Here is a 54,672-nt window from a genome sequence, read left to right as displayed (position 1 = left end):
AGCAGCGAAGGCTGCACCCGAACCAATGACTCACGACACTAGAACGCGACGAGGCCCGCGAGATCGGTGGCTCGGCCGAATAGGTGACCCTGCCCCAGGCGGCACCCGGCCAGAAAGACTGTCTCGGCCTGCTCATGGGTCTCGATTCCTTCGGCAATGACGTTCAAGCCCACGGGTTCGCAGAGCCCGATCACTGAGCGGTACAGCCTGAGGTTTCGTCCCGGTTCGACGCCCGCCGCCAGCCCTCGGTCCAGTTTCACAATCTGCACCGGCAACTCGTGCCAGTAGGTCAGCGAGTTGTATCCGGCACCAAAGTCGTCCAAGGCCACTCGGATGCCCAGGTCGTTCAGCCGGTTGTGGGACCGCTTTGAGGACCTGACGAGCCTCGACGAGGTCGATAGGCAGGTGGCGGCCTGGCGAGATGAGGTGAAGGACGTCAGCGCCCGAGCCGGGATCTGGCCCGCGTTCATCAACATCCCGTCCAAGATCGGACACGTCGCCGCGGTTCGTGCGCTTGCCGGACAGCGGTGCGCGGCCGACGCCGAGAACGGCGTCCTGCTGGTCGCCGTCTGCCCCGGGATGATGAACACCCCCACTTCGTCCGTGTGGTGGGACGTCAGCACGGCCTCGACGCCGGCGAGGCAACCGTCGACGTGCTCGACTGGTTTTCGCACCCATCCGCCAGGATCAGTACGGGGAATTGGTGCGTCGTGGACAGGTGCTGCCGTGGAAGCGGGTTGCGGCACGGCACGCCAAGGGTTCGGCGACCCAATATCGGCCGAGTGGCGGGAGTTCACGCTTAAATCAACGTATGACCGAACGCGGCCGCCACGCCCGCACCATCGACGAAGGTTTGGCAGCGGCGCAGGCGGATACCGCGGGGCGGGAGGCCGCGCTGCCGTTCGACCCCGAGTTGGTGCGCCTGGTGCAGTTCATTAACGCCGTGGACACTGCGGAGGTGGGCTTGACGTTGCACGTCAAGGGTTGCGTCGTGTCGGGGATGCTCATCTCTGCGGCCCGGTATTACCGCCTGCTGGTGGATGAGTTCAGCGGTCCGAACCACAACGGGGAGGGCGCCGCGGCCTTCGCGGATTTCTATCGTCCGGCGCTGGAAAAGGTGGAGGAGGCCATTGCGAGTCAGACACTGGAGAAGCGGCCAGACCTCCCTCGCCACATACACTTTCGCCGCGCGCAGACCGTCATCAACGGCCAGGGCTCGTTCACCCGGTCACTGTGGCGAGGGCGCCTGACCGAGGTCGATGGCTGGTCATTCGGAAACTTCGGTCCGATAAGCCGACTGGACCACGCGATGGATCTCTAGGGTTCGCGCCGTCACCGCGGCTCGCCGGTGTTCGAACCGCCGGCGGACCGTGCCGGCCTCGTGCGGCCGTCAATGCGAGCGGCCCAAGCCACTGGATGATTCGGTCGATGGCTCGCCGACATCACCGTCGCCCGCCTGCCGGGCGTGAAAGCGCGAACGATCACTCGCCCGACCGATGCGCGCTGACCCGCGCTCAGATCGGGGCGATGATCTCCGAGGTGTAGTACTCGGCCGGTGTCTGCGAGTGATCCGCCGGGCGATCGACGAACACCCAGGCGCCCGTGGCGTTCGGGGAAATCCCCTCCTGAAGGGTGAGCGTCGCCGAGCCCGTGGCGTCGGTGTCCATCCCGCCGGCGGCAACGCCGGCGTCACCGGCTGCGCACGATGCCGACGGCCGTGGTGCCTCGATCAGCCTCACGTTGTAGTGAGTGCCGGGCTCGGCGGCGACCAACTGCACCTGAGCCGTGACCGTGTTCGACGAGGCGGAGATGTCGGTTCGGGCGGTGCCCTGCCCCTTCGACTGCAGGTTGATGAATGGGGTGAAGTCGCACGCCCGAAGGAGTCGCTTCAGGGGAACCGCGGTGCCGGCGAAAGCGGTGGGCGCCGCCGTTATCTCGGTCGGCGCTAAAACGGTTGCAGTGCCTACGGCGCCAGCAATGATCAGCGCGGCGGTTCGTCGCATGGGAAAGCCAATCGTGTTGTCACTGCGCGGTTTTCGCTCGACGCGTTCCGCAGATGCAGATAGCGAAGCGTCGGAGACGCGGGCCTTATTTTCCTTTGCGACAATTCCACATCTTGGGCGGCACGAACACCCGCGTGGCCCCGATGTGAGCAAGCTCGCTACCTGGCCGAAAAGTGACCTGTGCAGCTACCCGACGGTCGGTACCCGCGCCGTTCGTGCGCTCAGTTCAGGACTTTGAGTAGTTCCTGGGCAACCGGGCCAGCCGAAGCGGGATTCTGCCCGGTGTAGAGGTTGCGATCCACCACCGTGAACGGCTTCCAGATTTCGCCGCGGACGAATTCGACTCCGAGCGCGACTAACTCGTCCTCGGCGGTAAACGGCGCTTTATCGCGCAGGCCGACGCCGTCTTCCTCGTCGTTGGTGAACGCGGTCACCCGGTAACCGGCGAACGGTGTCGTGCCATGGCGCCGGGTGGCTAGCATGGCGACCGGTGCGTGACAGACGATGGCCAAGGGCTTGCCCGACGCCAGTGCCGCGGCGAGGAGCCGGCCCGAGTCGGCGTCGCGCCACAGGTCCTCCATGGGACCGTGCCCGCCCGGGTAGTAGACCGCGTCGTAGTCGTCCAACCGGGCGTCGGCCAATTCGATCGGCGTGCGCAATTCGTCGGCAGAGCGGAGGACCTCCTCGAGCCGCCGGGCGGTGTCTTCCCCGCCGGCCATCGAGGGACGCAGGCTCATCACGTCGACGTATGGCACCACGCCGCGGGGTGTCGCCACCACGACCTGGTGGCCGGCGTCGCTGAGCGCGCTGTAGGGCGCGGCGAATTCCTCGGCCCAGTAGCCCGTCGGGTGCCTGGTGCCGTCCTTCAGCGTCCAGAAGCTGGCTCCGGTCACGACGAAGAGGACTCTGGCCATCGTGATCGCTTCCTTGCCGGGGGAGGCCGTGCGCTAACCCGCTCCGCAAAGCCCGTACGGCGAAAGCCTATGCGGAGGCGTGGCCCGGGGCAATCGTCGCCGTAGCGCCGCTGTGTGACGGAACTGCGTGCCTCGGACGAGCATTCGCGACACCCGCGTTCCGGCTAGGCGGAAACGCGGCGCTGCGGTCCCTTACCGGCGAGCCGTGCTAAACCTCAGCCGAGATGCGCCGACAGCAACCACGCGCCCACGGACTTGCGGCCGTTGGACTCGTCGCGGATGTCCGCGCCGGCGAACGCATCGAGGCGCTCGAGGAAATGCTCCGGCACCTTGGCGTGGATGCGCGCCGGGCGGATCTCGTCGATCACCCAGTATCGGGAGACCACGTCGCGCAACTCGTCCTCGGTGACCGCGTTGACCGGGCCATCGGCGGGCAGGCTGGCGCGGTCGAAGACCAGCACGAAGTACGACGCTCCCGGCGCCGCGGCGCGAACGATCGACCGCTGGTAGCCGTGGCGCAACTCGACCGGCATCGAGTGGAACAACGTGCTGTCGACGATGGTCCCGAAGCGCCCGTCGTAACCCGTGAAGGAGCTGATATCGGCGACGTCGAAGGTCGCGTTGGTCAACCCCCGGTTGGCGGCTTCCGTACGTGCCATCGCGATCGCGGTCGGCGACTGGTCGAGGCCCACCGTGGTGAAGCCGCGCTCGGCCAGGTACAGCGAGACCGCGGCCTCCCCGCAACCGGCGTCGAGGACGTCGCCGTGGAACTTGCCCGCCGCGATCAGCGCGGCGATCTCGGGCTGTGGTTCACCGATGCTCCACGGCGGTCGGTGCCCCTCGCCCAACTCCGGGGCCTCGCCCCGGTAGGCGGATTCGAACATCTCTTGCGTTGGCTGGGTCATGCCCTCCGGTATATCAACCACGCTGATATGCGTCAAGCATCTTGATAAGCGGTGCGGGGTGGCGAGTCCACGGGGGAGGCCGCGGCTGGCGTGCGATTCTTCGGCGTCCCGCCGCTCGACGCCTTGCTGTTCAGCCAGCAGGCGAGTCCGCCGGCAACCAGGCCGACGCCGACACCCACGTCGGGACGTTGACCGAGCATCAGCCACGAGAGCAGGGCCGCGGCCGCCGGAATGACGGCGAACAGCATCGCCACCGCCGCCGCGCCATGGTGGTTGATGGCCCGCACGTAAAGGCTCACCGCCAGCGTGGCGTTGAACAGCACCATGGCGCTGATCGCGACGACGGCCTTGGTCCGGTCGTGCACGGCGAACGGTGTCAGTGCGGCAAGCGCGGCAGCCGGTATCAGCGCGGCGGCGTTCTGCAGCGCGCTCATCGCACGGAAGTCGACGCCCGCGCAATAGCGCTGCTGGTAGACCCCCCCGAGTGAAAGCCCCAGCAGCCCAACCACAAGCAATGCGATCACCGGATCGAAACCGTGAGTGCCCATCAGCCGTCTGGCGCATGCGGCGAGCACGGCGACGACACCGAGAAGCAGCGCCACCACCCGGGGTGCGCCGAGCCGTTCCCGAAGAAACACCGCCGCGAGGATCGCCGTGGCCACCGGGTTCATCGCGACCACCACCGCGCAGAGCACCGCGGGCGCGCCGAGCCGGATCGCCTCGTACAGGGCGCAGAATTGCACGGCCTGGATCAGCAAGCCGGCGACGATGACATGACCGAACTGCGCGCCGCGCGGCCACGGCGCTCTGGCGGCGGTCGTCCACGCGATCAATATCGTGCCGGCCAGGCCGAACCGCAGCACCAGCGCGGCCATCGGCGTCATCGCCGCCACCGCGAGCGCCCCGATGGGGTAGCCGACCGCATAGAAGAACGTCACCGCCGAAGCGGTGCTCAACGGCATGGGACGCAGGCTCATGCCCCCATGCTCGCCGCCGGTCACCGATGCTGTCCAACGATTATTGGCGATCGCGACCGATTCATATCACTAATCAATGACCTGGGAATAAAGCTACTACCGATGGCAAACTGCAGGTGATTGATCAATGATCCTAATCGGATTACGGTATCGACATGGGCCAGGCTCTTGATATCGCGCCGCTCCGCAGCCTCGTCGCCGTCGCCGATTGTGGCGGATTTCACCGCGCCGCCGCCGCGCTGCATCTGACGCAGTCGGCGGTCAGCCAGCACCTGCGCAGGATCGAAGCGGTGGTCGGCCAGCCGGTAGTCGAGCGTTCGGGCCGGGGAGTGGTGTTCACCGAATTCGGGCATCGGGTGGTCCGACACGCCCGCACGATCTTGGCCGCGCACGACACGGCGCTCGAAGACCTGGGCGCCACCGAGCCGAGGCTGTTGACCATCGGTGCCACCGAGCACGGGGCCGACGTGATGCTCGCTGGCCTGACGGGTGTGCTGCGCGAGCGATTGCCGGACCGGAGGGTGCGCTTCCGGCTCGACCGCAATGTGTCACTCGCGGACTCGATCGACCGCGGCCTGGTCGACCTGGCGATCATGCTCGACGGCGCGGGCCTGGACCGAGCCAACGCGTCCGGCGTCGTACAGCTGAAATGGGTTGCGGCGCGGGCCTTCATCCGCCGGATCGCCGATCCGCTGCCTCTGGTGGTCTTCTCCGAGCCCTGCACCCTGCGTGAGCCGGCCTTCTCGATCCTGGAAAGACAGGACGTCCCCTACGACATCGCCGTCGAATGCGGTGATTTGTCAGGGCTTTACGCCGCGGTGCGATCGGGCCTCGGGGTGGCACTGCTGCCGATGATCGGAAAGCTTCCCGACGGCCTTTGCGTGGCCGAAGGCCTCCCGGCGGCCAACTGTGCCTCGATCCTGGTTCGTGGCCGCGCAGGCGTGGACGCGGACCTGTTGAGCACCGTCGACGCCGCGGTGCGCGACGTGCTGGGCGCGGAGAACTGACGTCAGCCGCCGAGGGCGGGTCCGGCGATCGGCGGCAGCCCCATGGTCAGCGTCAGCACCATGAGGAGAAGCAGAAACCAACCCGCTCCCTGCCAGGCCCACCACGGTTTGCTCGCGCGCCAGAGTCGGTAGGTCCGCACGAAGGCCCATACGCCCGATAGCAGCAGCATTGCCGGCGCGCCCAGCCCCAGGCAGATGCGCACCGGTGCGGCGCACGCGGCGGAGTCGCCTCGCCCGGGGTCCTCGCAGCCCTTGACCGAGAGCGCCGCCACGATGACAAACGCCAACCCCAGCCCGGCCATCGTGAGGGCGAATCGAACCGCCGAGCGGCCATCTGCGAGCACTGCCCCCACCTCCCTTCCGGCGACGGACGTGTCCCGGGTCGGCTACCCGTCGGAAGGACACCTAACCGCCGTCCCCGACTCGGTGCAACCGCGCGCATATAGTCGAGCGGTGACGATCCCGTACGACGACGGGTTGCGCGAGCGGATCCGTGGTCATCTAGCGGGACACATCCGACGCGCGGTGACGGACCCCAGCAGGCGGCATGCGGCCGTCGCAGTGGTGCTGGTCGACTCGGAGGCCGGCGAGGACCGGGTGGGTCCTGCGCCGGTGGACGAGTGGAACGCCGGGCGGCCGATTGCGGCCGCCGGCCTCGACGGCCGGATGGTCGATGTGTCGGGCGGTGCGGCGTTCCTACTGTGCCGCAGGGCATCTCGCCTCACTTCCCATGCCGCGCAGTGGGCGCTGCCCGGCGGGCGTCTCGACCCTGGCGAAAACGCCGTCGACGCCGCGCTGCGGGAGTTGGACGAGGAGGTCGGCATCGCACTGGCCGGCTCGGCGGTGCTCGGATTGCTCGACGACTACGCGACGCGTTCGGGGTATGTCATCACGCCGGTGGTGATGTGGGGCGGCGGCCGACTCAAGCCCCGTCCCGCACCCGACGAGGTGGTGGCCGTCTATCGGGTGGGGCTGCACCAACTGCAACGCGAGGACTCACCGCGCTTCATCGCCATCCCGGAGAGCCCACGGCCGGTCGTGCAAATCCCGTTGGGCAACGACCTTATTCACGCCCCGACGGGGGCGGTGCTGCTGCAACTGCGCTGGCTAGGTCTGGAGGGCTGTCACGATGCGGTGAACGAATACGAGCAGCCCGTGTTTGCCTGGAAGTAGGCGGGCGTCTGAAATGCTGACGGCCCAGGCAGTTTAGGCGGCTAGGCGGCTGCGGTGAGAGTCGGTGACAGCACGTTGACCTCGGAGTGCACGTGCCCGCACGTCCCGCATTGCACCTCGTACTCGAGCACGTTGTCGCCGCGGTCCAGGAACCGGTAGTCGGCCCACGCCATGCACCGCGGGCATCGCGTGCGGCCTCGCTCCACTGCCATGCTTCGCGTCCCCTCGCTCGCCCGTGACCTCGCTATACCCGTTTTGTCACGAGTCGAATCACGGCGCGTCCGGGCGCCGCGGCGGGGCCTATTTGTCCGGGGCGATCTTCACCACCTGGCCCGGCCTGACCGGGGCCCGGTGAGCCGGGCGTCACCCGCGGCATTGGCCAGCTTGAAATCCACGAGGCTGGCGAAGTCGTCACCAACCAGCGGGATATTGGCCGGCTTGACGTCGCGGTGGATGACCGTCTCGGCGTGGGTCGCGTCCAGCGCGTCTGGGACCTGGCGGACGATGGACACCGCCCGAGCCGGGCCCAGAGGGGCTCGGACGCAAGCGGGGCATCGCCAGTGAGCCGCCGCTCAGCGTCGGCTCTCGTCGGCGAGGTCGTGTCGGGACTGGTGCAGGCCCGGGCCGTCCGGATCTCCGTCCTGGTGTTCCAGCTGCTCCTGCAACTGCCGCTGCTTTTCGGTTGCCTTGCTCGCGTCTTCGGGCGTGGGCGCGGGATCGATGTTGTTCTGTTGGTCCACCAATGAGCTCCCCTCGGTAATTCCTCAACGGGGAGGGTCACCCGATTCGGGCCCGGCGAAACCGGCGAGATCGTCGCCGGCAAGTGCGAGGTGGGGGACGGTGCCGCGTTCGCGCCTCTCGGCAAGTGGTCGCTCGCAGCGACTGTTCTGGTTTGGTACCCGGGGGAATGCACGGCACCGTCCGGATGGCCCAACGACCGGCGGTGACGGTTTGTTCCGCCCGCATTCCGTAGCGGTGCAGCTGGGTCACGGCGCGGGGTGCACGCTGACCACATCGGTCAGGCCACTCACGGTGAGCACCGGCATCAGGATTTCGTTCGCGACGATGTCGATGTGGCCGACATGCGCGAAGAAGGTGTTGATCGCCGCGCTGTCGAGGTATTCCACCCCGGTGAGGTCGACCGTGATGCCGCCGCCGTCGGTGGCGTCGCGCAGCGCCTGAATCAGCGCGTCGATGTTGCTCATGTCGAGCTCCCCCAGGCGGCCACAACCCGCGTCCCGTCGGCGCGACGGCTCGTGGTGAGGCTCAAAGGTGTGCTCATCAGCAGGTTCAGAATCACCTTCTCCCACATGTCCCGGTCGAGGTACACCGGCTCGTCCAGAGGTGGGCAGTCCACCCGTAGCTCAAGTCCCGCTCGGCCGACGGCCGACCGGAAGATGCTGGCCAGGTCGGCGGTGACGCCCGAGAGGTCGACCTGCTCGTGGTGGGCCCGCACGCGACCCGCCGGGATGCGAGAGAAGTCGAGCAGCGTGTTGACCAGCTTGATGAGGCGCAGGCCGTTGCGGTGGATGACCTCCAATTCCCGACGCGTCTGCGCGTCGAATTGTTCTGCGCGCGCGAGCATTTCGGCCTTCGGACCGAGGATCAGCGTCAGCGGGGTGCGGAGTTCGTGACTGATGTTGGAGAAGAAGGTGGTCTTGGCCTGGTCCAGCTCCGCCAGCTCCTCGGCCCGCCGCTGCTCGGCACGGTAGCTGCGGGCGTTGCCGATGGCGGCCGCGAGTTGAGTCCCGACGAGTTCCAGGAAGCCGCGGTAGTCGTCGTCCAGTTTCCGGTAGCGGTTCAGCGCCGCCACCAGAACCCCGTAGGGGGCGGCGCCCTGCTGCGACAGCGGTACCACCAGCGCTTCGGTGGGCGGGTCGGGCAAGTCTCCCGTCGGGAGCGCCGCACCCGCCCCGCCGTCGAGCGCGATCACGATCGGGTCGCCGCGTTGTTCATCCGCCGCGGCCCAGACCGAGGAGCCGGCCGCCTTCACGAGGCCCGCCACCGCGGGATGGTCGGTGTCGATCCCGCTGGCGCTCGCGAGCCGGACGTCCCCGCTCTTGTCGAAAAGACCAACGAGAGCGAACGGCAGATCGTGCTGATTGAGGCCGAGCTGGCGCGCGGCGACGGAGAGCACCTGCTCCTCAGTGCGCACGACGCTCTGGTTGGAACTGAGGTCGCGCAGCGTTCCCATCCGCCGCTCGGCGATGACCTGCTCGGTGACCTCGCTGACGACGCAGAGCATTCCCGCGACCTGGCCGGACTCGTCGCGCAGGGGGCTGTAAGAGAACGTGTGATGCGACTCCTCGAGGTAGCCCGATCGCTCGAGAAATAGCTGGAGCATCGCGTCCCAGGTCGCCCGCCCCGTGGACAGAACCTGCTCGATCCGCGGGCCGATGTCGGTCCAGATCTCCGCCCAGACCTCGCGGGCCGGCCGGCCCAGTGCCCACGGGTATTTGCGGCCGAGGGTGGCGCGTCGGTACGCGGCGTTGCAGAAGAACGTGAGGTCCGGGCCCCACGCCAGCCACATCGAAAAGCGCGACGACAGCAAGGTGGTCACCGCGGTCCGCAAGCTTTGCGGCCAGTCGAGCGGCGACCCCAGGGGGGTCGCGGCCCAATCGACGCGGGCCAGATCCGGTCGCAGTTGTTCGTCCGCGCCGAAGATCGCGTCCTGCGCCTCGGCGAGCGATCGGGGGCCGCCGCCGTCAGCACTCACCGAAGGTCTCTTCCACGCAGGTCAATTTGCGGAGCCTACCGGAGGCCGGCGGGCGCCCGGCGCGGAACGCTGGTGCTGACCATGAGAACCGACATCGCAAGCCCCCTATCCGATTTCACCCCGGCAGGGTATTGCGATGGCCGTACTGGCGCGCCGGGATGTGGGTGCTCGATAGGATCTCCACATCACACGCTCTTCAAACCGCTCCGGCGGGTGGCCACGCGATTCTGGCCGCTCCACGAGGCAGTTTTCAGATGGGAGGCCCGATGACTGGGAATGGTTCGGGGAGAGGTTCGGCGCGGTCCGACGGGGACAGCTGGGACTTGACGTCCAGCGTGGGAGCGACCGCGACGATGGTCGCCTCGGCGCGGGCGCTGGCCTCCCGCGGCCCCGATCCGCTGCTCGACGATCGGTTCGCCGAGCCGTTGGTCCGAGCGGTTGGGCATCCCTTCTTCATCCGGATGCTCGACGGGGAAATCCCGATCGACGACGAGATGCCCCTGACGTTGCGGCAGCGGTGCGAGCAGATGGCCGTGCGGACAAGATTTTTCGACGACTTTCTCCTCGCCGCGACCGCCGGCGGCATCCGTCAGGCGGTTATCTTGGCGGCCGGCCTGGACGCGCGGGCTTACCGGTTGCCTTGGCCGGCAGGCACTGTGGTGTTCGAGGTGGACCAACCAGAGGTGATCGCGTTCAAGACCTCGACGCTAGCCCAACTCGGCGCCGAGCCCGCCGCGGAGCGCCGCGCCGTGGCCGTCGACCTGCGCGATGACTGGCCCAACGCGTTGCGCGACAACTTCTTTGACGCCTCCACGCCGACGGTCTGGATCGCCGAGGGCCTGCTGCCTTACCTGCCGCCGGACGCCCAGGACCGGCTGCTGGACAACATCACCTCGCTCAGCGCGCCCGGCAGCCGCCTGGCCACCGAAACTTTGCGAGCATGGAGGTCTTCACCGACGAGCGGGCGCGCTCCTTTCGCAGCGCCTGGCGCAAGCACGGCCTCGATTTCGACGTCGCCGACCTGGTGTGGACCGGTCCTCGCCGCCAAGCCGCGGACCACCTTCGTTCGGCCGGCTGGCGAGTCACCGTCCATTCCACCGAAGAGCTCTACGCCCAGCATGGGTTCGCGCTGCCGGACAACGAGGTCCTCGCGGTATTCCGCGGGGCCATCAGTTACCTGAGCGCCGAACTCGGCTGACCGGAGTTTGCGGGAAGTTCAACGGACGGCAAGATTAGCAATCCATCACCAGTGGAAACAGTTGCACATACGCAACGTCAATCTCCGGAAAGTGATGGATGGCAATGGTCAGGAAGGTGTGTGCAATCGGCGTCGGCGCCCTGCTGGCGGCCGTATTGGTGCCCGTGTCCGTCGCGAGCGCCGACACCACGGACGCCGACTTCAACAATTACCTGGACGCGCATGGGGTCCACGTGGGCAACGATTCCCAGGCCGTCAAGATGGCGCGGGTCATGTGTCAGGACCTCGACGCGGGCTACAGCCAGCGTGACGAGGTGGATCAGCTCACGGGGGCGCATCGGCTGAACCAGTCGCAGGCGCAGCTGTTCGTGGGCGCCGCCACCGCCGAGTACTGCCCGACCCATCACAGCGCCAGCCCGCCGCCGAAGAAGTGACCGCTCCCGGCGTGGGGCCCGCTAAGGCGGGCCGTCGGGCTTTGTCGCCTGGCTGACGGCGGGAACGTTGTGCACGATCAGCATCCCGCCGTCCACCGGCAGCTCCACGCCCGTGATGTATCCAGCGTCGTCGGAGGCCAGGAACTGCGCCGCCGCGGCGACGTCGTCGGGGTAGCCGGGTCGGGTGACGGTCATGGCGTCGAAGGCGGCCGACATTTCCGGGTGCTCCTTCAGTAGCGCTTCGGCGTCGTCGGTCAGCACGTGTCCGATGACGATGGTGTTGGACCGCAGGCCCCGGTCGCCGTAGTCGACGGCGATTTGCCGGCTCAGGGCGTTGATCGCCCCCTTGCTCAGGCTGTAGCCGGTGGCCTTGGGAACGCCGATCTTCGACGCCGCCGCCGAGATGTTCACGATGGCACTCGATCGGTTGGCGATGAGATGCGGTAAAGCGTAGGCACAACACCAGAATTGACCGACCAGGCCCGGCCGCAGGATGGACATCAACCGCTCGGTGCTCAACTCCGCGACGGACCCGTCCCCGCCCAACACGACGTCGGTGGGGGCGGCGTTGTTCACCAGGATGTCGAGGCCGCCGTAGCACTCGACGGCCGCCTGGACACCCGCGGCAACTTGCTCCTCCTTGTTCAAATCGATTGCCACGAAGTGGGCTTCGCCGCCGCTCGCGCGGATGCCGCGTTCCAGGGCGACGCCGCGGTCACGGTTGCGCCCACTGATGACCACCCGGGCGCCGGCGCCGGCGAACCGACGAGCGATGGCGGCGCCGACACCCTTGGTGGAGCCGGTGACCAAGGCAGTCCTGCCGTGCAGTTTCCCGATCAGGGCCACGATCGTCCCTCCCGGCGGCTATGCCGCGACGAGAGGCAGCACTTCGTCGCCGAAGCGCCTGACCCAGCCCTCGGGATCCGGTGTGCCGGGAAACGGTCCGGTGTTGAGCAGGTCGATGCCGAGCTCCGCGAACCGGTCCACCTGACGCCGGTATTCATCGACATTCTCGAAAGGGTCGGCGAAATGGCCCGCGGTGAGCATGATCTCGTCGAAGTCGCGGTCGGCCTCGTCGCAGTGACGGCGCAGGACATCGAGCTTGTGGGGCAGCTCGTCGATGGGCGTGGTGCTGTTCCACACGTCGGCATACTGCGCCACCATGCGGAGCGTCTTCTTCTCGCCGGCACCCCCGAGGAGTATCGGTGGCCGGCGCAACGGCTGCGGCTGGCAGATGGTCTCGGCGAGGCGGTAGTGCTTGCCCTCGTAGGGTCCGTCGTCCTCGCTCCACATCTGCAGGCAGATCTGCAACGTCTCCTCGAGCATCTCGAAGCGCTCGCGCAGCGGGGGGAACGGGATGCCCAGGGCGTGGTGTTCGCGGTCGTACCAGGCGGCACCCAGGCCGAGCATCGTCCGGCCTCCCGCCAGGACGTCCAGCGTGGTCATGGTCTTGGCCAGTATCCCGGGGTGCCGGTAGGTGACGCCGGTGACCAGCATCGTGAGCGTGATGCGTTGGGTCAGTCCGGCCAGGTACCCCATGCAGGTGTAGCCCTCGAGGAACGGGTCCTCGGCCTGGCCCACTCCCTCCATTTGGAAGAAGTGGTCCGCCAAGGTGAACATCTCCGCGCCCGCGTCCTCGGCGGCCTTCGCGGTGGCGGCCAGCGTCGGGGCCAGCCGTTCCGGGGCGCCGGGCAGGAAGTCGATGTAGTGAATGCCGAATTTCATTTGTGTCGATCACCTTTCGTCAATCGTCGAGTCGGCCGAGCAGTGCCAGGGCCTCGTTGATCACCTGACGCTCGCGCTCGGTGTAGCGGTCCTGCATCGCCCGCACCAGCCACTCCTCACGAACCCTGCGGTCGTTCTCGGCACGGCGCCGCCCCACGGCGGTCAGCGTGATGAGTTGACGGCGGCCGTCGTGGGGATCGGGCGTGCGTTCGATCAGGCCGTGTCGGTCGAGCCCGGCCACCGTGGCGGCCATGGATTGCGGACGGATGCGCTCGGCCCCGGCCAGTTCGCTGGTCGAGGCCGGCCCGTCCTTGACCAGGCGCATCAGGACCGCCGTCTGCGGAGGCGTCAGATCGTCCGCCGCGGCGACCGCCCGCAGGCGGCGACGCAGCCTGCTGAACACCACGCGCAAGTCGCGCGCCGCCCGGACCGACGACTCACTGACCCTGGTCATATAGACAGCCTAAACTGTACAGTTTGTGCTGTCTAGTAGACGGCCTCGGGAATGGGTCGCACGGGCCGGGGCGTTCAATTCCAGTATGGCTGATCAAACCGAACTGAGCCCCACGGAGTGGGTGCGCGAGCAGACCCAGCGGATCCTCGAGCAAGGCACCACCGACGGAGTCGAGATCATGGATCGACCCGTCGTGCTGTTCACGGTCACCGGGGCGAAGACCGGCAAACAGCGATACGTGCCATTGATGCGCGTCGAGCAGGACGGGCGGTACGTCATGGTCGCCTCGAAGGGCGGCGCGCCCGAGCACCCCGCCTGGTACTTCAACGTCAAAGCCAACCCGTCGGTGACGGTGCAGGACGGGGACAAGGTGTTCACCCGCACCGCGCGCGAGTTGGAGGGAGCCGAGCGCGAACAGTGGTGGCGACTGGCCGTCGAGGCCTTCCCTCCCTACGGGGAATACGAGGCTAAGGCCGACCGGCAGATTCCGGTTTTCCTCCTGGAGTGATGCCGTCGTCGCGAATTGAGTAGTACTACCTAGCGGGGACGGGTAGAAGCGCTCGCGCGTCACCGCGATGCCGTCGGCGATGCTTTCGAGGTGTCACTTGCGTCTGGCGCTGCAATTACTCGATCGCGCAGAAAGGCAATCCGGCGGCATGACAATTCTTTTGGGCTTCCCCGGCCCCGCCGAACTGGCGGCCCGCACCTCGGCGGATCGTGATCGCGCCCTTGACGTCATCCGCATCGCGGCGCTGACCGGCGTGGTTGCCGGTCACACGGTCATGGCGATCAGCATTATCCGCAATCACGTGCTCATCTGGGACAACCTGACCCGCACCGTCGCGGCCTCCTGCTGGTCGCGGATCACCTTCGCCAGGGTGAAAGCGCTCGAGACCAGGAACAACACCGTGATGCCCAGGAACATGCGCTGCCAGGCGTCAAGCGGTAGGTAGATGATGCCGCCGAGCGCGGTGACCAGGCTGGTGCCGAAAGCGGTGGCGGCCTGTATGAAGAAGGCGGTGGTGTTCTTCGACGTGTTGTTCGGGACTGTCATGCGAACCAGCATGCGGCCGCACGCCCGGTCGTCATCAGCGTAGGACTACTCAAATTACGAAGAGCTCGGGTTAGGTGTCGACGGGGGGAGTCAGAAGTGACGGTGATGCAGCCCGGCGGTGTGTTCCGGGTCGGCGACTTCGAGCCGACATTCGAAGCTGAACTGGCCGGGCGTTACGACATTCCGGAGATTCGCGACGGGGCCGACGTCCGCGTCGTGGTGACGTCGGGCCGCGCCGGCATCGATGCCGCCGCGATGGCCAAAATGCCGAACCTGGAGGTGATCGTCAACTACGGCGCGGGGGTGGATACGATCGATCTGGCGGAGGCGAAGCGCCGCGGCGTCGGCGTGAGCAACACCCCGGACGTGCTGTCGGACACCGTCGCCGACACGGCGCTGGGATTGATCCTGATGACGCTGCGCCGCTTCGGCGCCGCCGACCGGTACGTGCGGGCGGGCCGGTGGGTGTGGGAGGGGCGCTTCCCGTACGGCCGGGACGTCAGCGGCCTGCAGGTGGGCATCCTGGGGCTGGGCCGGATCGGTTCGGCCGTCGCGACCCGACTGCTCGGATTCGATTGCGCCATCGCCTATCACAACCGCCACCGGGTTGACGGGTCGCCGTATCGCTATGCCGAGTCGCCGATCGAATTGGCCGAATCTGTCGACGCCCTGGTCGTCGCCACTACGGGCGATGGCACCACCCGCAATCTCGTCGACCGTCCCGTTCTCGAGGCGCTGGGCCCCGACGGCTACCTGATCAACATCGCCCGCGGCAGTGTGGTCGACCAAGACGCGCTGGTGGAGCTCCTGGCGGGCGGCGGACTCGGTGGGGCCGGACTGGACGTCTTCGCCGACGAGCCGCACGTGCCTCCCGAGCTGGTTCGCCTGGACAATGTGGTGCTGTTCCCGCACATCGGCAGCGCGACCGCGCGGACCAGGCGGGCGATGGCGCTGTTGGCCATTCGCAACCTCGACAGCTACCTCGGGACCGGCGAATTGGTGACGCCCGTGCTGCGCCCGGAGGAGCGGCGTCGCTGACTGCGAAAAGCCGGGCGGCTCAGGTGATTCAAGCGCGCACCAGTCGGCCGTGCGCGATCACCGATGCGGCCTGCTTGAGTCGCTTGGTGCGTACGCGGATGTCGTAGCTGGAGATCGCGGCGATGGTGGCCAGCCGCTCGGCGACGTAGCGGTAGAGGTGATCGACGTCGCGGCAGATGACGATCGCGACCAGGTTGTTGGGACCGCTGACGGCGATGACCGACGCCGCCTCGTCGTGCTCGGCGACCCGTTCGGCGACCTCCGCCAGATGGCGCGGTGCGGTCCGCATCCACACCATGGCGGTGACGTGAAAGCCGAGGCGCTCGGGCAGCAATTCGAGGTCGTAGGTCAGCGCCGCGGAGGCTTCCAGCGCTGCGATGCGTCGCGTCACGCGCGCGGGCGACCACCCGGTCAGTTCGGCCAGCCGCGCGTGCGGCGTGCGGCCATCCTCGGTGAGCGCGTCGAGCAGCGGCCGATCCGCTTCCGTCGGCAGCGCGGGTCGCACCGCCGGAGCATCGGCCCAGTCTTCGTGCAATTGGGCCGCCTGACCCTCATCGAGGGTGTGACCGTGGCCGGTCCACGACGTGCCCGTCGGTCCGCCGTACACGTGCAGGATCAGGTCGACCTCCATCGCCAGCACCGAGAAGGTGCGCGGCAGGCGCTGCAATAGCCCGCCGCTGCTCTCTCCCAGTGGGGCGCGCACCACGCAAACCAGTTCGGTCCACCCCGACAAGACGTTCGCGTGGGTGACTTCCGGGCGCCGGATTAACGCGTCGGCAAGATGCGGCAAGTCGTCGGACTTGGCGCGCACCCGGACCATCCACTGGCATTCGTCCGGTCGCCGGGGGTCGGTCACCCCGACCGCCCGCACCACGCCGTCGCGGCGCAGCTTGCGATAGCGCCGCGCGACGGTCTGCTCGGGCACCCCGAGCACCTCGGCGATCCGCCGAAACGGTGCGCGCGGACACAGCTGTAGCGCATGCAGAATCTGACCGTCCAGCGGCTCAACCACCACTAAAAGATACGTTTTCGCGCAGCTATATGCCTATTACTGCCAATTCGGCGGCAAAATGTGGTGAAAACAATCCCCGCGGTCGACCCTGGATCCGGCGAGGAGGGAGCCACTCATGCAGATGCACGGCAACACCGTTCTGATCACGGGCGGCGGCAGCGGCATTGGCCGCGGCCTCGCGGTGGCGCTGCACCGCGCCGGGAATCGCGTCGTCGTCGCCGGCCGCCGCGCCTCGGCCCTGCGCGCCGTCACCGACGCCCATCCCGGCATGCGACCCCTGGGCCTGGACCTTGCCGACGCCGCGTCGGTCCACCAGTTCGCAGCCCGCGTGACGCGCGACCTGCCCGAACTCAACGTCGTCGTCAACAACGCCGGGACTATGGCCCTCGAGGATCCAGCGGTCCCGAATCCCGCGGTGATCGCGTCGATCGTCGCGACCAATCTGGTCGGGCCCATGATGCTGACGTCGCTGCTGTTGCCGGCGCTGGTGCGCCAATCGCGCGGGGCGGTCATCAATGTCACGTCGGCGCTCGCCTTCGTCCCACTGGCGCAGGCACCAAGCTACTGCGCTAGCAAGGCGGGTTTGCATTCCTACACCGAATCGCTGCGGTTTCTGTTGCGCGACAGCCCGATCGAGGTCATCGAGATAGCGCCACCCCGGGTGGAAACCGACATGACCGTGTCGGCGGACGACGGTCACACGATGAACCTCGACGACTTCGTCGCGGAGACGATGGCCCAACTGGCGGCGCGGCCCGATGCCGGGGAGGTTGTCGTCGACGCCGCCCGCGCCGTGCGTTATGCGGAGCGCGACGGCGCCTACGCCGAACTGTTCGCGGCAGTCAACCGGGCGCGATGAACAGGCAACCCAAGGAGCTCTCATGAGAATCGGAATCGGTCTGCCCAACCATGTGGCGGGTGTCCACGGACCCCTGATCACCCGATGGGCACGCCGCGCCGAAGAGCGCGGCTTCGAGTCAGTGACCGTGATCGACCGCCTGATCTACCCGAGCATCGACTCCCTCGTGGCGCTGGCGCTGGCCGCCGGTGCGACCAGCGAGCCGGCGCTTGTCACGAATGTCCTTCTGGCGCCGCTGTATCCGGCCGTCGTCCTGGCCAAGCAGCTGGCGAGCCTGGCCGATGCGGCGGGAGAGAGACTGGTGGTCGGGATCGGCGTCGGGTCTCGGGAAGACGACTACTCGGCCGTCGGCGTCGAATTCCGCAAGCGCGGCGCGGTCCTCGACGAGCAGGTCGCGCTCCTGCGCCGCGCATGGGACGGCGACGCAATCGCGAGCGGCACCGCGCTGTGCCCCGCACCGGTCCACGTGCCGTTGCTCTTCGGCGGCAGGTCACAGGCGACCGTCCGCCGCGCCACCACCGTCGGCGACGGGTGGTCGGCCGGTGCGCTGCGCGACTACCCCGGCCAGTCCGCGTTCGCCGATCGCGTCCGTGCGGGCTGGCGGGAGGCCGGTCGCGCGGGCGACCCGTGGATTCACGCCTCGGTCAACTTCGCGATGGGGGACGGCGGAGTCGTGCAGTCCGGCCGCGATCATCTGGGCCGCTATTACGGATTCAAACCCGACTTCGCCGCGCTGAACGCCGCCGACATGATCAGCTCCGCCGACGATGCCCGGAGCACCGTTCGCGCCTACTGCGACCTTGGATTCGACCGGCTGCTGTTTCACCCCTCGGCCACGGGGATCGACCAGATCGACCGGTTGGCCGACGCCGTCCTCTAACGCGGCGCTAGTCCCGGCCTTAGCCGAGGAGGCCGGCGAAGTGCTCCAATGCGGCGAGGTGGTCATCGACGTTCGAAAGGCCGGCGTTCATGGTGTTCACCGATAGGTGGGTGGACCCGGCGGCCGCCGACCGCACGACCTCGCGCGCGTGGTCGAGGCCCGGGCCGGGGGCCATCATGGGAAACCATCCGTCGGCGAGCCGTCCGGCGCGCTCGTAGGCGCGGTCGGACCCCGCGCCGATCCAGACGGGGATCGGCCGCTGGATGGGCAGCGGCGCGAGGCCCGCACCGGTCACCGACTGGTAGCGCCCGTTGAAGGTGACCGACCGCTCGGTCCACAGCTTGCGCATGAGGTCGACCTGCTCCTCGGAGCGCCTGCCGCGGTTGGAGAAGTCCTCCCCGAGGGCCTCGTACTCGACGGCGTTCCAGCCCAGACCGATCCCGAGCCGGAACCGCCCGCCGGTGAGCAGATCGACCTCGGCGGCCTGCTTGGCCACCAGGGCGGACTGGCGCTGCGACAGGATGATGACGCCGGTGACCAGCTCCACCGTGGTGACGGCGGCCAGGAAGCCGAACATGACGAACGGCTCGTGGAACGTCGTGTCGATGTCGTAAGGGCCGCGCCACCCCTGGTGCACGCGCGGGTCGGCGCCGACGACGTGGTCAAAGGCGAGGATGTGCGTGAACCCCAGCTCCTCGACCCGCTGGCCGTACGCGCGGACGACCCCCGGGTCGCCACCGAGCTCGGTCTGCGGGAACACGACTCCGATACGCATTGCCGATGCAACCACCCGGCGGCGCGAACGCTTCCGCCGGAATGTGGGATCGACCACAAGTGCGGGAGCGTTGTCGGCCGCGCTGGGTATCCAAGCGGCTACGCCCGGGCCGGTTGACCCGCGCCCAGCGTGGCCGACCGGTCAATGGGTATCAAATGCCGCGTGAGGAAACCCACCATGAGCCAACTGATCCAACGCCAGCTCGGGCAGTATGACAGCCCGATCGAGGACGAGCTGGAGGACGCCTTCACCAGGATGTTGAGTGAGGGCACCCAGCGCATGCACCGGACCTGGCGGGGGGTGTTGGTCACCGGATTCTTCGGTGGGACGGAGGTCGCCCTCGGCGTCCTCGCCTATCTGTCGGTGTTGGCCGCCTCCCATGAGCCGCTGTTGGCGGGTCTGGCTTTCTCGATCGGCTTCCTGGCCCTGTTGCTCGGCCGCAGCGAGTTGTTCACCGAGGGATTCCTGATCCCCGTGGTCACCGTCGCCGCCAAGCGGGCGAGCCTGATACAGCTGATCAGGCTGTGGGGCGGCACGATGTTCGCGAACCTCGTCGGCGGCTGGGTCATCATGTGGCTGATCATGACGGGATTCCCCGAGCTGCATGAGGAGACCGTGCGGTCGGCGGCCCATTTCGCCACCGCGCCGTTCTCGGCGCGGACACTGGCGCTCGCCGTGCTGGGCGGCATGGTGATCACCTTGATGACCCGGATGCAACACGGCACGGATTCCGTGCCCGCGAAGATGGCCGCGGCCGTCGCCGGGGCCTTCCTGCTGGCGGGGCTGCGGCTGTTCCATTCGATCCTGGATTCGCTGCTGATCTTCGGCGCACTGACCGGCGGTAGGGCACCGTTTGGCTACCTCGACTGGCTGGGCTGGTTCGGCTACACGGTGCTGGGCAACGTGGTGGGCGGGCTCGGCTTCGTCACCTTGCTGCGGCTCCTGCGCAGCAAGGACCGGCTGCAGGAGGAACGCGCCGACGCGGAGTCTTCGTGAGACCGCCAATCCCTCACGAAACCAGCGGGTTCCGGACCGGCTGTCGGTCTGTGTCCGAAGCGAGACGGGGATGACGTTATCTTCCCGACGCGGACTGGGTATGCCGTCGGTATGAGTTCACTACCGTCAGCGGACGCCACGCCGACGCGGCTGGCGCTCGCCGGCCCGGCCGACGCGGCCACCGCGGCGCAGCTGCGGCGAGCCCTGCAACGGTGGCTGGAGCAGGTGGCGCGGATGCCCGACGACATGCACAGCGACATCGTGCTGGGTGTCGGCGAAGCGTTGGCCAACTGCGTCGAGCATGCCTACCGCCTTCACGCGAACGTCGGCACCATGAAGCTCGACGCCTACTACGAGCCCGCGACCCAGTCGATCCGCGTGTGCGTCAGCGACCGCGGAACCTGGTATCGGAGCCCGCCGCGGAAGCCGAGCGACCCACACGCCTCCCGCGGCATCCTTCTGATGCACGCGCTGGCCGAGCACTGCACCATCGACGCCGGGCCCGGCGGCACCACCGTGTGCCTCGATTACGCCACGGAAACCGGCCTGGTGGGCAGTCGCTGACTCAGCCGCCGCGCCGGCCGCGGATTCCGCTGTCGACGACCTTCACCGGTTTGTGGGGATAACGGCGGCGGGCGTGCTCCTCGGCCGCCGAATTCGGTAACACGTAGAGCATTTCGCGTTTCTGCTGCAGGGGTTTGAGCACGGTGTCCATGAAGGCCTTGCGGTCGTCGAGGTAGGGCTCGATGACGTCCTCGCCTGCCGGGCAGACCGCCAGGCAATAGGCCGCCTTGTAATTCGGCTTGAACGACAGGCTCTGCCACATCGACGCGTTTTCCGCGTCACTGACGCGGGAGCGGAAGTCGGCGGCGTCCGTGCTGTCGGCGATGGTCTGCACCCAATCGGTGAAGCCGCCCATGAACTCGCGGTAGTTGTGTACCGAGCAGGCGACGAAGTCGAATTCGCCGTCCTTCCCGATCGCGCCGACCGGGCAGGCGGCAACGCACAGCTTGCATTCCAGGCACGGGCTGTAATCCAGGGGCTGGCCGTAGTCGCTGATCGGCGCGTCGACCAGGATGGTCCCCAACAGGACGAAATTGCCGAATTTCGGGTGAATCACGTTGCGGTGGATGCCCATTACGCCAAGGCCGGCGGCGACTGCGACCGGCTTGTGTGCCACCACCCAGATCCGCCCGGGGAATCGGTCCATCTCCATCGGGAATGTCGCCGACGGGTTCAGCGCCCGGTAACCCGCGTCCTCCAGCCGGCGCACGATGCGATGCGCCGCCTCGTTGAGCACCTCTCCGCTGCGGTGGAATTCCTGGTTTGCGACGCTGCGCGCCGTGGAGCGCACGTTGTCGCGGTTCATTCGAACCACCAGGGAGATGTAGCTCTTGGTGCCCGGCAACGCCGCCTCGACATGCTCGGCCTCGGAGGCCAGGTCGGGGTTGTCGACGGCGGCGAACGCGACGTCGTCCGCCCCGGCCGCGAGGCACACTTCGCGCAGCCAGTGCTCGTCGATCACGCTGGGCGGCTTCTGTTTCGGGTGCGACCGTACCCGTCGCACGGTGGGGTGATCCGCCATTCGGCCGGGTAGCCTGTCCGCCATGCTAGGTATAGTACACAATACTCAGATAAGGCCGGCATCAACCTCGCGGAGGTGTCGCTCGACGTCTTTGACAAGGCCAGCGGCAAGCCACCAGTCGGGCAGCGCGCACGGTTTTCGGCTGTCGCCTCGGGGCAGCGGTGTCTACGGAGCGCCGCGTCCGGGTCTCACACGCCGACCGCGCGTTCCAGCTCTTTGAGCGACGTCTCCAGGTGGCCCAGCAGCCGCTGCAGGTGCGGGACGCTGCGACGGCAGCCTACGAGGCCGAAGTCGAGGCTCCGGTCGTTGTTCGTCACCGTGATGTTCATCGCCTGCCCGTCGAGCGGAATCGACAGCGGGTAATTGCCGTCCAGCCGGGCGCCACGCCAGTACAGCGGTTCGGAACGGCCCGCCGACACGTTGGAGATGACGACGTTGAACGGCGGCGAGGCCGCGGACAGATACCCGGGGATGAGCCCGAAGACCAGCCCGCCGATGTTGAGGGCGGACAAGGCCAGCTGCTGCACCGGCGGCAGCTGCCAGAACACCTCTTTGGTGTTGGGGATCGACGTGCTGATGACCTCGAGCCGCTTGGCCGGGTCGTCGAGATCGGTCGCCAGGTTGCACAGGAAGGTCCCGACCATGTTGCCGCCGCTGTCGTCGTCGTCCTTGCGTAGATTGACCGGGACCATCGCGGTCAGCGGGGCCTCCGGCAGGCCGCCCTGTTCCTGCAGGTAGGCGCGCAGTGCACCCGCCGACATCGCGAGGACGACGTCGTTGACGGTCACACCCGCGGCCGACTTGACCGCGTTGATGCGTTCCAGCGACCACGACTGCGCCGCCACGCGGCGGGCGCCCCCGATCCTGACGTTGAACATGCTGCGCGGCGCCTGGAACGGCAGGGTGAGTTGTTGCTCGAGGAGCGCCGCCCGCGCCAGCTTCAGCGTGGAGGGGGCCAGCGCGAACGCCGACCCGGCGGCGCGGCCCGCCCGCCCGAGCAAGGACGGCGACTTCCGCTGCTGGCGTGGCCGCGGGCCCAGACTCCACGGGACCCGGACCTCGTCGTCGGTGGGATCGGACGCGAAGGCCCGCTGCATGAGCCGCAGCGCCGACACGCCGTCCATCAGTGAGTGATGGAACTTTGTGTAAACGGCGTACCGGCCATCCTGCAGACCCTCGACGAGGTGCGCCTCCCACAAGGGGCGGTGCCGGTCGAGAAGGCTGCCGTGCAGCCGAGACGCCAGCTCCAGCAGGTCGCGTACTCGTCCCGGCTCGGGCAGGGCGGACCGGCGGAGGTGATAGCCGAGTTCGACGTCCCTGTCGAAGGACCACACGACGTTGGTGATGCCGCCGATGAAGGCCGGGTGTTTGCGGAACGCCGGTTGGACGTCGGTGCACTCGAGCATGGCCTGGTAGGACTCGCGGACGAAATGCGGTCCGGCGTCCGCGGGAGGCTGGAACAGCTGCAATGACCCCACATGCATGGGATGTTCGCGGGACTCGCCGATGAGGAACAGCGCATCGGTCGGCGATATCGGCTCCATGGTTATCGCCCCTATCCCGTCGGCCGTGCCAGCCATCTGGCACGGGGTTCTCTCTCTCTCCTTGTAACCAGACGGGGCGTTTGCCACACCCGAGCGAACGGAATCGGCGGCCCGGGTGTCCTAACGCGGTGCGGCTGCGCGGAAGGCGGCGGTGATCTCGGCGACCCGCGGGTCGGCGCGCAACTCCTCCAGGGTCTCCGGTAGCGGGATGCGCCAGTTGGGATATTCGTCGATCGTCCCCGGCAGGTTCGGCTGGCGCGGCTCGGCGATCACGTCGTAGGGCGAGATCAACTTGAGGCGGCTGGGTGTCGCGGCCAGGAACCGGTGCATCGCGGCGATGATCTGCGACTCCTCAGGTTCGGCGGGATCCTCGGGGAGCAGCCCCTTGGAACGCAGCAGGGCCAGCCACTCGGCCCGCTCCTTCGCGGCGCCGGCCTCCTCGGCAGGCACGTTGTCGAGCAGTCCGAGGTCCGCCCGCGCCCGCACGTGCTCACCGCGCAGGAAACCCGCGGCGGTCGGCAGGTCGTGGGTGGACAGGCTGGCGGCCACCCGCGACGGCCACTCGGCCGGTTTGAGCAGCGGCTCACCGGGCGCGGATTCGTCGCGGGTGAACCAGGAGACCGCGCACCCCAGCATCCCGTTGCCGGCCAGTGCCTTGGTCACCTCCGGTTCGACGGTGCCGAGGTCCTCGCCCACGACGGTGGCGCCCGCCCGGTGCGCTTCGAGGGCGAGGACGGCCAGCATCACGTCGGCGTCGTAGTGCACGTAGGTGCCGCGGTCCGGACCGTCGCCGGGTGGGATCCACCACAGCCGCCACAGGCCGGCGACGTGGTCGATGCGCAGGCCGTCGGCGTAGGTCACGACGGCGCGCAGCATGTCGCGCGGGGCGGCGTACCCCGTGGCGGCGAGACGGTCAGGCCGCCAGGGCGGCAGCCCCCAATCCTGGCCGCGGGGCGTGAAGTTGTCGGGCGGCGCCCCGACGCTGACGCCGGTGGCAAGCACGTCGGCCAGTGCCCACGCGTCGGCGCCTTCGGCGTCGACGCCGACCGGCAGGTCGTGCAGCACGCCCAGGGCCATTCCGGCGCCCTGCGCCGCGGCCCGCACGGCGATCAGCTGCTCGGCGCAGCGCTGCTGGCCCCAGGCGTGGAACGCGATCCGGGGTTCCAGCTCCCGCCGGGCGGCCGCGACGGCCGGCCCGGCCACCTCCCGCAGCTGCTCCGGCCACCGGCTCCACCGGCCGCCGTGCCGCTCGGCCAGCGCGCAGTACGTGGCCCAGTCCCGCAATCCCTCCGACCCGGGCGATTGCCCGGCGAGCGGGGAGGGCCTGCCCTCGGCGCGCCACAGCAGCTCCAGCGCCGACCGTTTCGCCGCCCACACCAGGTCGTGGTCGATCCGTTCGGTGCTCGCCGAGACCCGCAGCGCGTCCACTTCCGCGCGGGTGTCCGGGTCGGCCCGGCGGTAGCTGTCCAGGTCTTCGATGCGCAGCGCTAGCGGGTTCGCGAAGCGCCGGCTCGACGGCGTGTACGGAGACGGCTGCACAGGGTGCGTCGGGCCGGGGGCGCTCAGGGGGTTAAGCAGCACCGCGCCCGCACCGTGCTCGGTCGCGGTCCACTCCATGAACTCGCGCAGGTCACCCAAGTCGCCGATGCCCCACGAGCGCCGCGAGCGCAGCGCGTACAGCTGCAGCATCCACCCCCAGGTGGCCGGCGCGGCCGGCACCTGCGGGGGAGCGGCGACCAGGGTGGCCTCCTGGCCGTCGGCCGTGTGCAGGCGATACCACCCGGGGTGCAGGTCGGCGGGCAGCACGTCGCGCGCGTCGATCCGCGTGCCGTCCTCAGCCACCAGGTGCGCGGCACCGGGCATCCGACGCGGCCGCCCGTCGACACGGACCGCGACCGTGGGCGGCAGGACACCCCCGCGCGCCCGCTCGTCCACCTTGGCCAGTTCGCGGCGCCGGTCGGCCTCGGTGGCGGCGTCGACGTCGAGCAGCCCGAGCACACGAACGACCACGTCAGCATCGACTTGGACGGGCTCTCGGCGCTCGTTGCGGTAGCAGGTCGCCACCCCGTGTGCGGCCGCCAGCCGACGCAGTTCCTCCGGTATCGGTTTCGAGTCCGCCATCACCGCGCCCGCAGCCGGACGGCGTTGGAGGGCATGAGGGGTATGTGGGTGTGACGCCGATGCGGGAACACCCCGCTGGTATACCCGGGTGGTGTCTTCTCACACCGGCCGGTGACCCGCTTGCACGGCGGAGTCACGGCAAACGGCGCCGTTGTTAACGCGCCCGATACACTGGTGGCCTCGGCAATCCGATCGATCTCCGGTCGCCCGCCGTCAAACCCGAAAAGAAACCTACATCGAAGGTTGTGCCTTGGCCGAAAAACGCAGCGATGCCGTCAGCCTGGAGCCGCATTTCGAGGACGTGCAAGCGCACTACGACCTGTCCGACGAATTCTTCGCGCTTTTCCTGGACCCGACGCGGACGTACAGCTGCGCCTACTTCGAGCGCGACGACATGACGCTCGAGGAGGCGCAGCTCGCCAAGGTCGACCTGTCACTGGGCAAGCTCGGCCTGGAGCCGGGCATGACGCTGCTCGACATCGGTTGCGGCTGGGGCACCACGATCATCCGCGCGCTGGAGCGCTACGACGTCAACGTCGTCGGCCTGACGCTCAGCCGCAATCAGCAGGCCCATGTGCAGCAGCGGCTCGACCAGCATCCCTCCTCGCGGAGCAAACGCGTGTTGCTGCAGGGCTGGGAGCAGTTCGACGAGAAGGTGGACCGCATCGTGTCGATCGGCGCCTTCGAGCACTTCGGGCGTAACCGCTACGCCGACTTTTTCAAGATGGCCTACGAGGCGCTGCCCGCCGACGGGGTGATGATGCTGCACACCATCATCAAACCCAGCGACGAGGAATTCGCCGAGCGCGGGCTGCCCATCACCATGACCAAGATCCGGTTCATGAAATTCATCATGGACGAGATATTCCCGGGCGGCGACCTGCCACAAGCCAAGAACGTCGTCGAGCACGCCGAGCGGGCGGGTTTTAGCCTGGGGCTGTACCAGCCGCTGCGCCTGCACTACGCGCGCACTCTCGACACCTGGGCGGCGGCGCTCGAGTCGCGCCGGGACGAGGCCATCGCTATTCAGTCCCAGGAGGTCTACGACCGGTACATGAAGTACCTGACCGGTTGCGCCGACCTGTTCCGCGAGGGTTACACCGACGTCGCGCAGTTCACCCTCACCAAGGGCTGACGCCCCGGTGCGGTTTGTCGCCGCGGCGCTTCGGGTAACACCACGAGCAACGACCTGATTCGGTAGGCACCGACGCCTGTCGGCGCAAAACCGCAGGAGGATTGACCGTGGGCGCCAAGCACCGCATGACCGAACCGCCGGAGCAAACTCGACCGGCGAGGCGAACGTTGCCCGCGATCGCCGGCATTTGCGAAGTCGTCTCCGCCGTCGTAGTGGGCGGGGCGGCCCTGACGGCCCTGCTGGTCAGCGTCGAGCCGGCGAAGCCGGTGGTCGTCGCCGGCCAGGGGCCGCCCGTGACTTCCCAGCCGGTGCATCAGCAGGGGACTGTCGTTGCCGTGTCGGCGAATTCGGTGACCGCGCGCAGCTCGAACGGCTACACCCAAACCTACGTCGTGACCCCGAACACGACCCTGGTCACCAAAGGCGGCAGTCGGCCCGCCACGGCGGCGCCGCGGTTCTCGATCAACGACGAGGTCGACATCGTCGGAACGATCGAAGGCGGCACCGCGTTGGCCACGGCGGTGGCCGACCGCGATACAGGGCGCGGGGACGGGCCGCCGATGGACTTCGTAACGGCCCAGCCGGTGAGTAACCGGCAGGGCCCCACATAAAGCGCTAATCACGCTGTGCCGCATTAGCTTTCGGCGAGAATTCGCCCCCGACCGCCATCGTTGGCGGCGGTTTCGGTGAGGCTGAGACGCGTTCGCCTTGCGGACGAAGTACAGTCCGGGCTAAGTCAGGAAGCCGTCTAGCCACAGGAGGCACCGATGAGCGAGCATGAAGTGAAGATGATCATTCTGTCGACCGACGACCTCGACGAGTCGATCCGGTTCTACGGCGAAACCCTGGGAATGCCGGTGAAATTCCGCGACGGGACGCACTTCGCCGCCCTCGACGGCGGTCCGGTTACCCTCGCCTTGGCGACCGCGGTCGACCATCCCATACCTGGGCAGGTCGTCGTCGGCATCAAGACGGCGGATGTCGACGCCGCCGCCAGGGCGGTCGAGGCCAGCGGCGGCGGAATCGTCAAGGGCCCTTATGACGACGCACACGAACGGCGAGCCGTGGTGTACGACAACAAAGGCAACGGGCTGGTCTTTTATCAGCCGCTGCCCCGGTGAATTGCCCGTGAGTTAGCACCGGCACATTGCGCGAAGCAGGTTCGCCCCCTGCGGCAACCAGGTCGCTCGCGTGACTTCGGGGCGCCGATGCTGGACAATCGACTGATTGTGGGTTCAGGAACGATGCCCGTCGTCGTCGCTCCCTGCCCGAAAGGCGAGTGATGCCTACCGTTCTGTTCGACACCACCGACCTCGGCGAGGCCGAAGACAAGCTCAGCGCTGCCTTCGCGCGGGTGAAACTGGTAGGCGGCGCCGAGGATTCGACAAGACTGCGCATGGTGCGCTCCACCGTCGGCTCGCTGACGCTCGACGACACCTACGTGAGCCACGATGTCACGTATCGGATGGAGCCACCGGACAGAGTCCTTCTGTGCCGCGGTTACTCGGGGGTGATCGAAGGCCAGCAGGCCGGGTGTCCGCGGGTGGTCGTCGGACCGGGCCAGATCGCCGCCTTCGGCGGCGTCGACGGGCTACCCACCGTCGGCGAGGTCCGCCGGGCGCACCACCTGGTGCTGTCGATCGACCGAAAGCTGTTGGGCGAGGTCGCCGCCGCGGACCCATCGGACGACATCGGGACGGTTCGTCTCGTGGGCCAGGCGGCGGTCTCGCCGGAGGCCCACCGGCACCTCCTCGACGTGATCGACCATATCCGCCTCAAGGCGGCCACCAACCGACTCGCCGCGGCCAGCCCGCTGGTCGCCGGCGCCGTCCAGCGTTATCTCGCGGCGACCCTCCTGGCGACGTTCCCGAGCACCGCGTCGGTGGAACTCACCGGCGCCGACCGCAACGACACCACACCGGTACTGTTGCGCCGGGCGATCGCTTTCATCGACGACAACGCGCACCGGGACATCTCCCTTGTCGACATCGCCGGCGCCGTCTATGTGACTCCGCGGGCGCTGCAGTACATGGTCCGCAAGCACCGCGACTGCACTCCCAGTGAGTATCTGCGCCGGGTCCGCCTGCACCAAGCCCACCTTGACCTGGTCGCGGGCAACCGCGCCACGACCACCGTGGGAGAGGTGGCACGGCGTTGGGGTTTCGGAAATGTGGGCCGATTCGCGGTGTACTACCGGCAGATATACGGCCAGAGCCCGCACGTCACCCTGCGTTATTCACAATAGTGTTCGGACGCGCGTCAGCGTCCGGTCCGTTCGCGGTGCTTACACCCCGGCCAGCAGCACGGGCGGCGCTGGCCTTCCTCCAGCTCCTCCTGGGTCCGGCGAATGCGGCGCTGTCGTGTCTTCTCCTGCTTGGCATCTTCGATCCAGCAGATGAATTCGTTCCGTGCCAGGGGCGTGATGTCCCGCCAGGCGGCGAGCGCCGCGGCGTTGGCGGTCAGCGATTCACGTAAATCCGCCGGAAGGTCGTGTACCACCCCACCGGGCACTCGCCGGTCGGCCATGGGGGTCAGCGTAGCGCCCGGCGCGGACCGAACCTTCAGGACACGTAGTTGCGCGCACCGCCGTCGAGTTGCATGTCCTCCAGCTGCCGGTAACCTCGCTCGACGTTCGTGGGCACGGGGTTTCGCTCCCGCAGCACCCACGGCAGGCCGCGCAACGCGTCCGCGATACCCTGCGCGGTAACCCGATCGCGGAGCAGTCGGCGCAGCAGCCGCGCCGTCCGCACCGCGGCGCCCGGCAGGGGGCGACGAAGCCAGTTGAACCACAACGTATTTCGGATGCCGTGCCGTCGCCGCAGGTGCGCGTCCCGGAGTCGCGAGGCTTGGTGGTGGGCGACGATCTCCGGGACGTGGCTCATGTGCCACCCGGCGCGGGCCAAGTCGGAAGCCAGCAACTCCTCCTCACCCCCGAGCCAGAGCCGCGCCGAGAAGCCGCCGGCATCGATGAACGCCTGTCTTCGCACGATGGAGACACCCGCCAGGAAGCTCAGCAAGGGATGCCCCGGGATGCCCGGCGTGCGAGGCAGCGGTGACTGCGCCATCTCCGTACAGATGGCATCGAGCGTCCCGCGGGGCTCGACGATGATGTTGCCCGTCACGACCGCAAGGCTGGGATGCGCATCGAGAAGGTCGGCGGCAAGCCGCAACGCTCCCGGGTCATACCACGTGTCGTCATCGCAGAACGCCACGTAAGGCGTGTCGGCCGCCCGGACGCCGAGGTTGCGCCCGACCGCTCCGAGGTTGATTCCCGGGGTCAGCAGAACGACGCCCGGATACCGCGACCGCACCATGTCCGCGGTCCCGTCTGTTGAGGCGTTGTCGACGACGATGACTCGCGGTTGCTCCGGAAGGTCGGCCAGCCGCCCAAGCGTGCGGTCAAGTTCGGCACGACGGTTGTGGGTGATGACCACGACGCTGAGCCGCGCGTCGGGTTGGGGTTCGTGGTCCGGCATGACCGGGGTTTACCCGGTCGACGGGGCGGCAAGCGCGCGCGCCGCGATCGACGCGACTACACCGGCTCGGACACCGCGCCGTGTCGGCCCGCCTCGACCCTGCTGGTCGTGGCGACGGCATCGCCACGGGCCAATTCGGCGGTCGCGGCCGTCATGACGAGCGCTGCCATCACCAGGGCCGCCATCCCGACACCCCCGGTGTTGAGCGTCTCGCCGAGGACGACGACACCCAGCACCGCCGCCACGACGGGTTGGGATACCTCTAGGGTGGGCATCGACGCGGTGAGGGCGCCGGCCCGGAATGCCGACTGCTCCCAACCGAAGCCCGCCAGGGCGGCGAGCAGCCAGGCATACAACTCGGGGGACTCGAACACGGCCCAGCCCTCGTGCCCGAGGACATGCACGACTCCCTTGGTGAGCACCGCGAACAGACCCCAGAGGGACCCCGACGCGAAGGCCAGCAGCACGGCGGCGGCTGCGCCGCCCCAGACGCGGGCACCCACGAGGCACCCGACCAGCAGCGGCCCGAGCACCATCGCCACAATGCCCCAGGTGTGCAGGGAGGCTCGCGCATGACCGGCCTGCGGGTTGCCGACCGTGACGATCACGATAACCGCGGCCGTGAGCACGACGGCCCAAACCCATTGCCGTCCAGTCACTCTGCGGTGCGACAGCCTCGCGCTGATCGGCAGTGCGAACAGCAGCGACAGGACCAGCAAGGCCTGGACCAGCAGCACCGAACCCTGGTCTAGCGCGGCGGCCTGCAACCCGATGCTGGCGACGAGCAGCAGGGCGCCCCACCGCCACCGCCGATTGCGCAGCAACTTCGCGAACAGCTGCAGGTTTCCGGCCGTCTGGTCGGTGATGCGGTGGGTCGCTCGCTGCTGCAGCACGTCGCCGATCGACACGCACAACGCGGAACCCAGCGCGAGGAGGGCTGCGATATCCACTCTGGTCATCGGTGCATTCTCCTGCCATTGCGACGGGTGGCGCACAAATCCGCCGGCGGGGCGTCGCACGAAATCTACGCTCACGCAGCACGTCGTACGGGCCACCGCGCGACCACGCTGAGCCCGCGTGCGTCAGGTCAAGTGGGCGCTGTCGTCGTCCAGGTCGTCACGACGCAACGCCATCGGGGTCAGCGCGGGAATGTCGCCGCCCGCAACGACAGCGCGGGCGATCGGCGTCAGTGCCCGGAACAACGCCGCCACCTCGTCGTCGCGCAGCGCCTCGAGCGCCGACAGGCCCAGCTCGTCGGTGCTCGATTCGATCCGGGCCTTGAGGTCCCGGCCCGCGCTGGTCAATGATCCGTCGGCCTCGAGTAGCCCCCGCTCGGCCAGTCCTCGCTCTTGACGCTCCCAAGTCGCTTCGTCGTAGTCGCGGGTACGGGCGATGTAGTCGCGGGGAACCCCGCCGCCGGCGGCGTGTAGGACGTTGGATTCGCGGCCCGTGATCCCCGCCGCCGTCAACAACGCCACGTGGCCGTCGCCGCGGTGCTCGCGCAACAGCGTCGCGGCGTGCCAAAGCGCGGCCAGGGGATCGTCGGGCCACGGCAGCGCCCGGTTCGCGGCGAACAGCGGCCGACCATCCAGCGGAGCCGACCGCGCCGCCTTACCCACCAATTCCGCTGCCGCACGGACATTTTCGTCCGCATCGAGCCCGTAACGGCGCAACGCCGCAACCGCGGACTCCTGCCGCGCACGCAGGGCGGCGGCGGGACCGGCGATCTCCCAGGCCGTCGGCAGGGCCTTGGCGACGCGTTCGGGGGCGAAGTTGTAGAAGATTGCCGTCACGACCTCGGTCGGGACCGTGCCCAGGGGCGCCGACCGGGCGGCGAAATACCCCATCCAGTAGCCCCGGTAGCCCAGGCCGTCCAACGCCGCCCGCGCCTCCGGGGCGAAGTAGGTCACGCCGTGTACGGGCTCGAATCGTTCATAGAAGCGCCGCGCCAACGCCGGTTCTCTGTGCACGAAACGCAGTTAACCACCCGATGGTGCCGGTGCCGTGCGAAGGGGCCCGTTGCGGCCGCCGTTTATTGCCCCTTCAGGCTGCCGATACCGAGGGAGAAGTCGGTGCGTTCCGGCCGCGGGGGGTTTTCCACCTCTTCGACGTAACGCTGCGGGTCCCGGTCGACGATCGGCAGGCCCTCGGTGGTGGGATGCTGCGCCATGAACTCGCCGTACTGCCGGCCGAGCGCCTCACGAAGGCCGATGGGGGCGTGGCGGCGAAAGTCCGATAGTCCCTCGCGCTCCTCCTCGCTCATGTGGTCGTCGTTGGCCACCCGGGTGCGGCGAACCGCCGCCCACCACTCGTCGCTACCGGCGGCCGCCGCGTTCGCGTCGCGAACCCCGTCCCGGATGTCGTTGTGGTCACCGATGGCGTCGAGCGTCTCGCCCTCGGGATCGTCGGCCCCGCGCTGCAGCAGTTGCGGGTAGAAGATTTTCTCTTCGATGTAGGCGTGCACGTCGAGCTTCTCGGCGAGCGGCCGCCACACCCGCTCGAGCGCGGAGCGGTTGACCGAGGTCTGCGCCGGGAGATTGTCCAGCTTGGCGAACTGCGCGCGGAACCAGTTGTGGTCGGCGACGATCAGGTCGGTGATATCAGCCATGCAACTCCCACCCCCTGCTCCGATCGAGACGCGCTCAGGCCATCGTGTGCCATGCCGCGTAGTAGATCAAACGGGCGGTCGGCGGTGCCGGCCGATCCCGTTCACCGGTCGGGCTATCCCGCGGGCTGTTCGGCGGCGACCTGTGACATCAACGGCCGGCTCGGGACGAGCTGACGGAGAACGCGCGCGACGTCGGACTGGAATAGTTCGAGGCTGCGACGCAGCTGGTCGGCGCTCAGACCGTCGCCGTCCGCGCTGAGGTGCATCACCTCGTGACCGAGCCGCTCGTGATAGCGGCCCACCTTGTCGACCACCTGGGCGGGACTGCCCACCAGGGCAGAGCTTCGCGCGACGAAATCCTCAATCGACTCGAACGCCGTGGGCATGCCGGCGCGGCGCTGCGCCGCCAGACGCGCCTCGAACATCGGCCGATAGGTGGTTACCGCTTCCTGCGAGGTCGGAGCGACGTAGAACCCGGCCGTTCCGGCGCCGACGAGCGCGTTCTCGGGCCGGCGGCCGTAATACTCCCACCGTTGCCGGTAGTGGCCAACCAGTTCGGCGTAGGGCTCGACCGGGTTGCTGACGTTGGCCGAGAAGATTGGGTCGCCGTGACGTGCGGCGAGATCCACCGAATCGGTACTCGTCGCGCTGCCGTGCCAGATGCGGATCCGGCTCTGTAGCGGCCGGGGGAGCGCCCTGGCGTTTCCCAGCGGCGGCCGGAACCGCCCCGACGTCACTTCTTCGTTCTCCCAAAGCTGCCGGAACAGCTCGTAGCCTTCGCGGTTGCGGTCCCATTGGTCGGCGGCGGTGACACCGAACAATTCGGCCTGCGCCCTGCCGTTGCCCTTGCCGATGATCAGCTCGAGCCGCCCGCCGGACAGGTTGTCCGACGACAGGGTCAGTAGGTGCTACGCCGTGCGCCGTCTGCGGCCGCTGATCAAGTAAACGGCGGCACGCAACTCCAGTAGCGGATCGGCGGACGGCTCGATCCCTTCGACCCGGGGAATCGGGTCGAAGATGATGTGCTGCTGTTGAGCGGCGTTGTCGGCGACCGGGCCGGTTAGCTCGAGCGTGCCCACCTCGCGGACCTCCCGATCCGCCGGCCAGTGGACGGTCGCGTCGTCGACGATGTCAGAGTCGTCAGCGAGCTGCACCGCCAGTGTGAAGCGGATCGGTCCGCTCCCGAGCCGCTCGGTCAGCTCGGTGAACAGATAGTCGGCATCCTGTGATTGCGCGACGGACTCGTCGATGTACTCGTTGCCCGCTTCGGGGATGATGCGGTACCGCCCGAACCGGCTCTCGCCGGCCGCATTGATGAACTCGAGCGCGGTGACGCCGAAGAAGGACTCTCGAGCGAAGCTGGCCGGAAAAGGCTTGGGCTGCTGCACGAAACGCAACGCCGCCGGGTGTGAACCGAGGAAAGTCTCTAACGGTGAGCCCGCGAGATTGGCCGGGTCGCTGCTGGCCTGGGCTTCGAGCAGTTCGAGGAATTCCTCGCCGGTACGCGTGGGGAACCCATCGGTCGAATGGCTGATGATGTCGGTGTGCACCCGGTCACCCAGGATGAACCGGACGGCCAGCCCCTTGGGAAGTGCGTTCGGGTCGGCATCCGGAATGTTCGGCAGCCCGGTCGAATCCGAGAAACGCACGACGACGGGCGTGGAGTCGCGGCGGAAATGCGGGGCCTTCGACAGTTCGGCGGCCGCCGCGGACGGGACGAAAGCGCCGTTCAGCAGGGTGCCCTTGGCATGAGCCGGCCGAACGCCGGGGTGGTCGCCGAAAATCTTGGAGAACGTCGACAAGATGCTCTCACTCAGCTCGATCAGCTTCTCGTCCGCGGGCAACGGCATGACATTCTCCTATTCCGACGCGACGATCTCGCAGTCAATGTAAATCGGCCGCCCGTGCGCCGCGACCGGAGCATGGCCGGACCCCGGGGGCATCGCGGGCGCGGTATCCCGAAACCGCAAGCGGCAGTCTGGGTTTGCTGAAGCGGGGCAAGCGGCCGTGGCATCTGCGCATTCCGATCCTAAGACGTACCCTCGCCCCTAGCGTTCAGGTGCTCGGCGGTGGGAGGCGTGGAAGAAATGGCCCCAGGAGACGATCACCGGTACGTGATCATCGGAGCCGGTGCCATCGGGGGCACGGTCGGCGCGGTATTGGCCCGGGCGGGTTCCCCGGTGGTGATGGTGGCGCGCGGCCGGCACGCGGAGGTGCTGGCCGGCGCGGGCATCACGGTGCGAACACCCGACGGCACGTTCCGGGTACCGGTGACGGCCGCGTCCGGACCGGGGGAGTTGCGGTTGACGGAAAGCGACGTGCTCGTGTTCGCCACCAAGACCCAGCAACTCGACGCCGCCCTGCAAGAATGGGTGGATCAGCCGGTCTATGACCGGCGGGGCGCGGTCGGGACCGCGGGCGAGGCGTTGCCGGTGCTGACGGCCCTGAACGGCGTCGCCGCCGAGGAAATGGCGCTGCGTTACTTCCGCCGGGTCTTCGGCGTCTGCGTGTGGCTGCCGGCCGTGCACCTTGAACCCGGAGAGGTGATCGCGCGGTCGTGGCCGGTGGCCGGTCAGCTGCACATCGGGCGCTGGCCGGCGTCGCTGGCGACCGAAGCCGACGCGCGCTTGCTGGCGGGGCTTGCCGAGACGTGGAGCGCGTCGGGCCTCGTGATCCGCACTCCAGCCGACGTCGCCCCCTGGAAGTACAACAAGCTGCTGAGCAACCTCGGGAATGCCGTGGGTGCGTTGTCGGCCGAGCCGGGCCGGTCCAGCGAGGTAATGGCCGCGCTCCGCCGGGAAGGCGAAGCGGTGCTGCGCCACGCCGGAATCCAGTTTGTTTCCTTCGAGACGTCCACCGCGGCGCGCGCCGCAGGGCCGACCATCCGTCCGGTGCCGGGTTGGGATGCCCGGCAGACCAATTCGACCTGGCAGTCGCTGAGCCGCAACACTGGCAACGTGGAAACCGATTTCCTCAACGGCGAGATCGTGCGGCTCGCCCATCGGCACGGTGTCAGCGCGCCGCTCAACGCGGCGATCGCCCGAGCCGCGCGGGAAGCGGTCCGAGATGGCGTTGGGCCGGGCGGTTATTCGGCCGAGGGCCTCGCGCGACTGGTCGGTATCGACCGGGCGGGCTGAGTGTTCGGCCCGGCTCAGGACGCGGGCAGGGCGCCCAGCAGGCTCAGCATGAGCACGACGCCCGGCAGGAAATTGGTCACCTGGTGCGCGACGATGCTGGCCAGCAGTCCGCCGGAGTACCACCGCGCCAGCGCAATCGGAATGGCCACCACCAGCAGCAGCGGCGCGCGCGTCAATTCGAGGTGGGCGAGCGCGAACACCAGGGTGCTGACCACCAGGGCGGCCCACCGGCCCCAGCGCTGTTCCACGGCCCCCCACAGCAGGCCCCGGAAGACGATCTCTTCGCAGAACGGGCCGACAACGGCCACAATGAGCAACACGGCGCCGGCCCACGGCCAGTCGGCTCGCAGACCCCCGAAAATCCGGCCCACCGCCGAATTCGCGCCCGGCCCGACCACCGCGCGGTACACCATCGATGTCGGGATGGTGATCAGCAAACCGCCAAAACCGAACATCAGGCCCATCCGGACCTCGCGCCACGACCAGTGCAGCCGCAGGTCCGTCCGAGGACCGTTCCCGCGCAGAGTTGTGACGAGCACGGCCACTCCGGCGGCGGCGGCCGTCGGAACCACCACGGCGACCGCGAGGCTGCTGGCGGGCACGGGACCGTTGCCGCCGAGCAAGCCGACCATCCCCACCGACACGGCCAGGTACGCCAGCGCGACCAGCACGAAGGCGCCCAGCCCCCAACGGTGCGGCGGGGCGGCGACGATCTGCTGGGACGGCGGCCCTTCCACGGCGTCGACGCTACCGCAGCGTGGTCGGGCGGCACCCGCAACAGAACACAGCGTACCATTTCTTTAGTTGCGCGAACAAAAAGTTCGCCCGCTTGTGAACATGGAGGCCGCTATGCCCAGGACCGCCGGCGACACGTGGGACATCGTCAGCAGTGTCGGTTACACGGCGCTTGCCGTCTGCGCGGCGCGCGCCCTCGACGCCGCGCTCGAGCCGCCGCTGGCGAACGACGACTACGCCGCGGACTTCGTCGCCGCGGCGGGTGAGCCGCACCTGTCGGCCGCCGTGGCCAACGTGGACCTGACCGGCGCGGCGGGCTTGAACGCACGGTGGGTTGGGGTGCGAACGCGGTTCTTCGACGAGTTCTTCACCGACGCCGGCGAGTCCGGCGTCCGGCAGGCCGTCATCCTGGCGGCCGGATTGGACTGCCGCGCTTACCGGTTGGCGTGGCCGGCGGGTTCCACGGTGTTCGAGGTCGACCAGCCCCGGGTGCTCGAGTTCAAGCAGCAGGTGCTCGACGGGCGCGGCGCCGCGGCGTCTGCCCGGCGCGTCACCGTCGCGACCGACCTGCGCGAGGATTGGGCAAGCGCGCTGATCGAGGCCGGCTTTCAACCCGATCAACCGACGGCCTGGGCGCTCGAGGGCTTGCTGCCCTACCTGCCCGGGATCGCTCAGGACGCCCTGTTCGAGAAGCTGCACCAGTTGTCCGCCGCCGGCAGCCGGATCGCCGCGGAGCTGGGGCCGGCCACCGGAGAGATCCGGGAGTTCGCCGACAGCGCCGCGACCGTCCCCCAACTCGCCACGCAGCCCGCGGTCGCCGACCTGTGGTACGACGACCCGCGCGCGGACACCAAAGAGTGGCTGTCCGAACAGGGTTGGGAAGTCACCGGCGTCGACCTGGCCGACAAGGCCGCCAACGAGTATGGGCGGCCCTTCGAGGGGCTGCCGGCCGTCTTCGAGCGGTTGATGAGGACGAAGTTCTTTCACGCGGCCCGGAGCGGTCGGTAGCCGCCGGGTTCCCGTTACCGTCGGCTGCCCGGGGTGTCACGCGACGTACGCGCAGTGTTCGACGCGTGGTAACCGGAGGGCGGACTGGGTCTGCAAGCCTTGACCGACGTTGCGGCATCGGAGTCGTCGCACACCGGAAGGGGCCGGCCATGACCGAACACCTGCGCGCTTACAACAGCCTTTGGCAGGTTCGCAACGATTCGTGGTGCCGGTTGGAGGAGGCCGCCGATCGGTTGACGCGCCCCGGCACGGCGGGCGCGCTGAAAGATCGCTGTCTGGCCGTGTGTCGCGAGTTGCTGGATCGCTTGAGCACGGTCGAGCCGTACTGGGCGTATCCCGGCTCTCCGCAATTCGCGCTCGTGCAAAGGCTTTTCACAACCGGGAGCTATGAGAAATTCTCTCAGGCGGTCGCCCGGATCAACCGCGCGCTCACCACGGAGTCGTATCGTTCCGGGGACGTCGACAACGCCGGCGCCGATGAACTGGACATGTTCCCGGCCGACCCGCGCCAGCTCGAACATCAAGTGCCGACGCCTGCCGACCGCCCCTACTTCGAAGTGCTCGTCGTCGAGAAGATGACCGAGGCCCAGGAACGGGCGCTGCGCAACGAGGTTCGGAAATGGCGGCGCCCCGACGACGAATTCGTCTACGAGCTCGTGGTGGTCTCCAGTGGGGACGAGGCGCTGATCGCGGCGCGGTTGAACGTCAACTTGCAGGCCGTGGTGATTCGGCGGCGCTTTTCCCATCAATCGACCCGGGACCTGTCCACCCTCTCGGAGTTCGTCGACACCGCCGTGACCACCGAACTCGCCGATCACCAGTCGCCGGAAGAGCGGGCGCAGATTCTGGCCGTCTCGCTGGCGGAGCTGCGACCCGAACTCGACCTGTACCTCATGACTGAAATCGACGTCGAGGACATCGCCGGCCGCCTGGGCCAGTACTTCCGCAGGGTGTTCCACGCCCGGGAGGGCATGCTCGAGTTGCACCTGTCGATTCTGCAGGGGGTGGCGGCGCGCTACCGCACCCCGTTCTTCAGCGCGCTGAAGCAATACAGTCACCGGCCCACGGGCGTCTTTCACGCCCTGCCGATCTCGCAGGGCAAGTCGATCGTCAACTCGCACTGGATCAAGGACATGGTGGGCTTCTACGGCCTGGACGTGTTCATGGCCGAGACGTCGGCGACGTGTGGCGGTCTCGACTCGCTGCTCGAGCCCACCGGGCCGCTGCGGGAGGCACAGCAGCTCGCGGCGCAGGCCTACGGGTCGCGTCACACCTACTTCGTCACCAACGGGACCTCCACGGCCAACAAGATCGTCACCCAGGCATTGGTCGCCCCGGGCGACATCGTCCTGCTCGACCGCAACTGCCACCAATCGCACCACTACGGGATGATGCTCGCCGGCGCGAACGTCGTTTACCTCGAGGCCTATCCGCTCAACGAATACTCGATGTACGGCGCGGTACCGTTACGGGAGATCAAGTCGAAGTTGTTGGCGCTCAAGCGCGCCGGCAAGCTCGACAAGGTCAAGATGATGTCGCTGACGAACTGCACCTTCGACGGCATCGTCTACGACGTCGAGCGTGTAATGGAGGAATGCCTCGCCATCAAGCCCGACCTCGTTTTTCTCTGGGACGAGGCGTGGTTCGCCTTCGCCCGGTTCCACCCGGTGTATCGCACGCGCACGGCGATGGCGTCGGCGCGGGCGTTGCGGGCGCGCCTGCAGGATCCCGGCTACCGAGCCCGATACGAGGAGTTCCTGGCCGTCGAAGCCGCCGAGACACCCAGCGACGACGCGCTTTTGGAGCGCCGCCTGCTCCCGGACCCGGCGCGGGCCCGGGTGCGGGTGTATGCCACCCAGTCGACGCACAAGACGTTGACGGCGCTGCGGCAGGGTTCGATGATCCATGTCTTCGACCAGGACTTCGACCAGAAGGTGGCCGAGCCGTTCCACGAGGCCTACATGGCGCACACGTCCACCTCGCCCAACTACCAGATCCTCGCCTCGCTAGACCTGGGCCGCAGGCAGGTGGCGCTGGAGGGCGTCGAACTGGTGCAGCGGCAGATCGAGAATGCGATGCAGCTGCGCGACGCCATCGACAACCACCCCTTGCTCAGCAGGTACATGCGCTGCCTTCGGACGTCCGACCTGATTCCGGAGGGCTTTCGCCCGTCAGCCATCGCGCAGCCGCTGCGCTCCGGGCTGCGGAACATGATGGCCGCCTGGGAGCAGGACGAATTCGTGCTCGATCCGTCACGGATCACGCTGTACATCGGGCCCACGGGCTACGACGGGGACACGTTCAAGCGCAAGCAACTGATGGACCGCTACGGGATTCAGATCAACAAGACGTCGCGCAACAGCGTGCTGTTCATGACCAACATCGGTACCACCCGCAGCTCGGTCGCGTTCCTGGTAGAGGTGCTCGTCAACATCGCCCGCGAGCTCGACCAGAGCGTCTCCGAGATGAGCTTGGGCGAGCGGGAACACTTCGAGCGGGCGGTGTACCGGCTTACCGAAATGTCACTGCCACTACCGGATTTCAGCGGATTCCACCCCGCATTCCTGGATCACAGCGGAAGCGAACCGACACCGGAGGGCGATGTCCGTCGAGGGTTTTACCTGTCCTACGACGACACCAATTGCGAGTACCTCAGCGGTGAGCTGATCGAGCAGCGGCTCGACGCCGGGGTCGGCGTCGTGTCGGCGACCTACGTGACCCCCTATCCCCCGGGATTTCCGGTGCTGGTGCCCGGCCAGGTGTTCAGCCGCGAGATCCTGCAGTTCATGCGTGACCTCGACACCCCCGAAATACATGGCTACCAACCGGACTTCGGCTACCGGGTCTACACCGAAAAGGCCATCGAGATGGTGTGCGAATCGGCCGGATTGGCTCGCGGTCACCATCGTTCCGCCGAGCAGGGCGCCGCACCGACACCTCCCAAAGCGCAGAGGAAGAAGCCGGTCAAGCGCGAGGGGGCCAACGGTAACGGCACCGTTCCCGAGGTCGGTCAGGACGAGTTGCTCGGCCAGCAGCTCCCCGGTGACGCGGTCGATGCGGCGCCGTCGTAAGGCGCTAGCCGTCTGCCGGTGAGCGATGCAGGGCGTGTGAGGACGCCACCAACGCGGTCAACGTGACGGCAAACCAGGCGAACAGGATGCCGAACGGCAACAACCGCTGCTCGTGGGGAAAGTATGCCGCCGCGTGAACGGCAGAGACGCTGGCGCCGCTCGGTAGGGCATGGTTGAGGAACGCAAACGGCTGGGGAAGAAGCGAGACCGAGACGGCCCCACCCGACGAGGTGTTCCCGAGCAGAATGAACACGCCCCACGTCGGGATGATCGCCCAGCGGTGGATCAGCACCAGCATCGTCGAGTTGAATTGCGCCGCAATCGCGATCTGCAGCGAAACCAGCAGCCACAGTTCGAGGAACGGTGCGTGCAGCGCACCCAGGAGTGGTTCGGACACGAAGGCGAGGGAAGCGCCGCGTGCTATCGACGGAAGCGGGTCTGATCATGGCGCTCGGGCGGGGCACCGCGGTGATGCGGCGAGGCCAGGGCGTATCGACGGCCGTCGACGGATTACTCGGTTACCCGGGCGCCCGTCACCGAAACATCGGCGACATCGGTGCCGCCGCGCGCAGCCGTCGGGCGATGGCTGCCTCGCCGGAGTCGTACCGCCCGGCTCGCCGCCGCGGCCAACGCGAGCGCCGCCATGGTCAGCAGGATCACCGCCGACACCGTCCTCGACCCCAACAGCGTCAGGAGCAGCGGCAGCCCGAAGCCGACATAGGTGACCACGTAGAACGACCCGACCAAAGCGCCGCGCAGGCGCGCGGGTGCGGCGATCTGCAGGTCGATCAGGCCCTCTCGCAAGCACAGGCCGGAAGCGCAGCCCAGGATCAGCAGCAGCGGCAGCCCGATTGCCGACGACATGGTCGGCGGTGCCACCACCGCGCCCACGTAGCCGATTGCGGCCAGCACCGCGCCCGCGGTCCCGGCCTGCGGACCCCAGTTGCCGATCCGCGCCACCACTTGGATCACGCCGCTGATGCCATTGACGACCAACGTGGCGATGCCCGCGGCCATCGGGGCGGCAAGCGCGGTGTGTATGCGGGCCGGGATCGTGACGAATCCGAGTGTCGCCGAGGCGAACACCCATGGCGCCAGCGGCATCGCCCAGCCCAGCGCCCACGTCGTCCCCTGTCGCGCGGATATCGAGCCGGCCGCGGCGGGCGGGGTTGCCGGGACGGGGGCGCCCCATCGCACCGCCGCGGCCATGGCGGCCATCGCCAGCACGAGGACGGCGGCGGCGATCGCGAACGACACGCGGATTCCCGGCTGTCCGGCCCCGCCGGCCACGCCGCCTGCAAGGGGACCGACGGCGAAACCCCCGATCAGCACGGCGCCCGCGGTCGCCACGCCGGGCGGCCCCTTGAGGTCGGAGGCCCACGCCGTGCCCGAACTCATCGCCAGGCCGACACCCATCCCGACGACCAGGCGCCCGCCCAGCAGGACTTCGGGTTGCTGCGACAGCAGCATCGCCGTGGTTCCGATGAGCGCGCTCACCGATCCGGCCAGCGCGACGGACCGGCGCCCGACGGCGTCCGACGCCCGCCCGCCCACCAGCAGCCCGGGGAGCAGTCCCAGCGCGTACACGCCGAAGGTCGCGTCGAGCGCGGCGGTGCTCAGGTGCTCGTGATCGCTGATCAACGGCATCAACGCGACGAAGTGGTTGGCCGCCCAACCCATTGCGAACAGCAGGGCCAGCACGCTGAGGAAGAGGGCGTTCGTCGCGCCCGTAGCGTGCCGCCCAGTCGCCGCCGTCGGCCGCGACGACGGACGACGCTGCAGGCCGACCGATCCGCTCGACCTCATCACCGGCATCCCCCTTGTCGTCACGGCCGACCCGTAAAACGCGGCACCACCCGGCAAGGTATTCCCACTGGCGGCGGTTTCGCGCAGCCGAATGCCGCGGATCACATGCGCCGGCTGCACGAGCAAAGGAACTCCGCGCGCGCCGCAAACACCGCGCACCCCGGTTGGCCCCCGGTTCGGAGTTTGAGGACCGAGTGATTTTGTGTACACATAGCCACCACCAGCCCATACTCCCCTCCAGGAAAGGCAGATGATGAAGAAGACTTCACTGGCCGCCGCTCTCGCCGTCCTTGCTTTGAGCGCGTGTTCGCCCTCGCAGGTCATCAACACCGGCGGCGACACGAAGTGCAAGGACTTCACCACACAGGACGAGAAGAAGCAGAACGACGAAGTGAGCAAGATGCTCAAGGACAAGAGCGGCACCGACCCCACGAACATCGAGATCTCGGCGACTCGGCTGTCCGCCACCACCTACTGCCAGACGGTCGGCAAACCGGACAGCAAGATTTCCGAGGCCCCGCACGGCTGACGGCCGATCCACGCCGCCGTGCGGCTGAACGGTTAGCGCCGCGGCGGTTTGAATCACCGCCAGTCCAACTCTGGCGACGCGCGTCCCCGGTACCTAATCTGCCCGGGTGATGTCGACCGATCCCGCGCCGGCACGCGTGACGCTGTCCGGGGTCGACCGCTCGTTCGGGAGCCACTCGGTGCTCGGCAAGGTCGACTTGGAAATCGAGCCCGGCGAGGTGGTCGCCCTGCTTGGCCCTTCGGGCAGCGGCAAATCGACGCTCCTGCGGCTCCTCGCCGGCCTCGACCGCCCCTCCAAGGGTCGCGTCGACATCGACGGCCGGCCCGTCCGCGGCGTAGACCCCCGCTGCGCTGTGGTCTTTCAGGAGCCTCGCCTGCTCCCGTGGCGATCGTTGGCGGCCAACGTCGCGTTCGGGCTGCCGCGGGGAACAGATCGACGGACGGGCGCTGCGGCCGTGCGGCATTGGCTCGACGTCGTCGGGCTGCGGGAATTCGGTCGGCACTATCCCCGCCACGTGTCTGGCGGCATGGCCCAGCGGGCGGGACTTGCCCGCGCCCTTGCGCGGCGGCCCCGGGTCCTGCTGCTCGACGAGCCGCTCGCGGCTCTCGACGCGCTGACGAGGCTGAGAATGCAGGATCTGCTCCGCGCGGTGCAGGAGGAGGCCGGGACGACGACGGTCCTGGTGACCCACGACGTCGACGAGGCGATCGTCCTGGCCGACCGAGTCCTGGTGTTGCGTGCGGGCGCCGCCGGCATCGCCGCGACGTTCGACGTCGCGATCCCCAAACCCCGCGACCGCGGCGACCCACGCGTTGGCGCCCTGCGGGCGCGATTGCTGGACGAGCTCGGGGTGCCGCAGCGCGGCGGCACCGCCCCGTCCGTCTCCCTCGAACAGGAGTCGAGAACGTGCTGAAAACTCGTATGAACGCGGCACTTTGGTGCGTCGCCACCGCCGTGGTGGCTGCCGACGCCGGCTGCGGCCCGGGCCCCGGAAACAACTCGGCGAGGGATCTCCGGGTGGATTATGCCTACTACAACCCGTTGAGTCTGGTGGTGCGCGACCAGCACCTGCTGGAGAATCACGGCTACAACGTCACCTGGGTTCTGTCCGCGGGCAGCAATAAGGCCAACGAGGGCCTGCGCTCCAACGGGCTCGACTTCGGATCCACGGCCGGCTCTGCGGCTTTGGTGGCGCGAGCCAACGGCACGCCGATCAAGATCGTCGACGTGTACAGCAAGCCGGAATGGACCGCCCTCGTGGTCGGCAAGAACTCGACCATCAACTCGGTGGCCGACCTGCGGGGCAAGAAGGTCGCGGTCACCAAGGGCACCGACCCGTACTTCTTTCTCCTGCAATCGCTTGCCACGGCCGGACTTTCGGTCGCGGACGTCGAGATTGTCAACCTGCAGCACGCCGACGGGAAGACCGCCCTGGAGCGGGGCGACGTCGACGCCTGGTCCGGGCTGGACCCCTTCCTGGCGCAGACCGTTCAGCAAGCGGGTTCCCGACTGCTGTACCGCAACCCGGATTTCAATTCCTACGGCGTGCTGAACGTCCGCGAGAACTTCAGCACCGCCCATCCAGACGCCGTTCAGACGGTGGTCAACAGCTACGAGGAGGCCCGGAAGTGGGCGAAGGCGCACCCGGACGAGCTGGCGGCGTTGCTGGCCTCGCAGGCGAAGGTCGCACCGAGCGTGGCCCAGGAGGAGCTGCGGCGAACGGCGCTGGACATCGACCCGGCGCCGGGCGATCCTCAACGCGCGGTCCTGACCAGCATCCTGCCGATCGCCGTTTCGGACGCCGACATCAAATCCGACGACGCCGGCCGGGCGGCGCTGGGGACGATCATCGAACCGAAGTACGCGCAGCAGGCTCGCTGAGCGCTTCGGCTTGGGCGCGGCGGGCGCTTGCAGCACTGGTCGTACCCCTACTGGTGCTGGCGGCTTGGCAGTTCGCTACCGCCAGGGGCATGTTCTCCGCGAGCCAGCTGCCGCCCCCGCGAGATGTGGTGACCGCGCTGGGCGAATTGCTCCGCCATGGCCAGTTGTGGATGCACCTCGGGGCGAGCCTGTCCCGGATGTTCGTCGGTTACCTGGTGGGCACGCTCGCGGCGCTTACCCTCGGCTCGCTGGTCGGGCTGTCGGTCGTCGTGCGCCGATTGCTGGCACCGACCGTGGCGGCGATCCGCACCGTCCCCTCGCTGGCGTGGGTTCCGTTGCTGCTGTTGTGGTTCGGCATCGACGAGACGCCGAAGGTGATGCTGGTGGCGATCGGCGCGTTCTTTCCGATCTACACCACGACGGCGTCGGCGCTGGCGCATGTCGACACGCAGTTGCTCGAGGTGGGCCGCGCCTACGGGCGGCACGGCGCCTCGTTGTTGGCGACGGTGATGCTGCCCGCCGCCGCCCCGGAGCTGGTGAACGGCCTCAGGCTGGGCCTGGCGAACGCGTGGCTCTTCCTCGTCGCGGCGGAGCTGATCGCCTCGTCAAAGGGGCTGGGATTCCTGTTGATCGACAGCCAGAACACCGGACGCACCGATGTGATGTTGCTGGCGATCGTGCTGCTGGCCGCGCTGGGGAAGTTCAGCGACTCCGCCCTGGGCGTCGTCGAGCGGCGGATGATGCGGCGACGGCTCTAGCGGTCGCCCCACTATTGCGATATCGGCACCGCGTCGTCCGTCGTACTGTGACGCCGCCCCACGTGGGCTTCGGCGCGCATCCGTTCCACCATGTGTGGATAGTGGAGCTCGAAAGCTGGCCGTTCCGAACGGATCCGGGGCAACTCGGTGAAGTTGTGGCGCGGCGGCGGGCAGCTGGTCGCCCACTCTAGCGAGTTGCCGTGTCCCCATGGGTCGTCCACCAACACCGGTTCGCCGTAGCGCCAGCTCTTGAACACGTTCCAGACGAACGGCAGCACCGAGGCGCCCAGGATGAATGCCCCAATCGTGGACACCAAGTTCAGGTCCTGGAAGCCGTCGGTGGGCAGGTAGTCGGCGTAGCGGCGCGGCATCCCCGAGTTACCCAACCAGTGCTGCACCAGGAACGTGGTGTGGAAACCGATGAACGTCAACCAGAAGTGCAGCTTGCCCAGTCGCTCGTCGAGCAGCCGGCCCGTCATCTTCGGGAACCAGAAGTAAATGCCCGCGTAGGTGGCAAACACGATGGTGCCGAACAACGTGTAGTGGAAATGGGCCACCACGAAGTAGGTGTCGGTGACGTGGAAGTCCAGCGGCGGGCTGGCCAGCAGCACACCCGTCAGGCCACCCAGGACGAAGGTGATCATGAACCCAAGCGAGAACAGCATCGGAGCCTGAAAGGTCAGCTGCCCCTTCCACATCGTCCCGATCCAGTTGAAGAACTTGATGCCGGTCGGCACGGCGATCAGGAACGTCATGAACGAAAAAAACGGCAGCAGCACGGCGCCGGTGGCGTACATGTGGTGGGCCCACACCGCAACCGAGAGCGCGGCGATGGATAGCGTCGCGTACACCAGGGTGGAGTAGCCGAAGATCGGTTTGCGGGAGAACACCGGGATGATCTCGGACACGATGCCGAAGAACGGCAGCGCGATGACGTACACCTCGGGATGCCCGAAGAACCAGAACAAATGCTGGAACAGGATCACTCCGCCGTTGGCGGGGTCGTAGATGTGTGCGCCGAGACGGCGGTCGGCGGCCAGCCCGAACAGGGCGGCGGTGAGCAGGGGAAAGACAACGAGCACAAGGACGCTGGTGACCAGAATGTTCCAGGTGAAGATCGGCATGCGGAACATCGTCATGCCCGGGGCGCGCAGGCACACCACGGTGGTGATCATGTTGACCGCGCCCAGGATGGTGCCCAGACCACCGACGCCCACACCCAGGATCCATAGATCACCGCCGGCGCCGGGACTGTGGGCCGCGTCCGAGAGCGGCGTGTAGGCCGTCCACCCGAAGTCGGCCGCACCCCCGGGAACGATGAAACCGCCCAGCGCGATCAACGCACCGAAGACGAACAGCCAGAACGACAACGCGTTCAGCCGGGGGAATGCCACGTCCGGCGCGCCGATCTGCAGGGGCAGCACCAGGTTGGCGAACCCGAACACGATCGGGGTGGCATAGAACAGGAGCATGGCCGTGCCGTGCATGGTGAACAGCTGGTTGTACTGCTCGTTGGACAGGAACTGCAGTCCCGGAGCCGCCAGCTCGAGCCGCAGCAGCAACGCCATCAGGCCGCCGATGAAAAAGAAGGTGAAGCACGCGACCATGTACATCATGCCGATCATCTTGTGATCGGTGGTGCTGATGATCTTGTAGATCAGGCTGCCCTTGGGCCCCAGTCGGGCCGGGAACGGCCGACGGGCCTGCAGAGCAACGGCGGGCGGGGCTTCCGCGGTCATAAACTACCTCCAAAGGACCCGGCTGGCGGGTCGGCAACGGCCAAGCGGCCCAAGTATTCCGAGCCCGGACCGCCTCGACCTAGGGCCAAACGTCCCTAATATCCCGCGGTTACCTCACGTCCACTGGGGCAGCAACGCCTTACCTATCGACGCACCCGCACCCCGACCGGCGTGGCTTATCGTGTGGTGGTGCGGCGGCTCGGCAGGCTCCTCGTCGTCCTGGTGATGACGTCGGCCGCGCTCGGCGTGGCGGTGCCGCATACCGCGTGGCCGGCCGCGCCGGTCGTGGTCGGCGCCGCACCGCTCGGTTGCCTTGAAACCGCTCTCGCCGACTACGGCAACACCGGCGCCGGTTGGACGGGCGGGGATTCCACCTGGTCAGCGCCGCTACCCGACGACCGGGAGCTGTTCGCCTTCTCCGACACCTTCCTAGGCCCGATCACGCCGCCCAGCCGCCCGGTCGACGCCGCGTTCGTCCACAATTCGCTCGTCGTCCGCGACGCGTCGGGACGCTGGTCCACTCTGACCGGTGGGACACGCGACCGCCCGGGGGCGCTGGTCGCACCCGCCGACCCCACGCACTGGTTCTGGTTGGGCGCAGCGACGTATTCCGCTGACGCGCTGCAGGTTCCGCTCACCGAATGGAGGACCACGGGTCCAGGGCCGCTGGACTTCGCTTTCGTGGGCTCGTCGCTGGCCCGATTCGACGACCACGAGCTGCGGGCGCCGCCCGCCGTCTACCAACTTCCGCGGTCACGCGAAATTCAGTGGGGCCAGTGGGTGCAACCCGACGGCGGGTGGACCTATGTCTACGGTGTCGAGTCCGCCGGGGCCCACAAGTACCTGCACGTCGCCCGCGTCGCGGGCGACGATCTGCGCCAGCGGTTTTCGTACTGGACCGGTCGGGCGTGGTCGTCGTTGGAATCCAACTCGGTGCGGGTCACCGACCGCATCTCGGCCGAGCTGTCGGTCCATCGGGTGCGCGACGGCGCCTACCTGCTCACCACGATGCTGGGCGGCGAGTTGTTCAGCGATCAGCTGGTCGGCCGTTTCGGGCCGTCGCCGACCGGGCCTTTCGGGCCGGCGATCGCACTGTATCGGACACCCGAGGGCGGCAGCGCCGGGCTGTATCGTGACGCGGACGTTTACACCTACAACGCCCACGTCCACCCCGAATACTCGACGTCGACCCGCCTGGTGATCTCCTACGACGTCAACAGCCTCGACACGTCCCCGGGCGGGGACGTCTACCGCCGGGCGAGCATCTATCGGCCCAGGTTCGTGGTGGTGACGTTGCGGTGGGATCGCGGCGGGGCTCCCGCCGAAGCCGACGGACGCCCGCCGCGGCGTGCCTGCGCGTAGCGCCCGCTCCGAATCCGGGGCGAATCGGTGACTTTCGGCCCCTTCATCGGCCGATCCCCGGAATGGAACATCGACCGGAAACCGCCAATCGAGCCGGAGGAGCCGGGATGGGCATCAGGATCATGGACGAGGCCGCACGGGTTCTGGCCAGCCCAGCGGCCTATACCGATGAGGAGGGCTTGCATCAAGCCCTCGCCCACCTGCGGGCTCACGCCCCGGTGTCGTGGGTCGATGTCGAGGGGTACAAGCCGTTCTGGGCGATAACCAAGCACGCCGACGTGATGGACATCGAGCGGCAGAACGACCTCTTCACCAACGACCCGCGGCCGTTGCTCATGATCTCCGACCTGGAAGAGAAGCTGCGCGCCGACATGCAAGCGGGAATCGGACTGCGCACGTTGATCCACATGGACGACCCGCACCACCGTGACATGCGCAAGATCGGCGCGGACTGGTTTCGTCCGTCGGCCCTGCGAGCCCTGAAGGTCCGGTGTGACGAGCTGGCGAAGATCTACGTCGACAAGATGGCGGAGATGGGCCCGCAGCTGGACTTCGTCCAGGAGGTCGCGGTCAACTACCCGCTCTATGTGATCCTGTCGCTGCTGGGGCTGCCCGAGTCCGACTTCCCGCGGATGCTCAAGCTCACCCAGGAGATGTTCGGCGGCGACGACACGGAATTCCAGCGCGGCGGCTCCGCCGAGGACATGCTCGCGGTCCTGTTGGATTTCTTCAACTACTTCGCGGCGCTCAGCGCGTCGCGCCGGGAGCGGCCGACCGATGATCTGGCCTCGGCGATCGCCAACGCCACGATCAACGGCGAGCCGTTGTCGGACATGGACACCGCGTCCTATTACGTGATCGTGGCGAGCGCCGGTCACGACACCACCAGCGCCGCGATCGCCGGTGGCCTGCGAGCCCTGCTGGAGAATCCCGGCGAGCTGACGCGGCTGCGGGCGGACCCGGGCCTGATGGGTACCGCCGTCGAGGAGATGATCCGCTGGGTCGTGCCGGTCAAGGAGTTCATGCGTACCGCCCAGGCCGACACCGTGGTCCGCGGCGTGCCCATCGCCAAGGGCGAATCCGTGCTGCTGTCCTACGTTTCGGCCAATCGTGACGAGGATGTGTTCGCCGATCCCTTCCGCTTCGATGTCGGTCGAGACCCCAACAAGCACCTGTCCTTCGGCTACGGGGTGCACTTCTGTCTTGGCGCGTCGCTGGCCCGCATGGAGATGACCAGCTTCTTCTCCGAGCTGATCCCGCGGATCGACGCCATCGAGCTCGCGGGTCGGCCGGAATCGATCGCAACGACCTTCGTCGGCGGGGTGAAGCACCTGCCGATTCGCTACTCGCTGAGGTGATCAGGGGCGGAGCGCCCGGTCCGCGGATAACCCGTTAGAGCCGGAGGTCTAGAAGTTGAACCCGGCGTAGGGCGCGTCGGGAACCGCGAACAGGCGATCGGCCGCCACCAGCGCCGCCGGCTCGTTCGTGCGGATCAGCCCAGCGAGGTGCAGCCCGCGCCACGTCGCACCACCCAGCAGCACCGCGGCCAGCCCCTCAGCCCCGACCGTGAGCTGCGGGCGCCGGTCGGTGGCGAGGGCGCCGTCGGCGGTGATGGTGAACGCCGCCGAATTGCTCGGCAAGAGCGGATCGTCGACCGCGACGGTGACCTCGCCGTCGCCGGCGTAACGGCGGGCCGTCAGGGCCTGACGCGCGTCGATCACCCGCAGCCACGTCTCGTCGTGCACCGTCGTCACCCGCGCTGCCCGCCGGTCGGACAACAGCCACGGGAGCGGATCATCGAGCGGCAGCCGCGAAAATATAACGCGATCAACGAGATCCAGACCGAGTAAGAAGCGCAGCAGGCCCACGTAGGCCTCCGCGGTCGGGGCGAAGAAGTCCTCGACGGCGATGGCGCGCTGCTCGCTGACAAACCACGACTCGGTGTCCATGGGCCGAAAGCGGGCGAAGCCCGACTCGGAACCGGCGTCGCCGTGCACCACGACGTACGCGGGTCCAGAGGATAATTCGGCCCGCAGCCGCGCGCCATTCCACCACACCTGCGGGCGGTCGATCGTCCCGGGCCGGGATGGACGATTGCCGGAATAGATCCGCGGCAGCAGATCCCACGCATCCGCCGCGTCCAGGAGCCGCACCGGACCGCCGTCGCCCACGCCGGGCCGTAACGCCGCCCGGGCCGTCTGGACCTCCACGGTCTGGGAAGAGCTCGCGACGCCGTAGCCGTATCGCCCGTATATCGTCGCCTCCGACGCCCGCAGGGTCGCCACCACCTCGCCGCGCGCGGCGATGTCGCGCAGCTGATGGTCGATCAGCTGCGTCGCGATCCCCCTGCGGGTGAACGTCGGCAGGACCCCAATGCGGGTGACCGCCGCGTGGCCCACGACCGTCCCGCCGGGCAGCGTCAAGCCGCTCGTCATGGCGTCCGCGGTGCCGACGAGCCGCCCTCCGTCGAACGCCCCGACGGTCCGGCCCGGTTCCAGCAGCGCGGTGATCCCGCCGGGCGGCAGGTTCGGCAGCCGCGGGGAGCCGATCATGGCGGCACAAAACACGTTGGCTGCGGCGAGCAATTCGTCCTCGCCGTCGAGCACCCGGATCGCGAAGGTCATGCCCCCATCATGTCGGGTGCGGCCGGCGGGTCAGCGGATGGGCAGCCCCGTCAGCGCGCGGGAGATCACCAGCCGCTGGATTTCGCTGGTGCCCTCGAAGATGGTGAAGATCTTCGCGTCGCGGTGCATCCGCTCGACGGGGTAGTCGCGGGTGTAGCCGTTGCCACCGAGGATCTGGATGGCCTCGTCGGTGACGTAGACGGCGGTCTCGCTTGCCATGAGCTTGGCCATCGATCCCTCCGCCGCCTCGAAGTTCACGTTGTTGCGCGCCATCCAGCCGGCGCGCCAGACCAGCAGCCGGGCCGCGTCGATGCGGCTCTTCATGTCCGCCAGCTTGAACGCGACGGCCTGGAACTCGCCGATCTTGCGGCCGAATTGCTCGCGCTGGCAGGCGTATTCGAGGGCGTACTCGTAGGCGGCCCTGGCCACCCCGACGGCCATCGCGCCGACGGTGGGCCGGGTGCGTTCGAACGTCTTCATCGCGGCCTGCCCGCCGGCGGAGGCGCCGGACTTGACCCGGGCGATCCGCGCCTCGAATTTCTCCCGGCCGCCGAGGATCGCGTCCGCGGGAAGACGGACGTTGTCCAGCACCACTTCCGCGGTGTGGGAGGCGCGGATGCCGTGCTTCTTGAATTTCTGGCCCTGGCTGAATCCCGGTGTCTCGGGCGGGATGACGAAGCTGGCCTGGCCGCGGGTACCGAGTTCGGGGTACACGGATGCGACGACGATGTGGACGTTGGCGATGCCACCGTTGGTCGCCCAGGTTTTCGTGCCGTCGATGACCCATTCCTTCGATGCCTCGTCGTAACGGGCGCGGGTGCGGATGCCGCCGACGTCAGAACCCGCGTCGGGCTCCGACGAACAAAACGCGCCGAGCTTGGGATCCCCTGGCGTGCCGAACATTTCGGGAAGCCACCGGCCCAGCTGCTCGGGGGTTCCGTTGCCGGCCAGGGCCGCCGCGGCCAGCCCGGTGCCCATGATGGACAGCGCGATCCCGGCGTCACCCCAGAACATCTCCTCGAACGCGGTCAGCATGCCCAGCCCCGTCGGCTCGGCCGCCTGCTGCGCGAAGAAGTCGGGCGAGTAGAGCCCCACCTTCGCGGCCTCCTGAATCACGGGCCACGGGGTCTCTTCCCGTTCGTCCCACTCGGCTGCGGCGGGGCGGATGACCTCGGCCGCGAACTGGTGCACCCAGTCGCGGACCTCGACCACGTCGTCGCTGAGTTGCATGGAAAAGGTCACGTTTGCTCCTGAATCACTTTGGTGTTTGAGGTCTGGTATTGCATCAGGACGCTCACGGTCTGACTGACCCATGCCTCGAAGTAGCGGTCTTCGGCGATGTTGCCGGGCTGGCGGCCGGTGAGGGCCTGGAGCGTTGCGGCGTAGGCCAGCGAGCCGATCGCGACGGCCGCGGCCGCCTCCGGGTCCGGGATCTGCGTGCGGCCCGAACGATTGGACGCGGCCAGCTCGTCGGCGAACCGCTGGTAGGCGTTGTCCGTGATGACCTGCCATGTCTTTTCGTCGAGGTCGCCCAGCTCGTCCGGTTCGCGGAGCATGACCCTGAGCAGATCCTCGCTCTGCTTGAAGTTGCTCCAGATCAGCCGGCCGGCCGTGCGCACCGCTTGCTCGACGCCGCTCGGTGCGCCGGCGTCGTACTCCTCCCGGGCGGCCACGATGCTCTCGATCCGGTGCGCGACGGCGGCCTCCAGCAGCTCGCGCTTGGAGCCGAAATGCTTGTAAAGCGCGCCCGATCCCGGGGCGAGACCGGACGCCCGCTGGATGTCGGCGACCGACGTCGCCGCATAGCCCTTGTCGGCGAAGAGTTTCAGCGCTTCGGCGAGCAGTCGATCGCGGCCCGAGGTGAGCACGGTGAGAGAGTACTCACTCACCGCGCCGGGCGGCAACTCGGCGCCGCGGGGGCCCGGTGGTTGCGAGCGTCTGGCTGGGGATCCTGGCCTGAGCCACCACCGCAGGCTCGATGCGCCCGGGCTGAGGATCGCCGATGACCAGGGAGTACCTAGCCACCGGCTATGATCTTGGGCGTCGGCCTGACATTCGAGCACGGTAAATGGAGTCCAATATTCGCCCCTTCCGGCATGTGCAGCTGCCGATGCGGGTGCTGTCACTGCGCACCATCGTCATCGTCGGCGCGCTCGCGGTTATGACGCTCGTAGTGCTCCTGGGAACCTGGGTCTGGGTCGGCGTGACCAACGACCAATACAGCCAGCTCGACCGCCGCCTCGACTCCGTTACCAGCCTCGGCGATATCAACACGCTGATCAACAACCCGCAGCTCACCAACGCCGACCGGCCGATGCCCGACGGAAACCTGGTCCGCACCGCCCGCATCGGGGACGTGACGGTGTCGGTGCCCGGCAACATCGTCCTGCCCAAGCTCCCCAACGGCTACGCGAACACGACGATCCACGGCGTGCAGTACCGTGTCCGTACCTTCACCGCGGGCGCCGCGTCGATCGCCCTCGCCGCACCCCTGGCCGAGGCCCAACACCGGATCAACGAGTTACATCTGCGGGTGTTGCTGATCTGCGGCAGCGTCATCGGCGGCACGGTCATCGTCGGTTGGGTGATCTCGCTGATCATGGTGAACCCGTTCCTGCTGCTGGCGCAGCAGGCGCGCGCCATCAATGCTCAGTCCAGTCCGGACGAGGTTCAGGTCCGCGGTGTGCGGGAGGCCGTCGAGATCGCCGAGGCGGTGGAGGGCATGCTGGCGCGCATCGGCAACGAGCAGCAGCGCACCAGGGCGGCGCTCGAATCGGCGCGCGATTTCGCAGCCGTCGCATCCCACGAGTTGCGGACGCCGCTGACTGCCATGCGGACCAACCTGGAGGTGCTCTCCACCCTGGAGTTGGCGCCCGAGCAGCGCCACGAGGTAATCGGCGACGTCATTCGCACCCAGAGCCGCATCGAGGCGACGCTGACGGCGCTCGAACGGCTCGCGCAGGGGGAACTCACGACGGTCGACGACTTCGTTCCGTTCGACATCACCGAGTTGCTGGATCGCGCCGCGCACGACGCGCTTCGCATCTACCCCGGCGTGCGTGTTTCGCTGGTGCCCTCGCCGACGGTGCTGATGGTGGGACTGCCCACGGGCCTGCGGCTGGTGATCGACAATGCCATCGCGAACGCCGTCAAGCACGGCGGCGCCACCGAAATCCAGCTCTGTGTGGCAAGTTCGGGCGAGGGTGTCGAAATCGCGATCGACGACGACGGCTCGGGGGTTCCGGAAGCGGAACGCGCCGCGGTCTTTGCGCGGTTCTCCCGCGGGTCCACGGCGTCGCGCTCGGGCTCCGGTTTGGGACTCGCGCTGGTCGCTCAGCAGGCCGAATTGCACGGGGGCACAGCGGCGTTGCATACCAGCCCGTTGGGCGGTACCCGACTTCTGCTGAGCCTGGCCGGCGACGGGCGCGGGCCG

At 68.1% G+C, this 54,672-nt stretch carries 56 protein-coding genes and 4 pseudogenes (1 of these 60 cut by a window edge); 26 read left to right on the top strand and 34 right to left on the bottom strand.

The features are described 5' to 3' along the window. Window positions 1-38 precede the first annotated feature (38 nt). Window positions 39-353 (bottom strand): annotated as a pseudogene (locus tag SKC42_RS17990) (EAL domain-containing protein); the annotation flags it as partial. Window positions 354-811: 458 nt separating this feature from the next. On the opposite strand from SKC42_RS17990, the gene SKC42_RS17985 reads away from it, so the two are divergent. Continuing rightward, window positions 812-1,321 (top strand): hypothetical protein, encoded by a 510-nt coding sequence (locus SKC42_RS17985; protein WP_330965627.1) that lies wholly within the window; start codon window positions 812-814, stop codon window positions 1,319-1,321. A 193-nt stretch (window positions 1,322-1,514) separates the two neighbouring features. Here SKC42_RS17985 and SKC42_RS17980 read toward each other — a convergent pair whose 3' ends face one another. The 4 genes from SKC42_RS17980 to SKC42_RS17965 all read right to left on the bottom strand — a co-directional run bounded on the left by SKC42_RS17980 (window position 1,515) and on the right by SKC42_RS17965 (window position 4,799). Further along, window positions 1,515-2,003: a hypothetical protein gene (locus tag SKC42_RS17980; RefSeq protein WP_330965626.1), complete on the bottom strand. Its 489-nt coding sequence runs from the start codon at window positions 2,001-2,003 to the stop codon at window positions 1,515-1,517. 221 nt (window positions 2,004-2,224) lie between these two features. Next, window positions 2,225-2,917, bottom strand: coding sequence for a type 1 glutamine amidotransferase domain-containing protein (locus SKC42_RS17975; protein WP_330965625.1), 693 nt, complete (start codon window positions 2,915-2,917; stop codon window positions 2,225-2,227). Window positions 2,918-3,132: 215 nt separating this feature from the next. Beyond that, the gene (locus tag SKC42_RS17970; protein ID WP_330965624.1) at window positions 3,133-3,822 is read right to left on the bottom strand and encodes a class I SAM-dependent methyltransferase; all 690 of its coding nucleotides are present in this window, start codon (window positions 3,820-3,822) and stop codon (window positions 3,133-3,135) included. 32 nt (window positions 3,823-3,854) lie between these two features. After that, the gene (locus SKC42_RS17965) at window positions 3,855-4,799 is read right to left on the bottom strand and encodes a DMT family transporter (RefSeq protein WP_330965701.1); all 945 of its coding nucleotides are present in this window, start codon (window positions 4,797-4,799) and stop codon (window positions 3,855-3,857) included. 155 nt (window positions 4,800-4,954) lie between these two features. Between SKC42_RS17965 and SKC42_RS17960 the strand changes: the two genes are divergently transcribed. Beyond that, window positions 4,955-5,806 carry a LysR family transcriptional regulator gene (locus tag SKC42_RS17960; protein ID WP_330965623.1) on the top strand — a complete coding sequence of 284 codons (852 nt, stop codon included), beginning with the start codon at window positions 4,955-4,957 and terminating at the stop codon, window positions 5,804-5,806. Between the two features lie 2 nt (window positions 5,807-5,808). Here SKC42_RS17960 and SKC42_RS17955 read toward each other — a convergent pair whose 3' ends face one another. Beyond that, on the bottom strand, window positions 5,809-6,108 hold the full coding sequence (locus tag SKC42_RS17955; protein WP_330965700.1) for a hypothetical protein: 300 nt from the start codon (window positions 6,106-6,108) through the stop codon (window positions 5,809-5,811). A gap of 151 nt (window positions 6,109-6,259) precedes the next feature. Here SKC42_RS17955 and SKC42_RS17950 point away from each other — a divergent pair, with 151 nt between their 5' ends. Beyond that, window positions 6,260-6,979: an NUDIX hydrolase gene (locus tag SKC42_RS17950; protein WP_330965622.1), complete on the top strand. Its 720-nt coding sequence runs from the start codon at window positions 6,260-6,262 to the stop codon at window positions 6,977-6,979. Window positions 6,980-7,020: 41 nt separating this feature from the next. Here SKC42_RS17950 and SKC42_RS17945 read toward each other — a convergent pair whose 3' ends face one another. From SKC42_RS17945 to SKC42_RS17925, 5 genes and pseudogenes are all read right to left on the bottom strand, one after another. Continuing rightward, on the bottom strand, window positions 7,021-7,191 hold the full coding sequence (locus SKC42_RS17945) for a hypothetical protein (RefSeq protein WP_330965621.1): 171 nt from the start codon (window positions 7,189-7,191) through the stop codon (window positions 7,021-7,023). Window positions 7,192-7,299: 108 nt separating this feature from the next. Beyond that, a complete protein-coding gene (locus SKC42_RS17940) occupies window positions 7,300-7,509 on the bottom strand; it encodes a protein kinase domain-containing protein (RefSeq protein WP_442932185.1) in 210 nt (69 codons plus the stop codon). Window positions 7,510-7,551: 42 nt separating this feature from the next. Then, on the bottom strand, window positions 7,552-7,719 hold the full coding sequence (locus SKC42_RS17935) for a hypothetical protein (RefSeq protein ID WP_330965620.1): 168 nt from the start codon (window positions 7,717-7,719) through the stop codon (window positions 7,552-7,554). 246 nt (window positions 7,720-7,965) lie between these two features. Further along, window positions 7,966-8,184, bottom strand: a complete 219-nt coding sequence (locus tag SKC42_RS17930) for a hypothetical protein (RefSeq protein ID WP_442932182.1) — start codon at window positions 8,182-8,184, stop codon at window positions 7,966-7,968. 77 nt (window positions 8,185-8,261) lie between these two features. Then, window positions 8,262-9,695: pseudogene (locus SKC42_RS17925) on the bottom strand (histidine kinase dimerization/phospho-acceptor domain-containing protein); the annotation flags it as partial. Window positions 9,696-9,961: 266 nt separating this feature from the next. Between SKC42_RS17925 and SKC42_RS17920 the strand changes: the two are divergent. Further along, on the top strand, window positions 9,962-10,876 hold the full coding sequence (locus tag SKC42_RS17920; protein ID WP_330965619.1) for a class I SAM-dependent methyltransferase: 915 nt from the start codon (window positions 9,962-9,964) through the stop codon (window positions 10,874-10,876). Window positions 10,877-10,991: 115 nt separating this feature from the next. Further along, window positions 10,992-11,327 (top strand): DUF732 domain-containing protein, encoded by a 336-nt coding sequence (locus tag SKC42_RS17915; protein WP_330965618.1) that lies wholly within the window; start codon window positions 10,992-10,994, stop codon window positions 11,325-11,327. A 21-nt stretch (window positions 11,328-11,348) separates the two neighbouring features. Here SKC42_RS17915 and SKC42_RS17910 read toward each other — a convergent pair whose 3' ends face one another. Genes SKC42_RS17910 through SKC42_RS17900 form a run of 3 tightly spaced genes read right to left on the bottom strand, consistent with a single transcriptional unit; the run spans window position 11,349 to window position 13,506 of the window. Continuing rightward, window positions 11,349-12,173: an SDR family NAD(P)-dependent oxidoreductase gene (locus SKC42_RS17910; protein WP_330965617.1), complete on the bottom strand. Its 825-nt coding sequence runs from the start codon at window positions 12,171-12,173 to the stop codon at window positions 11,349-11,351. 18 nt (window positions 12,174-12,191) lie between these two features. Further along, window positions 12,192-13,052 carry an LLM class F420-dependent oxidoreductase gene (locus SKC42_RS17905; protein WP_330965616.1) on the bottom strand — a complete coding sequence of 287 codons (861 nt, stop codon included), beginning with the start codon at window positions 13,050-13,052 and terminating at the stop codon, window positions 12,192-12,194. Window positions 13,053-13,071: 19 nt separating this feature from the next. Continuing rightward, the gene (locus tag SKC42_RS17900; protein WP_330965615.1) at window positions 13,072-13,506 is read right to left on the bottom strand and encodes a MarR family winged helix-turn-helix transcriptional regulator; all 435 of its coding nucleotides are present in this window, start codon (window positions 13,504-13,506) and stop codon (window positions 13,072-13,074) included. 85 nt (window positions 13,507-13,591) lie between these two features. Here SKC42_RS17900 and SKC42_RS17895 point away from each other — a divergent pair, with 85 nt between their 5' ends. Together SKC42_RS17895 and SKC42_RS17890 are read left to right on the top strand one after the other, a co-directional pair. After that, window positions 13,592-14,014 carry a nitroreductase family deazaflavin-dependent oxidoreductase gene (locus tag SKC42_RS17895; protein WP_330965614.1) on the top strand — a complete coding sequence of 141 codons (423 nt, stop codon included), beginning with the start codon at window positions 13,592-13,594 and terminating at the stop codon, window positions 14,012-14,014. Window positions 14,015-14,162: 148 nt separating this feature from the next. Further along, window positions 14,163-14,351: pseudogene (locus SKC42_RS17890) on the top strand (acyltransferase family protein); the annotation flags it as partial. Here SKC42_RS17890 and SKC42_RS17885 read toward each other — a convergent pair. Then, window positions 14,312-14,560 carry a YiaA/YiaB family inner membrane protein gene (locus SKC42_RS17885; RefSeq protein ID WP_330965613.1) on the bottom strand — a complete coding sequence of 83 codons (249 nt, stop codon included), beginning with the start codon at window positions 14,558-14,560 and terminating at the stop codon, window positions 14,312-14,314. The pseudogene SKC42_RS17890 and the gene SKC42_RS17885 sit on opposite strands and share 40 nt — an antisense overlap. 105 nt (window positions 14,561-14,665) lie before the next feature. Between SKC42_RS17885 and SKC42_RS17880 the strand changes: the two genes are divergently transcribed. Next, a complete protein-coding gene (locus tag SKC42_RS17880; protein WP_330965699.1) occupies window positions 14,666-15,598 on the top strand; it encodes a 2-hydroxyacid dehydrogenase in 933 nt (310 codons plus the stop codon). A 28-nt stretch (window positions 15,599-15,626) separates the two neighbouring features. Here the strand turns inward: SKC42_RS17880 and SKC42_RS17875 are convergent, their stop codons facing one another. Continuing rightward, complete coding sequence (locus SKC42_RS17875; protein ID WP_330965612.1) at window positions 15,627-16,610, bottom strand: Lrp/AsnC family transcriptional regulator; 984 nt, start codon at window positions 16,608-16,610, stop codon at window positions 15,627-15,629. A gap of 115 nt (window positions 16,611-16,725) precedes the next feature. Here SKC42_RS17875 and SKC42_RS17870 point away from each other — a divergent pair, with 115 nt between their 5' ends. Then, the gene (locus SKC42_RS17870) at window positions 16,726-17,469 is read left to right on the top strand and encodes an SDR family oxidoreductase (RefSeq protein ID WP_330965611.1); all 744 of its coding nucleotides are present in this window, start codon (window positions 16,726-16,728) and stop codon (window positions 17,467-17,469) included. 22 nt (window positions 17,470-17,491) lie between these two features. Beyond that, complete coding sequence (locus tag SKC42_RS17865; RefSeq protein WP_330965610.1) at window positions 17,492-18,349, top strand: LLM class flavin-dependent oxidoreductase; 858 nt, start codon at window positions 17,492-17,494, stop codon at window positions 18,347-18,349. 19 nt (window positions 18,350-18,368) lie between these two features. On the opposite strand, the gene SKC42_RS17860 is transcribed toward SKC42_RS17865, so the two are convergent. Next, a complete protein-coding gene (locus SKC42_RS17860) occupies window positions 18,369-19,124 on the bottom strand; it encodes an LLM class F420-dependent oxidoreductase (RefSeq protein ID WP_330965609.1) in 756 nt (251 codons plus the stop codon). Window positions 19,125-19,301: 177 nt separating this feature from the next. On the opposite strand from SKC42_RS17860, the gene SKC42_RS17855 reads away from it, so the two are divergent. Together SKC42_RS17855 and SKC42_RS17850 are read left to right on the top strand one after the other, a co-directional pair. Further along, window positions 19,302-20,120, top strand: coding sequence for a formate/nitrite transporter family protein (locus SKC42_RS17855; protein WP_330965608.1), 819 nt, complete (start codon window positions 19,302-19,304; stop codon window positions 20,118-20,120). Between the two features lie 111 nt (window positions 20,121-20,231). Continuing rightward, window positions 20,232-20,684, top strand: coding sequence for an ATP-binding protein (locus SKC42_RS17850; RefSeq protein ID WP_330965607.1), 453 nt, complete (start codon window positions 20,232-20,234; stop codon window positions 20,682-20,684). A 1-nt stretch (window position 20,685) separates the two neighbouring features. Here SKC42_RS17850 and SKC42_RS17845 read toward each other — a convergent pair whose 3' ends face one another. The 3 genes from SKC42_RS17845 to malQ form a co-directional block, all read right to left on the bottom strand. Continuing rightward, the gene (locus tag SKC42_RS17845; protein WP_330965606.1) at window positions 20,686-21,729 is read right to left on the bottom strand and encodes an epoxyqueuosine reductase; all 1,044 of its coding nucleotides are present in this window, start codon (window positions 21,727-21,729) and stop codon (window positions 20,686-20,688) included. A 164-nt stretch (window positions 21,730-21,893) separates the two neighbouring features. Beyond that, window positions 21,894-23,249 carry a WS/DGAT/MGAT family O-acyltransferase gene (locus SKC42_RS17840; RefSeq protein ID WP_330965605.1) on the bottom strand — a complete coding sequence of 452 codons (1,356 nt, stop codon included), beginning with the start codon at window positions 23,247-23,249 and terminating at the stop codon, window positions 21,894-21,896. A gap of 120 nt (window positions 23,250-23,369) precedes the next feature. Next, complete coding sequence (gene malQ, locus SKC42_RS17835) at window positions 23,370-25,370, bottom strand: 4-alpha-glucanotransferase (RefSeq protein ID WP_330965604.1); 2,001 nt, start codon at window positions 25,368-25,370, stop codon at window positions 23,370-23,372. Window positions 25,371-25,620: 250 nt separating this feature from the next. On the opposite strand from malQ, the gene SKC42_RS17830 reads away from it, so the two are divergent. The 4 genes from SKC42_RS17830 (at window position 25,621) to SKC42_RS17815 (ending at window position 28,750) form a co-directional block, all read left to right on the top strand. Beyond that, on the top strand, window positions 25,621-26,505 hold the full coding sequence (locus SKC42_RS17830) for a cyclopropane mycolic acid synthase family methyltransferase (RefSeq protein WP_330965603.1): 885 nt from the start codon (window positions 25,621-25,623) through the stop codon (window positions 26,503-26,505). Window positions 26,506-26,612: 107 nt separating this feature from the next. After that, window positions 26,613-27,116, top strand: a complete 504-nt coding sequence (locus tag SKC42_RS17825; RefSeq protein WP_330965602.1) for a hypothetical protein — start codon at window positions 26,613-26,615, stop codon at window positions 27,114-27,116. A 156-nt stretch (window positions 27,117-27,272) separates the two neighbouring features. Then, on the top strand, window positions 27,273-27,626 hold the full coding sequence (locus SKC42_RS17820; protein WP_330965601.1) for a VOC family protein: 354 nt from the start codon (window positions 27,273-27,275) through the stop codon (window positions 27,624-27,626). Window positions 27,627-27,787: 161 nt separating this feature from the next. Then, window positions 27,788-28,750 carry a helix-turn-helix transcriptional regulator gene (locus tag SKC42_RS17815; RefSeq protein WP_330965600.1) on the top strand — a complete coding sequence of 321 codons (963 nt, stop codon included), beginning with the start codon at window positions 27,788-27,790 and terminating at the stop codon, window positions 28,748-28,750. A 14-nt stretch (window positions 28,751-28,764) separates the two neighbouring features. Here the strand turns inward: SKC42_RS17815 and SKC42_RS17810 are convergent, their stop codons facing one another. From SKC42_RS17810 to SKC42_RS17780, 7 genes and pseudogenes are all read right to left on the bottom strand, one after another. Further along, window positions 28,765-29,031 carry a YdeI/OmpD-associated family protein gene (locus SKC42_RS17810; protein ID WP_330965599.1) on the bottom strand — a complete coding sequence of 89 codons (267 nt, stop codon included), beginning with the start codon at window positions 29,029-29,031 and terminating at the stop codon, window positions 28,765-28,767. 35 nt (window positions 29,032-29,066) lie between these two features. Beyond that, window positions 29,067-29,981, bottom strand: coding sequence for a glycosyltransferase family 2 protein (locus SKC42_RS17805; RefSeq protein ID WP_330965598.1), 915 nt, complete (start codon window positions 29,979-29,981; stop codon window positions 29,067-29,069). Window positions 29,982-30,037: 56 nt separating this feature from the next. After that, window positions 30,038-30,940: a DMT family transporter gene (locus SKC42_RS17800; protein ID WP_330965597.1), complete on the bottom strand. Its 903-nt coding sequence runs from the start codon at window positions 30,938-30,940 to the stop codon at window positions 30,038-30,040. Window positions 30,941-31,063: 123 nt separating this feature from the next. Further along, window positions 31,064-31,951 carry an SCO6745 family protein gene (locus SKC42_RS17795; protein ID WP_330965596.1) on the bottom strand — a complete coding sequence of 296 codons (888 nt, stop codon included), beginning with the start codon at window positions 31,949-31,951 and terminating at the stop codon, window positions 31,064-31,066. A gap of 62 nt (window positions 31,952-32,013) precedes the next feature. After that, window positions 32,014-32,589 (bottom strand): hemerythrin domain-containing protein, encoded by a 576-nt coding sequence (locus tag SKC42_RS17790; RefSeq protein WP_330965595.1) that lies wholly within the window; start codon window positions 32,587-32,589, stop codon window positions 32,014-32,016. A 113-nt stretch (window positions 32,590-32,702) separates the two neighbouring features. Further along, window positions 32,703-33,476, bottom strand: a pseudogene (locus SKC42_RS17785) (LLM class flavin-dependent oxidoreductase); the annotation flags it as partial. 21 nt (window positions 33,477-33,497) lie between these two features. Further along, the gene (locus SKC42_RS17780; protein WP_330965594.1) at window positions 33,498-34,439 is read right to left on the bottom strand and encodes a catalase family peroxidase; all 942 of its coding nucleotides are present in this window, start codon (window positions 34,437-34,439) and stop codon (window positions 33,498-33,500) included. Between the two features lie 237 nt (window positions 34,440-34,676). Here SKC42_RS17780 and SKC42_RS17775 point away from each other — a divergent pair, with 237 nt between their 5' ends. After that, window positions 34,677-35,726 carry a ketopantoate reductase family protein gene (locus SKC42_RS17775; protein ID WP_330965593.1) on the top strand — a complete coding sequence of 350 codons (1,050 nt, stop codon included), beginning with the start codon at window positions 34,677-34,679 and terminating at the stop codon, window positions 35,724-35,726. Window positions 35,727-35,740: 14 nt separating this feature from the next. Here SKC42_RS17775 and SKC42_RS17770 read toward each other — a convergent pair whose 3' ends face one another. Next, window positions 35,741-36,463 (bottom strand): CPBP family intramembrane glutamic endopeptidase, encoded by a 723-nt coding sequence (locus SKC42_RS17770; RefSeq protein ID WP_330965592.1) that lies wholly within the window; start codon window positions 36,461-36,463, stop codon window positions 35,741-35,743. 112 nt (window positions 36,464-36,575) lie between these two features. Here SKC42_RS17770 and SKC42_RS17765 point away from each other — a divergent pair, with 112 nt between their 5' ends. Both SKC42_RS17765 and SKC42_RS17760 read left to right on the top strand, forming a co-directional pair. Then, window positions 36,576-37,469 carry an SAM-dependent methyltransferase gene (locus SKC42_RS17765; protein WP_330965591.1) on the top strand — a complete coding sequence of 298 codons (894 nt, stop codon included), beginning with the start codon at window positions 36,576-36,578 and terminating at the stop codon, window positions 37,467-37,469. 149 nt (window positions 37,470-37,618) lie between these two features. Beyond that, a complete protein-coding gene (locus tag SKC42_RS17760) occupies window positions 37,619-40,540 on the top strand; it encodes an aminotransferase class I/II-fold pyridoxal phosphate-dependent enzyme (protein ID WP_330965590.1) in 2,922 nt (973 codons plus the stop codon). 4 nt (window positions 40,541-40,544) lie between these two features. Here SKC42_RS17760 and SKC42_RS17755 read toward each other — a convergent pair whose 3' ends face one another. Together SKC42_RS17755 and SKC42_RS17750 are read right to left on the bottom strand one after the other, a co-directional pair. Beyond that, window positions 40,545-40,937: a hypothetical protein gene (locus SKC42_RS17755; protein ID WP_330965589.1), complete on the bottom strand. Its 393-nt coding sequence runs from the start codon at window positions 40,935-40,937 to the stop codon at window positions 40,545-40,547. A 113-nt stretch (window positions 40,938-41,050) separates the two neighbouring features. Then, window positions 41,051-42,346, bottom strand: coding sequence for an MFS transporter (locus tag SKC42_RS17750; RefSeq protein WP_330965588.1), 1,296 nt, complete (start codon window positions 42,344-42,346; stop codon window positions 41,051-41,053). Window positions 42,347-42,596: 250 nt separating this feature from the next. Between SKC42_RS17750 and SKC42_RS17745 the strand changes: the two genes are divergently transcribed. The 4 genes from SKC42_RS17745 (at window position 42,597) to SKC42_RS17730 (ending at window position 45,514) form a co-directional block, all read left to right on the top strand. Beyond that, window positions 42,597-42,875 (top strand): hypothetical protein, encoded by a 279-nt coding sequence (locus tag SKC42_RS17745; protein WP_330965587.1) that lies wholly within the window; start codon window positions 42,597-42,599, stop codon window positions 42,873-42,875. A gap of 136 nt (window positions 42,876-43,011) precedes the next feature. After that, complete coding sequence (locus tag SKC42_RS17740; RefSeq protein WP_330965698.1) at window positions 43,012-43,788, top strand: ABC transporter ATP-binding protein; 777 nt, start codon at window positions 43,012-43,014, stop codon at window positions 43,786-43,788. An 8-nt stretch (window positions 43,789-43,796) separates the two neighbouring features. After that, window positions 43,797-44,756: an aliphatic sulfonate ABC transporter substrate-binding protein gene (locus SKC42_RS17735; protein WP_330965697.1), complete on the top strand. Its 960-nt coding sequence runs from the start codon at window positions 43,797-43,799 to the stop codon at window positions 44,754-44,756. A gap of 89 nt (window positions 44,757-44,845) precedes the next feature. After that, on the top strand, window positions 44,846-45,514 hold the full coding sequence (locus SKC42_RS17730; protein ID WP_330965586.1) for an ABC transporter permease: 669 nt from the start codon (window positions 44,846-44,848) through the stop codon (window positions 45,512-45,514). Between the two features lie 11 nt (window positions 45,515-45,525). Here the strand turns inward: SKC42_RS17730 and ctaD are convergent, their stop codons facing one another. Beyond that, complete coding sequence (ctaD, locus tag SKC42_RS17725; protein ID WP_330965585.1) at window positions 45,526-47,253, bottom strand: aa3-type cytochrome oxidase subunit I; 1,728 nt, start codon at window positions 47,251-47,253, stop codon at window positions 45,526-45,528. A gap of 171 nt (window positions 47,254-47,424) precedes the next feature. Between ctaD and SKC42_RS17720 the strand changes: the two genes are divergently transcribed. Both SKC42_RS17720 and SKC42_RS17715 read left to right on the top strand, forming a co-directional pair. Then, window positions 47,425-48,615, top strand: a complete 1,191-nt coding sequence (locus tag SKC42_RS17720; RefSeq protein ID WP_330965584.1) for a hypothetical protein — start codon at window positions 47,425-47,427, stop codon at window positions 48,613-48,615. Between the two features lie 107 nt (window positions 48,616-48,722). Beyond that, the gene (locus SKC42_RS17715) at window positions 48,723-49,973 is read left to right on the top strand and encodes a cytochrome P450 (protein WP_330965583.1); all 1,251 of its coding nucleotides are present in this window, start codon (window positions 48,723-48,725) and stop codon (window positions 49,971-49,973) included. Window positions 49,974-50,021: 48 nt separating this feature from the next. Here SKC42_RS17715 and SKC42_RS17710 read toward each other — a convergent pair whose 3' ends face one another. Genes SKC42_RS17710 through SKC42_RS17700 form a run of 3 tightly spaced genes read right to left on the bottom strand, consistent with a single transcriptional unit; the run spans window position 50,022 to window position 53,107 of the window. Next, on the bottom strand, window positions 50,022-51,239 hold the full coding sequence (locus tag SKC42_RS17710) for a GNAT family N-acetyltransferase (protein ID WP_330965582.1): 1,218 nt from the start codon (window positions 51,237-51,239) through the stop codon (window positions 50,022-50,024). Window positions 51,240-51,269: 30 nt separating this feature from the next. Then, the gene (locus SKC42_RS17705; protein ID WP_330965581.1) at window positions 51,270-52,481 is read right to left on the bottom strand and encodes an acyl-CoA dehydrogenase family protein; all 1,212 of its coding nucleotides are present in this window, start codon (window positions 52,479-52,481) and stop codon (window positions 51,270-51,272) included. Further along, on the bottom strand, window positions 52,478-53,107 hold the full coding sequence (locus SKC42_RS17700) for a TetR/AcrR family transcriptional regulator (RefSeq protein ID WP_330965696.1): 630 nt from the start codon (window positions 53,105-53,107) through the stop codon (window positions 52,478-52,480). The genes SKC42_RS17705 and SKC42_RS17700 overlap by 4 nt, the downstream gene beginning before the upstream one ends. Before the next feature lie 242 nt (window positions 53,108-53,349). Here SKC42_RS17700 and SKC42_RS17695 point away from each other — a divergent pair, with 242 nt between their 5' ends. Then, a protein-coding gene (locus tag SKC42_RS17695) for a sensor histidine kinase (protein WP_330965695.1) crosses the window boundary here: on the top strand, window positions 53,350-54,672 show its 5' portion. It continues 6 nt past the right edge of the window; the window shows 1,323 of its 1,329 coding nt (coding positions 1-1,323); its start codon is at window positions 53,350-53,352; its stop codon lies beyond the right edge, outside the window.

The organism is Mycobacterium sp. 050134 (genome assembly GCF_036409085.1).
In the GTDB taxonomy this organism is placed as follows: domain Bacteria; phylum Actinomycetota; class Actinomycetes; order Mycobacteriales; family Mycobacteriaceae; genus Mycobacterium.
The sequence above is the reverse complement of the archived record's forward strand: the minus strand, read 5'-3'. Positions and strand labels throughout refer to the sequence as shown.

What these genes read in the sequence shown, in the direction of transcription:
- SKC42_RS17985 (WP_330965627.1), top strand. Translation starts at nt 812, where the DNA reads ATGACCGAACGCGGCCGCCACGCCCGCACCATCGACGAAGGTTTGGCA.
- SKC42_RS17980 (WP_330965626.1), bottom strand. Translation starts at nt 2,003, where the DNA reads ATGCGACGAACCGCCGCGCTGATCATTGCTGGCGCCGTAGGCACTGCA.
- SKC42_RS17975 (WP_330965625.1), bottom strand. Translation starts at nt 2,917, where the DNA reads ATGGCCAGAGTCCTCTTCGTCGTGACCGGAGCCAGCTTCTGGACGCTG.
- SKC42_RS17970 (WP_330965624.1), bottom strand. Translation starts at nt 3,822, where the DNA reads ATGACCCAGCCAACGCAAGAGATGTTCGAATCCGCCTACCGGGGCGAG.
- SKC42_RS17965 (WP_330965701.1), bottom strand. Translation starts at nt 4,799, where the DNA reads ATGAGCCTGCGTCCCATGCCGTTGAGCACCGCTTCGGCGGTGACGTTC.
- SKC42_RS17960 (WP_330965623.1), top strand. Translation starts at nt 4,955, where the DNA reads ATGGGCCAGGCTCTTGATATCGCGCCGCTCCGCAGCCTCGTCGCCGTC.
- SKC42_RS17955 (WP_330965700.1), bottom strand. Translation starts at nt 6,108, where the DNA reads ATGGCCGGGCTGGGGTTGGCGTTTGTCATCGTGGCGGCGCTCTCGGTC.
- SKC42_RS17945 (WP_330965621.1), bottom strand. Translation starts at nt 7,191, where the DNA reads ATGGCAGTGGAGCGAGGCCGCACGCGATGCCCGCGGTGCATGGCGTGG.
- SKC42_RS17930 (WP_442932182.1), bottom strand. Translation starts at nt 8,184, where the DNA reads ATGAGCAACATCGACGCGCTGATTCAGGCGCTGCGCGACGCCACCGAC.
- SKC42_RS17920 (WP_330965619.1), top strand. Translation starts at nt 9,962, where the DNA reads ATGACTGGGAATGGTTCGGGGAGAGGTTCGGCGCGGTCCGACGGGGAC.
- SKC42_RS17915 (WP_330965618.1), top strand. Translation starts at nt 10,992, where the DNA reads ATGGCAATGGTCAGGAAGGTGTGTGCAATCGGCGTCGGCGCCCTGCTG.
- SKC42_RS17905 (WP_330965616.1), bottom strand. Translation starts at nt 13,052, where the DNA reads ATGAAATTCGGCATTCACTACATCGACTTCCTGCCCGGCGCCCCGGAA.
- SKC42_RS17900 (WP_330965615.1), bottom strand. Translation starts at nt 13,506, where the DNA reads ATGACCAGGGTCAGTGAGTCGTCGGTCCGGGCGGCGCGCGACTTGCGC.
- SKC42_RS17895 (WP_330965614.1), top strand. Translation starts at nt 13,592, where the DNA reads ATGGCTGATCAAACCGAACTGAGCCCCACGGAGTGGGTGCGCGAGCAG.
- SKC42_RS17885 (WP_330965613.1), bottom strand. Translation starts at nt 14,560, where the DNA reads ATGACAGTCCCGAACAACACGTCGAAGAACACCACCGCCTTCTTCATA.
- SKC42_RS17880 (WP_330965699.1), top strand. Translation starts at nt 14,666, where the DNA reads ATGCAGCCCGGCGGTGTGTTCCGGGTCGGCGACTTCGAGCCGACATTC.
- SKC42_RS17870 (WP_330965611.1), top strand. Translation starts at nt 16,726, where the DNA reads ATGCAGATGCACGGCAACACCGTTCTGATCACGGGCGGCGGCAGCGGC.
- SKC42_RS17865 (WP_330965610.1), top strand. Translation starts at nt 17,492, where the DNA reads ATGAGAATCGGAATCGGTCTGCCCAACCATGTGGCGGGTGTCCACGGA.
- SKC42_RS17860 (WP_330965609.1), bottom strand. Translation starts at nt 19,124, where the DNA reads ATGCGTATCGGAGTCGTGTTCCCGCAGACCGAGCTCGGTGGCGACCCG.
- SKC42_RS17855 (WP_330965608.1), top strand. Translation starts at nt 19,302, where the DNA reads ATGAGCCAACTGATCCAACGCCAGCTCGGGCAGTATGACAGCCCGATC.
- SKC42_RS17850 (WP_330965607.1), top strand. Translation starts at nt 20,232, where the DNA reads ATGAGTTCACTACCGTCAGCGGACGCCACGCCGACGCGGCTGGCGCTC.
- SKC42_RS17845 (WP_330965606.1), bottom strand. Translation starts at nt 21,729, where the DNA reads ATGGCGGACAGGCTACCCGGCCGAATGGCGGATCACCCCACCGTGCGA.
- SKC42_RS17840 (WP_330965605.1), bottom strand. Translation starts at nt 23,249, where the DNA reads ATGGAGCCGATATCGCCGACCGATGCGCTGTTCCTCATCGGCGAGTCC.
- malQ (WP_330965604.1), bottom strand. Translation starts at nt 25,370, where the DNA reads ATGGCGGACTCGAAACCGATACCGGAGGAACTGCGTCGGCTGGCGGCC.
- SKC42_RS17820 (WP_330965601.1), top strand. Translation starts at nt 27,273, where the DNA reads ATGAGCGAGCATGAAGTGAAGATGATCATTCTGTCGACCGACGACCTC.
- SKC42_RS17815 (WP_330965600.1), top strand. Translation starts at nt 27,788, where the DNA reads ATGCCTACCGTTCTGTTCGACACCACCGACCTCGGCGAGGCCGAAGAC.
- SKC42_RS17810 (WP_330965599.1), bottom strand. Translation starts at nt 29,031, where the DNA reads ATGGCCGACCGGCGAGTGCCCGGTGGGGTGGTACACGACCTTCCGGCG.
- SKC42_RS17805 (WP_330965598.1), bottom strand. Translation starts at nt 29,981, where the DNA reads ATGCCGGACCACGAACCCCAACCCGACGCGCGGCTCAGCGTCGTGGTC.
- SKC42_RS17800 (WP_330965597.1), bottom strand. Translation starts at nt 30,940, where the DNA reads ATGACCAGAGTGGATATCGCAGCCCTCCTCGCGCTGGGTTCCGCGTTG.
- SKC42_RS17790 (WP_330965595.1), bottom strand. Translation starts at nt 32,589, where the DNA reads ATGGCTGATATCACCGACCTGATCGTCGCCGACCACAACTGGTTCCGC.
- SKC42_RS17780 (WP_330965594.1), bottom strand. Translation starts at nt 34,439, where the DNA reads ATGCCGTTGCCCGCGGACGAGAAGCTGATCGAGCTGAGTGAGAGCATC.
- SKC42_RS17775 (WP_330965593.1), top strand. Translation starts at nt 34,677, where the DNA reads ATGGCCCCAGGAGACGATCACCGGTACGTGATCATCGGAGCCGGTGCC.
- SKC42_RS17765 (WP_330965591.1), top strand. Translation starts at nt 36,576, where the DNA reads ATGCCCAGGACCGCCGGCGACACGTGGGACATCGTCAGCAGTGTCGGT.
- SKC42_RS17760 (WP_330965590.1), top strand. Translation starts at nt 37,619, where the DNA reads ATGACCGAACACCTGCGCGCTTACAACAGCCTTTGGCAGGTTCGCAAC.
- SKC42_RS17750 (WP_330965588.1), bottom strand. Translation starts at nt 42,346, where the DNA reads ATGAGGTCGAGCGGATCGGTCGGCCTGCAGCGTCGTCCGTCGTCGCGG.
- SKC42_RS17745 (WP_330965587.1), top strand. Translation starts at nt 42,597, where the DNA reads ATGATGAAGAAGACTTCACTGGCCGCCGCTCTCGCCGTCCTTGCTTTG.
- SKC42_RS17735 (WP_330965697.1), top strand. Translation starts at nt 43,797, where the DNA reads ATGAACGCGGCACTTTGGTGCGTCGCCACCGCCGTGGTGGCTGCCGAC.
- SKC42_RS17730 (WP_330965586.1), top strand. Translation starts at nt 44,846, where the DNA reads ATGTTCTCCGCGAGCCAGCTGCCGCCCCCGCGAGATGTGGTGACCGCG.
- ctaD (WP_330965585.1), bottom strand. Translation starts at nt 47,253, where the DNA reads ATGACCGCGGAAGCCCCGCCCGCCGTTGCTCTGCAGGCCCGTCGGCCG.
- SKC42_RS17715 (WP_330965583.1), top strand. Translation starts at nt 48,723, where the DNA reads ATGGGCATCAGGATCATGGACGAGGCCGCACGGGTTCTGGCCAGCCCA.
- SKC42_RS17710 (WP_330965582.1), bottom strand. Translation starts at nt 51,239, where the DNA reads ATGACCTTCGCGATCCGGGTGCTCGACGGCGAGGACGAATTGCTCGCC.